The 56,625-nt window shown below is 46.1% G+C and carries 53 protein-coding genes (1 of these 53 only partly in view); 20 read left to right on the forward strand and 33 right to left on the reverse strand.

What is annotated here, in order from left to right; all coding sequences use genetic code 11:
* Positions 1-1,040: 1,040 nt before the first annotated feature.
* Both QUA50_RS05445 and QUA50_RS05450 read right to left on the reverse strand, forming a co-directional pair.
* Positions 1,041-4,139, reverse strand: coding sequence for an MFS transporter (locus QUA50_RS05445; protein ID WP_333263938.1), 3,099 nt, complete (start codon positions 4,137-4,139; stop codon positions 1,041-1,043).
* A gap of 850 nt (positions 4,140-4,989) precedes the next feature.
* Positions 4,990-5,871: a glycerol acyltransferase gene (locus QUA50_RS05450; protein WP_333263936.1), complete on the reverse strand. Its 882-nt coding sequence runs from the start codon at positions 5,869-5,871 to the stop codon at positions 4,990-4,992.
* Positions 5,872-6,994: 1,123 nt separating this feature from the next.
* Here QUA50_RS05450 and QUA50_RS05455 point away from each other — a divergent pair.
* Positions 6,995-7,918 carry an SH3 domain-containing protein gene (locus tag QUA50_RS05455; protein WP_333263933.1) on the forward strand — a complete coding sequence of 308 codons (924 nt, stop codon included), beginning with the start codon at positions 6,995-6,997 and terminating at the stop codon, positions 7,916-7,918.
* A gap of 265 nt (positions 7,919-8,183) precedes the next feature.
* Here QUA50_RS05455 and QUA50_RS05460 read toward each other — a convergent pair whose 3' ends face one another.
* From QUA50_RS05460 to groES, 8 genes are all read right to left on the reverse strand, one after another.
* Positions 8,184-8,612 (reverse strand): hypothetical protein, encoded by a 429-nt coding sequence (locus tag QUA50_RS05460; protein WP_333263930.1) that lies wholly within the window; start codon positions 8,610-8,612, stop codon positions 8,184-8,186.
* Positions 8,609-9,271: a glutathione S-transferase family protein gene (locus tag QUA50_RS05465; RefSeq protein WP_333263927.1), complete on the reverse strand. Its 663-nt coding sequence runs from the start codon at positions 9,269-9,271 to the stop codon at positions 8,609-8,611. Before QUA50_RS05465 ends, QUA50_RS05460 begins: the two co-directional genes overlap by 4 nt.
* 89 nt (positions 9,272-9,360) lie before the next feature.
* Positions 9,361-9,687, reverse strand: coding sequence for a hypothetical protein (locus QUA50_RS05470; protein WP_333263924.1), 327 nt, complete (start codon positions 9,685-9,687; stop codon positions 9,361-9,363).
* 27 nt (positions 9,688-9,714) lie between these two features.
* Positions 9,715-10,074, reverse strand: coding sequence for a hypothetical protein (locus QUA50_RS05475; RefSeq protein ID WP_333263921.1), 360 nt, complete (start codon positions 10,072-10,074; stop codon positions 9,715-9,717).
* A 93-nt stretch (positions 10,075-10,167) separates the two neighbouring features.
* Positions 10,168-10,380, reverse strand: a complete 213-nt coding sequence (locus QUA50_RS05480) for a DUF6887 family protein (RefSeq protein WP_333092181.1) — start codon at positions 10,378-10,380, stop codon at positions 10,168-10,170.
* Entirely contained in the window at positions 10,377-10,556 is a 180-nt protein-coding gene (locus QUA50_RS29210) for a DUF6888 family protein (protein ID WP_442923273.1), read from the reverse strand. Before QUA50_RS29210 ends, QUA50_RS05480 begins: the two co-directional genes overlap by 4 nt.
* 441 nt (positions 10,557-10,997) lie before the next feature.
* Positions 10,998-12,641, reverse strand: a complete 1,644-nt coding sequence (groL, locus tag QUA50_RS05485) for a chaperonin GroEL (RefSeq protein WP_015174510.1) — start codon at positions 12,639-12,641, stop codon at positions 10,998-11,000.
* Positions 12,642-12,779: 138 nt separating this feature from the next.
* Positions 12,780-13,091, reverse strand: coding sequence for a co-chaperone GroES (groES, locus tag QUA50_RS05490; RefSeq protein ID WP_006633072.1), 312 nt, complete (start codon positions 13,089-13,091; stop codon positions 12,780-12,782).
* 258 nt (positions 13,092-13,349) lie between these two features.
* On the opposite strand from groES, the gene QUA50_RS05495 reads away from it, so the two are divergent.
* The 7 genes from QUA50_RS05495 (at position 13,350) to QUA50_RS05525 (ending at position 20,019) form a co-directional block, all read left to right on the forward strand.
* A complete protein-coding gene (locus tag QUA50_RS05495; protein ID WP_333263918.1) occupies positions 13,350-13,775 on the forward strand; it encodes a ferredoxin in 426 nt (141 codons plus the stop codon).
* Positions 13,776-14,426: 651 nt separating this feature from the next.
* Positions 14,427-15,077: a response regulator transcription factor gene (locus tag QUA50_RS05500; protein WP_333263915.1), complete on the forward strand. Its 651-nt coding sequence runs from the start codon at positions 14,427-14,429 to the stop codon at positions 15,075-15,077.
* Positions 15,078-15,415: 338 nt separating this feature from the next.
* Complete coding sequence (locus QUA50_RS05505; RefSeq protein WP_006633075.1) at positions 15,416-15,937, forward strand: LabA-like NYN domain-containing protein; 522 nt, start codon at positions 15,416-15,418, stop codon at positions 15,935-15,937.
* Between the two features lie 343 nt (positions 15,938-16,280).
* On the forward strand, positions 16,281-17,924 hold the full coding sequence (locus QUA50_RS05510; protein WP_333263913.1) for a 2-isopropylmalate synthase: 1,644 nt from the start codon (positions 16,281-16,283) through the stop codon (positions 17,922-17,924).
* Between the two features lie 144 nt (positions 17,925-18,068).
* Positions 18,069-18,869, forward strand: a complete 801-nt coding sequence (locus QUA50_RS05515; RefSeq protein WP_333263910.1) for a class I SAM-dependent methyltransferase — start codon at positions 18,069-18,071, stop codon at positions 18,867-18,869.
* Positions 18,870-19,261: 392 nt separating this feature from the next.
* The gene (locus QUA50_RS05520; RefSeq protein ID WP_333263907.1) at positions 19,262-19,558 is read left to right on the forward strand and encodes an antitoxin family protein; all 297 of its coding nucleotides are present in this window, start codon (positions 19,262-19,264) and stop codon (positions 19,556-19,558) included.
* A gap of 11 nt (positions 19,559-19,569) precedes the next feature.
* Positions 19,570-20,019, forward strand: a complete 450-nt coding sequence (locus QUA50_RS05525) for a type II toxin-antitoxin system VapC family toxin (protein ID WP_333263904.1) — start codon at positions 19,570-19,572, stop codon at positions 20,017-20,019.
* Positions 20,020-20,169: 150 nt separating this feature from the next.
* Here the strand turns inward: QUA50_RS05525 and hisC are convergent, their stop codons facing one another.
* The 5 genes from hisC to QUA50_RS05550 all read right to left on the reverse strand — a co-directional run bounded on the left by hisC (position 20,170) and on the right by QUA50_RS05550 (position 24,634).
* Entirely contained in the window at positions 20,170-21,216 is a 1,047-nt protein-coding gene (hisC, locus tag QUA50_RS05530) for a histidinol-phosphate transaminase (protein ID WP_333263901.1), read from the reverse strand.
* A 127-nt stretch (positions 21,217-21,343) separates the two neighbouring features.
* Positions 21,344-22,057, reverse strand: coding sequence for a glycerophosphodiester phosphodiesterase family protein (locus QUA50_RS05535; RefSeq protein WP_333263898.1), 714 nt, complete (start codon positions 22,055-22,057; stop codon positions 21,344-21,346).
* Entirely contained in the window at positions 22,054-22,908 is an 855-nt protein-coding gene (locus QUA50_RS05540; RefSeq protein WP_333263895.1) for an alpha/beta hydrolase, read from the reverse strand. Before QUA50_RS05540 ends, QUA50_RS05535 begins: the two co-directional genes overlap by 4 nt.
* Positions 22,909-22,950: 42 nt before the next feature.
* A complete protein-coding gene (locus tag QUA50_RS05545) occupies positions 22,951-23,283 on the reverse strand; it encodes a hypothetical protein (protein WP_333299446.1) in 333 nt (110 codons plus the stop codon).
* A 67-nt stretch (positions 23,284-23,350) separates the two neighbouring features.
* A complete protein-coding gene (locus tag QUA50_RS05550) occupies positions 23,351-24,634 on the reverse strand; it encodes an esterase-like activity of phytase family protein (protein WP_333298670.1) in 1,284 nt (427 codons plus the stop codon).
* 33 nt (positions 24,635-24,667) lie between these two features.
* Here QUA50_RS05550 and QUA50_RS05555 point away from each other — a divergent pair, with 33 nt between their 5' ends.
* Positions 24,668-25,975, forward strand: coding sequence for a tetratricopeptide repeat protein (locus QUA50_RS05555; protein WP_333263886.1), 1,308 nt, complete (start codon positions 24,668-24,670; stop codon positions 25,973-25,975).
* 70 nt (positions 25,976-26,045) lie between these two features.
* Here QUA50_RS05555 and QUA50_RS05560 read toward each other — a convergent pair whose 3' ends face one another.
* Positions 26,046-26,567, reverse strand: coding sequence for a GNAT family N-acetyltransferase (locus tag QUA50_RS05560; RefSeq protein WP_333263884.1), 522 nt, complete (start codon positions 26,565-26,567; stop codon positions 26,046-26,048).
* A gap of 210 nt (positions 26,568-26,777) precedes the next feature.
* On the opposite strand from QUA50_RS05560, the gene QUA50_RS05565 reads away from it, so the two are divergent.
* Positions 26,778-28,847 (forward strand): ABC transporter ATP-binding protein, encoded by a 2,070-nt coding sequence (locus QUA50_RS05565; RefSeq protein WP_333263881.1) that lies wholly within the window; start codon positions 26,778-26,780, stop codon positions 28,845-28,847.
* Positions 28,848-29,033: 186 nt separating this feature from the next.
* Here the strand turns inward: QUA50_RS05565 and QUA50_RS05570 are convergent, their stop codons facing one another.
* The 5 genes from QUA50_RS05570 to QUA50_RS05590 form a co-directional block, all read right to left on the reverse strand.
* Complete coding sequence (locus QUA50_RS05570) at positions 29,034-29,252, reverse strand: hypothetical protein (RefSeq protein ID WP_242720424.1); 219 nt, start codon at positions 29,250-29,252, stop codon at positions 29,034-29,036.
* Positions 29,253-29,557: 305 nt separating this feature from the next.
* Entirely contained in the window at positions 29,558-30,775 is a 1,218-nt protein-coding gene (locus tag QUA50_RS05575) for a DNA double-strand break repair nuclease NurA (protein WP_333263878.1), read from the reverse strand.
* Between the two features lie 539 nt (positions 30,776-31,314).
* Positions 31,315-32,109, reverse strand: coding sequence for an HAD hydrolase-like protein (locus QUA50_RS05580; protein ID WP_333263876.1), 795 nt, complete (start codon positions 32,107-32,109; stop codon positions 31,315-31,317).
* 238 nt (positions 32,110-32,347) lie between these two features.
* Entirely contained in the window at positions 32,348-33,082 is a 735-nt protein-coding gene (locus QUA50_RS05585) for a DUF928 domain-containing protein (protein ID WP_333263873.1), read from the reverse strand.
* A 275-nt stretch (positions 33,083-33,357) separates the two neighbouring features.
* Positions 33,358-34,098, reverse strand: coding sequence for a DUF928 domain-containing protein (locus QUA50_RS05590; protein ID WP_333263870.1), 741 nt, complete (start codon positions 34,096-34,098; stop codon positions 33,358-33,360).
* A gap of 337 nt (positions 34,099-34,435) precedes the next feature.
* On the opposite strand from QUA50_RS05590, the gene QUA50_RS05595 reads away from it, so the two are divergent.
* The 4 genes from QUA50_RS05595 to malQ all read left to right on the forward strand — a co-directional run bounded on the left by QUA50_RS05595 (position 34,436) and on the right by malQ (position 39,364).
* On the forward strand, positions 34,436-36,226 hold the full coding sequence (locus tag QUA50_RS05595) for a CHASE2 domain-containing protein (protein ID WP_333263867.1): 1,791 nt from the start codon (positions 34,436-34,438) through the stop codon (positions 36,224-36,226).
* A 74-nt stretch (positions 36,227-36,300) separates the two neighbouring features.
* Positions 36,301-37,059 (forward strand): MinD/ParA family protein, encoded by a 759-nt coding sequence (locus tag QUA50_RS05600; protein ID WP_333263865.1) that lies wholly within the window; start codon positions 36,301-36,303, stop codon positions 37,057-37,059.
* Between the two features lie 206 nt (positions 37,060-37,265).
* Positions 37,266-37,391 (forward strand): photosystem II protein Y, encoded by a 126-nt coding sequence (locus tag QUA50_RS05605; protein ID WP_333179230.1) that lies wholly within the window; start codon positions 37,266-37,268, stop codon positions 37,389-37,391.
* 464 nt (positions 37,392-37,855) lie between these two features.
* Positions 37,856-39,364 carry a 4-alpha-glucanotransferase gene (gene malQ / locus QUA50_RS05610; RefSeq protein WP_333263862.1) on the forward strand — a complete coding sequence of 503 codons (1,509 nt, stop codon included), beginning with the start codon at positions 37,856-37,858 and terminating at the stop codon, positions 39,362-39,364.
* Positions 39,365-39,753: 389 nt separating this feature from the next.
* On the opposite strand, the gene QUA50_RS05615 is transcribed toward malQ, so the two are convergent.
* Together QUA50_RS05615 and QUA50_RS05620 are read right to left on the reverse strand one after the other, a co-directional pair.
* Positions 39,754-40,635, reverse strand: a complete 882-nt coding sequence (locus QUA50_RS05615) for a RodZ domain-containing protein (RefSeq protein ID WP_333263860.1) — start codon at positions 40,633-40,635, stop codon at positions 39,754-39,756.
* Positions 40,632-41,426, reverse strand: coding sequence for a pseudouridine synthase (locus QUA50_RS05620; protein ID WP_333263948.1), 795 nt, complete (start codon positions 41,424-41,426; stop codon positions 40,632-40,634). Before QUA50_RS05620 ends, QUA50_RS05615 begins: the two co-directional genes overlap by 4 nt.
* Before the next feature lie 558 nt (positions 41,427-41,984).
* Here QUA50_RS05620 and QUA50_RS05625 point away from each other — a divergent pair.
* Complete coding sequence (locus tag QUA50_RS05625) at positions 41,985-42,836, forward strand: DUF2993 domain-containing protein (RefSeq protein WP_333263858.1); 852 nt, start codon at positions 41,985-41,987, stop codon at positions 42,834-42,836.
* A gap of 114 nt (positions 42,837-42,950) precedes the next feature.
* Here the strand turns inward: QUA50_RS05625 and QUA50_RS05630 are convergent, their stop codons facing one another.
* From QUA50_RS05630 to QUA50_RS05640, 3 genes are all read right to left on the reverse strand, one after another.
* Positions 42,951-43,868 carry a phosphatidate cytidylyltransferase gene (locus QUA50_RS05630; RefSeq protein WP_333263855.1) on the reverse strand — a complete coding sequence of 306 codons (918 nt, stop codon included), beginning with the start codon at positions 43,866-43,868 and terminating at the stop codon, positions 42,951-42,953.
* A 283-nt stretch (positions 43,869-44,151) separates the two neighbouring features.
* Entirely contained in the window at positions 44,152-44,745 is a 594-nt protein-coding gene (cbiT, locus tag QUA50_RS05635; protein WP_333263852.1) for a precorrin-6Y C5,15-methyltransferase subunit CbiT, read from the reverse strand.
* Positions 44,746-44,844: 99 nt separating this feature from the next.
* Entirely contained in the window at positions 44,845-46,452 is a 1,608-nt protein-coding gene (locus QUA50_RS05640) for an aminotransferase class I/II-fold pyridoxal phosphate-dependent enzyme (protein ID WP_333263849.1), read from the reverse strand.
* Positions 46,453-46,942: 490 nt separating this feature from the next.
* Between QUA50_RS05640 and QUA50_RS05645 the strand changes: the two genes are divergently transcribed.
* The gene (locus QUA50_RS05645; RefSeq protein WP_333263846.1) at positions 46,943-47,191 is read left to right on the forward strand and encodes a gamma-aminobutyric acid A receptor, epsilon-like protein; all 249 of its coding nucleotides are present in this window, start codon (positions 46,943-46,945) and stop codon (positions 47,189-47,191) included.
* 132 nt (positions 47,192-47,323) lie between these two features.
* Here QUA50_RS05645 and QUA50_RS05650 read toward each other — a convergent pair whose 3' ends face one another.
* Positions 47,324-47,680, reverse strand: a complete 357-nt coding sequence (locus tag QUA50_RS05650) for a hypothetical protein (RefSeq protein WP_333263844.1) — start codon at positions 47,678-47,680, stop codon at positions 47,324-47,326.
* Between the two features lie 121 nt (positions 47,681-47,801).
* Between QUA50_RS05650 and ychF the strand changes: the two genes are divergently transcribed.
* Together ychF and QUA50_RS05660 are read left to right on the forward strand one after the other, a co-directional pair.
* Entirely contained in the window at positions 47,802-48,893 is a 1,092-nt protein-coding gene (ychF, locus tag QUA50_RS05655; protein WP_333263841.1) for a redox-regulated ATPase YchF, read from the forward strand.
* Positions 48,894-48,914: 21 nt separating this feature from the next.
* A complete protein-coding gene (locus QUA50_RS05660; protein WP_333263839.1) occupies positions 48,915-49,280 on the forward strand; it encodes a phage holin family protein in 366 nt (121 codons plus the stop codon).
* Between the two features lie 156 nt (positions 49,281-49,436).
* Here QUA50_RS05660 and QUA50_RS05665 read toward each other — a convergent pair whose 3' ends face one another.
* The 3 genes from QUA50_RS05665 to QUA50_RS05675 form a co-directional block, all read right to left on the reverse strand.
* Positions 49,437-49,862, reverse strand: a complete 426-nt coding sequence (locus tag QUA50_RS05665) for an NUDIX hydrolase (RefSeq protein WP_333263836.1) — start codon at positions 49,860-49,862, stop codon at positions 49,437-49,439.
* A gap of 175 nt (positions 49,863-50,037) precedes the next feature.
* Positions 50,038-50,487 carry a DUF3531 family protein gene (locus QUA50_RS05670; RefSeq protein ID WP_333263833.1) on the reverse strand — a complete coding sequence of 150 codons (450 nt, stop codon included), beginning with the start codon at positions 50,485-50,487 and terminating at the stop codon, positions 50,038-50,040.
* Positions 50,488-50,502: 15 nt separating this feature from the next.
* Entirely contained in the window at positions 50,503-51,519 is a 1,017-nt protein-coding gene (locus tag QUA50_RS05675) for a Sll0314/Alr1548 family TPR repeat-containing protein (RefSeq protein WP_333263831.1), read from the reverse strand.
* A 385-nt stretch (positions 51,520-51,904) separates the two neighbouring features.
* Between QUA50_RS05675 and QUA50_RS05680 the strand changes: the two genes are divergently transcribed.
* Together QUA50_RS05680 and rsmG are read left to right on the forward strand one after the other, a co-directional pair.
* Positions 51,905-52,576, forward strand: coding sequence for an energy-coupling factor ABC transporter ATP-binding protein (locus QUA50_RS05680; RefSeq protein ID WP_333263828.1), 672 nt, complete (start codon positions 51,905-51,907; stop codon positions 52,574-52,576).
* 90 nt (positions 52,577-52,666) lie between these two features.
* Positions 52,667-53,410, forward strand: coding sequence for a 16S rRNA (guanine(527)-N(7))-methyltransferase RsmG (gene rsmG / locus QUA50_RS05685; protein WP_333263825.1), 744 nt, complete (start codon positions 52,667-52,669; stop codon positions 53,408-53,410).
* Positions 53,411-53,459: 49 nt separating this feature from the next.
* Here rsmG and QUA50_RS05690 read toward each other — a convergent pair whose 3' ends face one another.
* The 3 genes from QUA50_RS05690 to rpiA all read right to left on the reverse strand — a co-directional run.
* On the reverse strand, positions 53,460-54,215 hold the full coding sequence (locus QUA50_RS05690; RefSeq protein ID WP_333209707.1) for a Fe-Mn family superoxide dismutase: 756 nt from the start codon (positions 54,213-54,215) through the stop codon (positions 53,460-53,462).
* Between the two features lie 214 nt (positions 54,216-54,429).
* The gene (locus tag QUA50_RS05695) at positions 54,430-55,635 is read right to left on the reverse strand and encodes an aldo/keto reductase (RefSeq protein ID WP_445243155.1); all 1,206 of its coding nucleotides are present in this window, start codon (positions 55,633-55,635) and stop codon (positions 54,430-54,432) included.
* A 275-nt stretch (positions 55,636-55,910) separates the two neighbouring features.
* A protein-coding gene (rpiA, locus tag QUA50_RS05700; RefSeq protein WP_333263822.1) for a ribose-5-phosphate isomerase RpiA crosses the window boundary here: on the reverse strand, positions 55,911-56,625 show its 3' portion. It continues 2 nt past the right edge of the window; only the last 715 of its 717 coding nucleotides appear in the window; the start codon is cut by the window's right edge — 1 of its three bases falls inside, at position 56,625; its stop codon occupies positions 55,911-55,913.

Raw genomic sequence — 56,625 nt, forward strand, 5'->3', positions numbered from 1 at the left:
CCGTCTTTTAAGGACGGGCGGGACGCCCATCCCACAATAACAATTAAAATTATAAGTTATTTAATTCGCGATCCTTACAAGTTATAACCTGACGATCGGCATCTTCAAAATAAACCGCCGATCCAACTCAAAACAATTCGCGTTTGATACTGACGCAGCCAGGGAGGTGGGCGGTTGGGAGAACAGGCGTGCTGGGTGGAGAACCCTAACTATTATTGTACGTAAAAAATATTGAGCAGATAGCGGACTGGCGCGTCGAGTTTTGCCTGCCAAAAAAATCTCATTCCACCAGCTTTTTTGATTTTTGTCCTTCTCTAGCAATCCTTGCAGGAGTTGTGGAATGAACCGAAAAGCCAATTCAGCGTCGAAGCCTGAACCGCGTTCGTAACTGAAAAAAAAATTATCTAGCAGAGTTAATTAAGATCCGCAGATTTATAGTTTAGAAAAGCAAATAAAATTGAAAATCTGGAAATTCCCCAATTAAGATTTTCACTTATCTATTTTGAATGAATCAAAACTGCTAATTAAGATGGATGAATTTACAGTTTTTACCATCTTCAAAAAAACGATAGGAGCGGGCGTACCAATAACCTTAAACAATACCAAAAAATTAAATACACCCGTTCCCACTTCCCGATCAAATCCTTTAAGGATTGCGAATTAAATAACTTACAATTTTAATTGTTATTGTGGGATGGGCCTAAGAGCCCATCCCACAAACTTGTGGAAGTTATTTGATTCTCATTCCTAAGCTAAGCTGTTCTCCATTTAAATTGCGTGTCAAAAATCACTCAAACTCTTGTGGGATGGGCACGCGAGCCCGTCCCGAATATGCAATTTAAACGCGCAACAGCTTATTGTGCATTTAAATAGAATGTCAAAAAATAATCAAGCGTCTTGTGGGGAGTAGGGGTTGGGCCTAAGAACCCGCCCTGAATATGCAATTTAAATGCGTGACAGCTTACTAATCATTAGTGCCTGATATCAGTAGAAACTCATATCAGGCACTATCTGCAATCCGATCGCAACTTGAGTCTTGTTTATCGGATGACGGCTAAAGCACCGGCGCCAGCAGCCGCAGCGGCCGAAGAAAGAGCCGTGAAAAACAGCCACCAAGAGGCAACTTCTGCTGCTTTCCGAGTTTCTTCGGCTTGTTTTTCGGCTTGCAGTTTGATGCTTTCGAGGCGAAGCTGCGCCTCTTGCTGCAAGCGTTCTGCTCTTTGCAAGACACTGTTGCGACTTCTTTCAATTTGGTCGATCAAGCGGTTGGCATCTGCTTCGGAAATGTCCTCGCGGGAACTGATGAGTGCTACTAAAGTATCGCGGTTGAAATGACCCAGCCGATCGCGCAAAGCGTCAAATCCGGCTTGCGGATCGTCAAATAACTTCCGCACGTCCCGCGTAATGCCTTCGTAGTTGAGTTCAGGGCGATCGAGCGAATTGAGGTAATCCCGAATTTTTCCGAGAATCCCGTCAATTACCGACTGAATACCCTCCTGTATTTTCTGAATTTGCATTGCGAACTCGTCGCGCACCGACAAAATTCCATCGACAATACGATTGGCTTCTGCTTCAGAAATATCCGGCCGCTGAGACAGCAGAGAAACAACTGTAGCTCGATCGATGTGCGACAGCCGCTCGCCCAAACTGTATGCACCGACTTTCGGATCGTGCAGCAGCAGTTGCAAGTCGCGCTTGATGGATTCGGGATTTAATTCATCCTTGCCCGTATTACGCAAATAATCTTCTAAAACACTCTGAAAATCGTGCACTTGGCTTTGCACCCGTTTTGCCAAACGGCGGGGCGCTTTCACAATCGAGCCGAGAGTTTCCTGCACTTGGTCGATAATTTGATTGACTTGTTCCTCGCTCAAATCTTGTCTCTGAGAAAGCAGTTTTACCAAAGTATCGCGATCGACTTGAGACAGGCGGCCGCGCAGCGCTAAAGCTCCTTCTTTTGGATTTTCCAGCAGTTTTGTCAAATCCCGCTGAATCCCTTCAGGATTGAGTTCTGACTTGCCAGTCTTGCGAAGGTAATCTGCAAGGGCGGTGGTGGTTTGGTCGTACTGATCCTTAGCTTTTTCTGCCAACTTTTGCGGCGTATGTACCGCGCTGTGCCAATTTTCTTCGGCGCTGTCGAGAAGCTGATTTACTTGGTCTTCGCTGAGGTCTTTCCGCTGAGATAGCAATTTTACCAAAGTTTGGCGATCGAACTTAGAAGCTCTAGCTCTGAGCGCCCACATTCCCGCTTCCGGGTTGTCCAGCAGCGTTTTCAAATCGCGCTTGATGCCTTCGGGATTGAGTTCTTCTTTGCCCGTAGACTTCAAGTATTCTTGCACTCTTTGCCACTGGTTGTCTAGTCGGACTTGCGCTGCTTCTTGCAGACCTTTAGCATCTGCTAAAACTACATCTCGCGTCCTTTCTAACTCTTGAACAATCTGTTCTACTTCCTGGAATCCGAAATTTTCGCGGCCTCGGAGAATTTGCACGAAACTGTCGCGGGTGTAAGGAGAAAGCCGATCGCGCAACTGTTCGTAACTAGCGTCGGAATCCTCTAAGATTTTTTTGAAATCGCTCCCGATACCGGCTGCTGTCAATTCTTCTTTCGGCGTCAGCTTCAAATAAGTTTCCAACCGCCACTGCAAATCGCGAGCTTTTTCTTGCTCCTCTGCAAAGATCGCGGTTTGTAAAACTCGCTGTCTAATTGCTTCTAATTCCTGGGAAATTTCTTTAATTTTGTCTTGGGTAAAAACACCTCTACTAGCCAAGATTTCGGCAAAATTAGACTGTTTTAGTTTTTCTAATTCGCGGCGCACAGTTCCGGGGTCTGCTGTAGGATCGTAGAGAACTTCCCGAAATTCGCGCTCGATGGCTTGGGGGTTCATCTGCCACGAATAAGTGTTGAGTAGGTAGTTTTCTACGTCCGCACGAATAGGGCTGTATGTTACGGGTTCGCCTTTGACTTGAGCGGTAATTTTATCAGTTTGCTGGGTAACTTTGTCTTTAGCTTCTTTGAGCTGACCGACTACTTTTTCAACATCCAAGTCTGAAATATCCGTGCGACCCAATACTATTCCCATTAAAGCATTGACTGCCATTGTCGTTGCTTGGGACATCATGGTCGGGTTTTCTCCAGAATTTTGACCGCCCAGATTGCTGAGGGCTTTTTCTACCCTACTTGCCAATTTATCTGAGACCAAATCTCCCGATTTTGCAGATTTGAGATAGTCTACTAATTGGGCGATGCCGTCTGATTGCTGCCCTTGTTTTCCTACTTGTTTCCAAGCATCTTGAAGTTGGTCTACAATCCGGTTTACGTCGCGTTTGGATAAGTCCGATCGCGAACTTACTAAATCTACGAGAGTTTGCCGATCGAGATTTGGCAAATTTTCGGCTGCAATAGTTTTTAGTTGGGGATCGTTGAGCAATTTTTCAAACTCGCTACGCATCCCTTTGATGTCTAATTCTGGCGGTTTGAGGCTTTGGATGTAGTCTTCGACGTTTTCTCGCAAGCTTGTGGGGTCGATCGCGCTACCGAGTTCGTGGCCCACTGCTGCTGCTGCTGCTTTGGCTGTGGCGACTACTTGGTTGCTGGCTGCTTTGGCACCGATAGCCGAGGCGGCAGTGCCGACAATGGCTTGAAAGCCTGATGTGGCGGTGTTGACGACGGAACCGATCAAGGAACCGACGGTGGTGGAACTCACCCAGACAAGCATTGAGAAATAGGTAGCCCAGACGACTAAACCGACGATCGCACCTAAACCGGGGCTGCTAATCAAGCTGAGCTTTACTGCAAGCAAGCAAGCAAAGAATAGGGCGATGGTGACGGTAATCAGCGTCCAAGTGCCTACTTTTCTGCCAATGTGGCGGACTGGGGGGCTGCCGCTATCCGAGTGGTGGTCGTCGTCGTGGGATTGTCCCATGTACGAAAGGCCGGCTGCTACTGATAAATTTGTTAGCAAGAGTTGGAAAGCGCAGGCGAGTACGACTCCAGCTATCAAGGCGATAAAAAATTGCGGCCCGGAATAGAGGAGTGCTGCGTCTTCTGCTGTGTTTGTAGTAGTCTGGTCTACTGGCACTTGGGCCAGCCAGTACCAGATGTTATACAGTTGTGGATTTATTGGCAAATTTTGATACATAGTATATTCCTCGTTAAGGAGTGGGTGCGCGCGCTCATTGGCGCAAGTTAACCATTGTATAGTTTTAGAGTCATGCCCCCAATGGCAAGCATCGCCTTATTGTCGAGCTAAAGCATCCCCCTACAGTTGGAAGTGTAGAAATATGTCTGCGGCAGGCTGTCACTTTAGGGCTATTTGTGGTATGTAAGTCTGATTAAAATAATCGCAGAGGAGAATCTGTGGTCGATCGATATTAAGAGTTGGTACAGAAGCCCAGACAAGTTATGTACATGAATGAGTCGCCGGCGGTACTTTTTTCTCCCAGTATTGCGCTGAAGGCGATCGGGCAATTTCTCACCCTTCGGCAGAAGGCAGAATTAAGATCGAGAGTTTATACAGAATCAGGTTAGGATCGCGAATTAAATAACTTACAATTTTAATTGTTATTGTGGGATGGGCGTCGGGCCCGTCCCACAAACTTGTGGAAATTATTTAATTCTCATTCCTTAGTTTTGCCACTTCTCTTTTTTCACCGCCGATGAAAGGAGATAAACGCCGATCAAATCCTATTCACCTGCATTTATTTAACCTGATATTATGTCTGCTTGAACCGGGATTAGAAAATCGTGACTTGTGCGACTGCGATTTTTGGGTATTTCACGTAATTAAGATGGGTAAAATTCGACTGGGTACCCCAATTTTATGTTTTTGAAATAAATCATTAGATTTATGGCAAAAAATGTTTGTAGTGACGACTTACCCACAGGAGTCAAGAAACCATTTTTTTACCCATATCCCTCGCGCTTCACGCTATATTGTTGTAAAAAAAATCGGTTTCTGCAGCCGAGAATAATATAGAGTTGTGCAATTGTCACTTGCCAGCCAAACAATCTAATTGTTCTTGCATTTGGGCGGTAACTCGGTCGAAACAAGCATCAACATAATCGCGATCGCGCGCCGCATCCGAACCATACCTCTCAAATACAATCGGTTCGCACACGCGAGTCCGAATTTGCACGGGTAAAGGCAGATTTGGCAAAGGCCCAATACTCAATCCCCAAGGCAATCCCAAATACACCGGCAATACCACCGGATCGATGCCAAATAGCCACGGCATCCCCCATTCATGCAATTGTTTAACTTGTTCGTACAAATCTGCCAAAACTATCAAAGTATCGTGAGCACCGTGCGATATAATTGGTAAAATTGGTACTTCTTCTCGCAATGCTAATTTGATAAATCCCTTGCGTCCGGCAAAGTAGATTCGATCGCGCAAGTGGTGGGGGCGAAAAACATCTTGGGCGCCACCCGGATAGACGAGAACTGGGGCATTTTTTCGCAAAGCTGCGATCGCCATTTTCGGATGCGCCTTGAGGGCTCCACACTGAACCGCCATGCTAGCAACATCAGGAGAAACTTGCCAAACCGTGGGGTGCATCAATCCGTAGGCCAAGCGTTCAGTACCGTACCTGCGGAACCATTCGTATAGGAACATAAACATATCTGGAGCAGCGAGTCCCCCGTTGTGAGAACCGACAACTAGCATTTTTCCGCTCGCGGGGACGTGGTGCCAGCCGTCGCTTTGTACGCGAAAATAGTAGCGGTACAGCCATTCCCAGATTGGCAACAAAAGCTGAATGAATTCGGGATTGCGATCGTCTAAAGATAGACCGTCAAAGGGATATTTAGAGGATTTGCCGTCTTTTTTGTTAGGAGTTTTCGTCACTGGAAAAATATTTAACGCTTTGGTCATTATATAGCAGAAGGAAGCAAGCTTTAACTCTCGAAGAGAGAAGGCTTTAGTTATTTGGGACAGAAGGAAGAAGGGAGGAGATTAGTTGGGATTTTCCTCTCCTTGTGCGTGCGCTCATCCCGATCGCCCTGCGAAGAAAAGATTTTTCCTATCATTAATATGCTCCCATTCCGAGGGAATCTACCGCATTAGTTTTAGCAATTGAAAACCTCATAAACATCGAGTGCAGTTGCTATATAGCAATCCTCGCATCATTTGTGAATTTCTTACTCCCTCCCCAAGACATCGGGGAGGGTGGGGGTGGGGTAAAAATTTTACCACTCATTTAAGATTGCTATAGCAAGATAATTAAATCAGAATTGGCGCAAATATTTGGTTTCTGATTAGAGGGGCTGCTTTTGTTCGGAGGTTTTGTGCTGGTTGTCTCCACAGGAACAAAACCGTTTGGAAACAGCTACAGCAACTGTCGCTGATGGCGGGGCGGCTTTAGCCACAAAAACACAACTGTGCCTCAAGCCGATAAGTTTCCGTTTTGGAAGCCATCGGGTCAAGGCTAGGGATTTCCGCTGTTTGCCACAATTTTAAGTAAGGTACGATCGACAGTGGAGTTATGTCAGCGCGATCGAATAACTGTCTCCGGCTTGTGACGCCCCACTACGACGATGGGGTCGATCGCGCCCATCGCCTGTCACTCAGAATCTGGGACTATCTCCAGCACAATCTCGCTCTCGAAATTGCCAAGAATTCACATGAAATGTAGCCCCATATTACTCAACTGCAACAACTAACAGCTAAATGGTTTAACGAACACAACAAATGACTTGCATTCCTAGTAAACAGTCCGGCATTTAAACACTTAACTGTTTACTTTTCCCGTCTGCCATTCCCCGACTCGGACACTCTCACCTTCTCCCTCCGCCACTGTGGCATAATGAGCCATTTATAGGCGTAGCAGCTTTATGTCTCTTCGCTCAACTCACCAAACATTAAATTATATAAATTAAACTTGACTTGCGGTCGTAAAAAAGTTATATAAAGCTTTTTTGTGGAAGACAAATCGATTTTTTTGCTATATTGACCTGCAATTAAGATAATGATTGTGGTTAAGTGAGGAGTTGAACGGATGAAAAACTTGAGTTACTGGAACAAACCCGCTGCATTGCTGGGCGCGATCGCGATCGCAGCCGGAAATTTGCAAGCGAATGCCATCGGTGTTGCCGCGCCATCAACATCCACTGTCAGTCAAGATGCTGAAAATATTTCCTTTGAAGATAGCGCCACCTTTCAAATAGCCCAGGCTGGCAACCTTTGTCGCAAAGTCACTCCCAAAGAAGGTTTGACCGTTCGCCAGAGCCCAGACCCAAAATCCCCTAGAGTGGGCGGGGTAGGACTTAACACTCAGGTAACGCTGTCCCAAGGCGCTACTTCTGTTAAAGCCTCCGACGGTCGCCTCTGGATTCAAATTACCGCTCCCGTCACAGGGTATGTAGCTAGCGGATATCCCAACGACGAAAGTAATTTAGGTTCGTGCACAATTAGTCAAACTCCTGCACCCGCACCAGCGCCAGCACCAGCACCAGCGCCAGCACCAGCGCCAGCACCAGCACCAGCGCCCGCACCAGCGCCAGCACCAGCGCCCGCACCAGCACCTACACCCGCAGCAACACCAGCACCAGCGCCCGCACCAGCGCCTGCGCCCGCACCAGCGCCTGCGCCCGCACCAGCGCCCGCACCAGCGCCCGCACCAGCGCCCGCACCAGCACCAGCGCCCGCACCAGCACCAGCGCCCGCACCAGCGCCTGCAACGGGCCCAGTAAGTCTGTGCCGCCAAGTAGAACCTCGCGTAGCGCCGAGGGGTCTAGCTATCCGCACTGAGCCTTCAAGGACTGCTGCGGTTAAAGGTGGTGTACCGGCTAACGGTCAAGTAACGCTTGTACCGAATTTCCAGTTAGTGAAAGATAAGAATGGAGAAAACCGCAATTGGGTTGAGATTTCAGGCCCTGTGCCCGGATTCATCTCGGCTGGAAATTTGATCATGTGCAAGTAAACTTGTGAATTCGATCGCTCTTTTTGACTACAAGAGCGATCGACACCGAAAATAGTTTTAAGATTGTCGCGCAGCCAGGGAACAATGCGGAACTCAGATTGCTTCTTGGAGTTACGCATGAATAACTTATTTCTATCAGGAATAAGCAGCGGTAGCGGATATTTCTCAGCTTCTGTTTTCGATCGTCGGTTGCGTCAAGTCCTAGCTTCTTTCCTGGCAACGAAGGCGGGGTGAATCAATTTAAGTAAAAAGCCGATCGACCTTTCTACCTACAGAGGCCGCTTGCCCAATTTTGGTGTCCGCGATTTGGTTGACACTTCGATTGTCGGCCAATCCAGACAATTTCCCACTTATTTTGCCTGAGTCTGAGTTCGATTCGGTGCCGCATTGCAGCCACAGAATCGTCAGCTAAACCGACGACTGTATGCACAATTACTGCTGTTTCTCGCGTGGGATATTCAACTGAAATTTGGTCGCTTTTTCTGCCTTCAGATTCTCTGTCGCTGCTGAAGAGTTTTACTGCGATATCTTTGGGGTTGGAGACGGTAATTTTGCGATCGCCCAGGAACTGTTTGACGTTAATTGATTCGTAGTTCGATCGGGCTGTGGGCTGCCCCATTGCTGCGATGGGAATTTGGATGCAGGCGAAAACAGCTAGGAAAAAGAGCGATCGCTTGACAGTTGATTTGTTCATGAGGCTTCAGATTGTGCCAGAAATTTTTGTCTGCGAGAGGCGAAAGCCGCCAACTCTGCCTCGGTGAATTGAGTTTGCTGCCATGAGGGGCGGGCAAGCAGTCGATCGCACCAAGCTTGAATTTTGGGATATCCGTCGGTGGAGACATCAACCCAAGATAGCAAGGGTACGACGGTGCCGGCAACGCACTCGGCAAACGTGACACTGTTGCTAGCGAAAAAAGGGCGATCGTCCAACAAGCCTTCAAAGAATGTCAGCACAGTATTGACTTTTTCCTTAGCCTTTGCGATTTCCTGCGCTTGGGGATTTCCCCGTCCCATTTTTTCACTGCTTAGCGGGTAAAGTTGCGGTAGAAGTTCGTTAACTGTGACCAATTCTACCATCCTCACAACTGCCAAATCTTTCGGTTCTTTTGGCAGCATTGCCGGTTCGGGATACTTCGTTTCTAGATAGTCAAGAATTGCTAGAGACTCGACGACTGTGAAGTCATCATCGACCAAAACAGGGATGCGGTGAAAAGGATTGATTGCGATAAAGTCTGGCTGCAAGTGATCGCCGTCCAAGTGGATTTCTACTAATTCAAAGTCGAGGTTTTTTTCTAAGAGGGCGATCCACACGCGGCGGGAGTTCGGGGAAATGGGAGTGTGATAAAGTTTCATAATTGGTGTGCCTGGTTATTGAGAGGTAATAAAAGCCACATTTTGATTGTGCACTTAGGCGGATCAGTTTTTGCTGCCTTCTCTCAAACTTATTCGAGAGCTTGATATGAAATTGCTCTGATCCGTTTACAGGCTTCCTCCGCCGTCATCGCCTCGCTAGTTTCCCACTCTGCAAAAGTCTCTTCTAAGGCTTCAGATAGCGCTTGTTCATAAGCGATCTTTTCCCGTTCATTATGCTGCTCTAAACTTGTCGTCATGTCTGCGATGAGTAGCTCTAAAAATTTAATATCATTCCCTAGATCGGCAGCCTCATCCTCATCTACATCTTCAATTACTTGCAAACGTTCTTGATAGGCATTGATTTGATGTTCAATGGCTTCTATAATAAACCTTAAATCTTTAAATGATAGATTCATGTTAGCTTACTATCCTATAAATCACCTCTACAGGTAGTATGAGGGATCGATTTCAGAGTCATCGTCAGAGGTACGTTCGGCACGAATCTCGTCCATAATTTCCTGAAAATCTGGCTCGTCTTTAAACACACCCGCAAATTGCATCCAAGTGGGTTCTGAAGCCTGAATCGGTACTTCCCAGGAAATAGCTTCAATATGCTTAAGTCTTTCTAACAATGTGGTTTGAAGTTGGGTAATGGCTTCTTCCCGAGTTGCTGCTTCAACTCGACAGTGCGGAAACTCGAAAACAGAAGCAGAAACCTGTCCTGATGATAGAGTTTCTAACAGGAGTGTCACTTTCAATTGGCTAGATGGTTGGGATTGCAATACATTTAAGCTTGTTACCATGTTTCAATCACGATTTTTAAGTGCTGTCTTGATTGTATCGCAGAAAAAAAAATCCCTCACCATTTCAGGCAAGGGGCGATCGCTTTTTTAGAGCTAACTCGTCTTCAGTTGCTCTAATTTTTGTCTAACCAAGATATCAACTTCCTCAACTTCAGCACTTGATTTCGGGAGGTCAAACGTCTTGGTTGAGGCTTCAGAGGTAAAACGGTCAACAAAGGCATGAAACGCTGTTCTATCATTGGGGTGAGCAATGACATAAGCTCTTAGCTCTATTTTAGTCATCCTATTAAATTCAGGCTCGCTCACAAAAACCTCCACAAACCATTGCGATAGATTTCTATCTCTATATTATCTCCTGCCAATATAAATAGATGACCTGTTCGCTCGTCTAGGCGGACAATGAAAACAGGGGTGAATGTATTGGTTAAGGATTGACATAGTATGACACATCTGATGCCTTGTTCAGCAGTTGGCAAGTTCATTTTAGCATTCCTGAATTTTTAATTAAATTGAACGCAGGGTTTGGCCATTGGGTTATGACCTGCGGTTTTAACGTGACCCATTCCACCCACAGTACCCAGGGCTTTATCTTGACGATTGTGACTTCCGACCGGAGAAGTTTGAAAATTTTTTTCCCAGCGGGAAAGCAAGCCAAACTTAGCGAAAAGATATCGCAATAAAGCCATAAAAACCCAAAAAGCCGAGGCGGTGATCCGCCCCGGCAAGGGTTACAGTATTGTGTTTAATTATTGCTTTGGTTCTATCCTAAAACTTCTGGTTGAAAATGTCAAGAATTTCCTGGGTTCTCAATATGTGGAATTATTGAGGAGCGGAATGATGAGAAACTATCACGTTCCGTTCTGTAACAATTATCAAAATAACAGGGCGGGCCCTAAAGCCCGCCCCATCAAACGATCGATTAATTAGTAATCGAAGTCGCCGCCGCCCATGCCGCCGCCAGCGCCAGCAGCAGCAGCGCCATCCTTCGGTTCAGGCTTGTCAACGACGATGCACTCGGTTGTCAGCACCATACCAGCAATAGATGCGGCATTTTGCAGAGCAGAACGAGTCACCTTCGCAGGGTCAACGATACCAGCTTCAAACATATCGACAAACTCATTTGTCGCTGCGTTGAAACCAACGTTGAACGGCTTTTCTTTGACGCGCTCAGCAATCACAGCGCCGTTCAAACCAGCATTTTCAGCAATCCGCTTCAGAGGAGCAGCCAGAGCCCGTGCCACAATCAAAGCACCGGTCAATTCTTCGCCCTTCAGGCTGCTGTTAGCCCACTCTTCCAATTGAGGAGTCAGGTGAGCCAAAGTTGTACCGCCACCGGGGACAATTCCTTCTTCTACAGCAGCTTTGGTAGCGTTGATCGCATCTTCAAGACGCAGTTTGCGATCCTTCATTTCTGTTTCGGTAGCCGCGCCGACTTTGATCACTGCGACGCCGCCAGCCAATTTGGCCAAACGTTCTTGCAGCTTCTCTTTGTCGTAGGAAGACTCGGTTTCGTCCATTTGACGGCGAATTTGTTCGCAGCGGGACTTGACGGCGGCTTCGTTACCTTCGGCAACAATTGTGGTGCTGTCTTTGGTGATGGTGATGCGGCGGGCTTTGCCGATCATGTCGAGCTTGGTGTTTTCCAGTTTCAAACCGGCGTCTTCGGTGATTAGTTGACCGCCGGTCAATACGGCGATATCTTCTAACATGGCTTTGCGCCGATCGCCAAAACCGGGTGCTTTAACAGCAGTCACGTTCAACACACCGCGCAGTTTGTTGACAACGAGAGTAGCTAGAGCTTCTTTCTCAATGTCTTCTGCAATGATCAACAGCGGGCGGCCGGAACGAGCTACTTGTTCGAGCACAGGTACTAAATCTTGTACCAAAGCGATTTTCTTGTCTGTCAGCAAGATGAAGGGTTCTTCGAGAATCGCTTCCATCCGTTCGGTGTCGGTGACGAAGTAGGGAGAAATGTAGCCTTTGTCGAAGCGCATCCCTTCGGTGATTTCCAATTCGGTAGTCATAGACTTCCCTTCTTCCAGGGAAATCACGCCTTCTTTGCCCACCTTGTCCATTGCGTTGGCAATCATTTGACCGACTTCATCGTCGTTACCAGCAGAGATGGAGCCGACTTGAGCGATGGCTTTGGAATCTTCTACTTGTTTGGCGTGTTCGGCAATTTTTTCTACCAAAAAGGTGGTTGCTTTGTCAACACCGCGCTTGAGGGCGATCGCATTTGCGCCGGCTGCTACGTTACGCAGGCCTTCTTTGACCATTGCGTGAGCCAAAACGGTAGCAGTTGTGGTACCGTCGCCTGCTGCGTCGTTGGTTTTGGAAGCTGCTTGACGGATCAGGGCAACGCCTGTATTTTCTACGTGGTCTTCTAGTTCGATTTCTTTGGCGATGGTAACACCGTCATTGACGATTTGAGGAGCTCCGAATTTCTTTTCGAGAACCACGTTGCGGCCTTTGGGGCCGAGGGTTACTGCCACTGCTTCGGCCAAAATGTCCATACCGCGTTCGAGGGCGCGACGTGCATTTTCGTTGTAGATGATACGCTTAGCCATAGTTTTTGGGGATGAGAGGGTTTGAGATTTTGGATTGGGGATGATGGATTTTAGTCATTTGTCCCGTGTCATTAGTTGTTTGGCGGCGTTCGCTTTAAACTAATGACTGATGACTAAGGACTGATGACTAATGATTAATTAGTTAACGATCGCCAGAATGTCTTTTTCGGCTAGCAAGACGTATTCGTCTGTGCCGAGTTTGATGTCGGTGCCGGCGTATTTCGAGTAGAGAACTTTGTCGCCGACTTTTACTTCCATTTCAGTGCGGCTGCCGTCGTCGTTGCGCTTGCCGGGGCCCACGGCCGCGACTTCGCCTACTTGGGGCTTTTCCTTAGCTGTGTCGGGCAGAAGGATGCCGCCGGCGGTTTTTTCTTCGCTAGCGCTTACTTTTACGAACACGCGCTCGCCTAACGGTTTAACGGTAGAAACACTCAGTGATACTGCTGCCATAAATAAATCTCCAGATTACAGATTGTCGTGAGTCAGTCGTCAGGGGTCACGATGAAAGCAACAGCGGACTACTTACAACTGACATATTAGCACTCTCGACTCCTGAGTGCTAATTTAGCTCTAGAAAGGGGCGATCGCAACTTAGTTGTCAGTACGGGTTCCCGAACCGAGCATGAGTAGGAGGGAAGGAGAAGGGGGAGTGGAGGCTGTGGTGATGACTTTATACCGCTAACCAATTACTTTTGATTGATGAAGACAATGACAGAAAATAACATGGAATCTTGCAGCCAAGGCTTGAGCGCTTGCGTCCAAAGCCTGGGAGTCGATCGAATCGAGCGGCATATTTTTATCTGTGCCGACCAAACCGTGCCCAAGTGCTGCGATCGGCAAACCAGTCTGGAGGCGTGGAATTACTTAAAAAAACGCTTGCAAGAATTGGGGTTGGACAAGCCAAGTGCCACTCGACCAACCTGCGTGTTTCGCACGAAAGCCAATTGCCTGCGAGTGTGCGCGTCTGGCCCGATTATGGTAGTCTATCCAGACGGAGTGTGGTATCGCGACGTTACTCCACCCGTGATTGAGAGAATTATTCAGGAACATCTCCTAAACTCAAAGGTAGTTCAAGAATACGCTTTCTTGACTCATCCTTTGCCTGTGCCTGCACAGACCCAGCCAAACATTTAAGTGTAGCGCTGTTTAAAGTACAGGGTTATAGGTAAAGTGTTAAATTTAAGGTTAAGGGTGAGAATTTGAGACAGTTTCGCGTCCGGGCGATCGCACCTGCTACAGCTCAATAAAAGTGTAGTTAGGTTCTTGTCTTGCTGGTGCGGCTTCCCGTGTTCATGGTGTTTCTCAAAAGGTACAGTAAAAAAAATCGGTCGGAGGAACTGTGAAATTTTGTGCAAAAATTTCTCAGTGGCCGACACTAAGCAGGTTGCCAAACTACACTAGAAACAGTTAAATACGTAAGTAGGGAGTCTGCTTAAATTTCTCTATATCAGAAGTATCATTTAAAACCGGGGCATTAACCTGAAATTGAACCGATCGAGATTAAAGATATTTAACTTGCGCTCTGTTAGGGAATCTCCAATCAATCAAGGCCGATCTTGACAGGGCGATCGTCCATTACTGGTTTTGGCTGCGTTCCAGGTCGCAAGACACTCACAAACAGCCGTCGATTATAGGTTGGAAAGCGGTAATACCCGCCCCGCTTTCCCTCACCGCCATCCCTTCAGTCGATCGTCGTCCTCCACTCCCAGCCGGGTGGCGGGGGGCTGACCGAAAAAACAGAAGTGAAAACAAGGAAGTGTGCGGGATACTTTAGCGGGAATAAACATGACAAAGGACAATAATTCAGGAGAACAAAAACGGCTGATGCTGGTTGACGACGACCCCAATTTGATCTTGCTGGTCAAAGACTACTTGGAGTTTCGGGGTTACAACGTCATTACAGCAGAAAACGGCAGAGACGCTCTGGAAAAACTAGAACAAGAAGTTCCCGACTTGATGATCTGCGACGTGATGATGCCGGAAATGGACGGCTACACTTTAGTCAAACACATCAGAGAAGACCCGCGCACGAGCTGGATTCCGGTTCTTTTCTTGTCCGCAAAAGGTCAAAGTTCAGACCGAGTAAAAGGCTTGAGCACTGGCGCTGACGTTTATATAGTCAAGCCTTTTGAACCAGAAGAACTGGTAGCCCAAGTGGAATCTTCTCTGAAAGCAGCATCCCGCTTGATTCGCCACTCAAATCCCGGTATGGAGGGTGGCCCAAAAATTAAGGCGCGCCGCAATGTCGAATTGACTCCCACTGAGTTAAAGGTGGTACAGTTGCTAGCGCAGGGTATGGCAAACCGCCAGATCGCAGACGTGATGAATGTCAGCCAGCGGACGATCGAAAGCCACGTCAGCAATATGCTGGGCAAAACAGGTCTGCACAACCGGACAGAGTTAGCCCGCTGGGCTCTTGAAAGCAAAAAGGCTTGAGCGGAGGTAGTCGGCGCTATGAAATCAGGGGAGCAAAATCTACTGCTATGCGCTGGGCGTATGCCTGCTTGGCGGTAGGGCGGTGGGCGCGGTAGTTTGAAGGCGCCATTAACCTTGACACGGCAGTCGGTATTGAGTTACTGGGCGTCTAGTTTATGAGGGCCCCTCGCTCAAATGCAAGCAGGGTTAAAAGAACCCTCTGGCGGTAGAGCCGAAAATATGAAATACTGGGGAGATGGAGTTTTCTGAAGTCTAATCTATTGCCTCAGTTAGCTCCATGTTGCTAAAATGTGATATTTAGATTAACTTCTTTCTACAATTATTAGGTCTAAGTTTCTATGACAAACTTAATGAACCGCCTTTCTATTTTTGTGGACGGGAACAATATGTTCTACGCTCAACAAAAGAACGGTTGGTTTTTTGATCCTCGCAGGGTGCTCGAATATTTCAAAACTTCGCAGCCGAATGTCATCTTGATTAATGCTTTCTGGTATACGGGTCTGAAAGACCCCCAAGATCAAAGGGGATTTCGAGATGCTTTGATCAGTCTGGGTTACACGGTTCGCACTAAGATTCTTAAGGAATATTACGACGATGCTTCGGGCAGATATTCTCAAAAAGCTAATTTAGACATAGAAATTGTGGTTGATATGTTTAATACCGTGGATCAATACGACCAAGTAGTGCTGTTTAGCGGGGATGGGGATTTTGAGCGGGCGATCGAGCTGCTCCGCTCGAAAAATACTCATATTACTGTGGTATCAACCGAAGGAATGATTGCTAGAGAGTTACGAAATGCTACAGATAGGTATATAGACCTAAATGAAATTAGGGAACATATCGAGAAGATGGATTATTAGTCAGTAGTTAGTAGTTATTAGTCATTAGTCAGTAGTTAGTAGTTATTAGTCATTAGTCAGTAGTCAGTAGTTAGTAGTTATTAGTTATGGGTTATGGGTTATGGGTTATTAATTATTCGTGATTGGCGCGAAACACGGGACTGGTGCCCCCGCCCAAAAACGCATACTTGCTTTCCGATAGGAGCCGCCAGTAGCCCAAAATTTTAGACTAAGGTTAAAGTTCCCAGATTCATCTGTGGAGGAAATCTAAAATCTAAAATCTCAAATCTAAAATCGACTGACTGGAAGCGAAAAATCCAGACAAACGGACAAGTAAAAATCAGGAAAACACTTTTGTAGAGCTATGAAAACTCAACCAAGTCAAGACCGGATTATTATTTTCGATACGACTTTGCGGGACGGAGAACAATCTCCGGGTGCATCTCTGAATGTGGATGAAAAGCTGACGATCGCCCGCCAGTTAGCGAGATTGGGCGTGGATGTGATAGAAGCGGGTTTCCCTTTCACCAGCACGGGAGATTTCGAGGCCGTCCAAAAAATAGCGCGATCGGTGGGAACGGAAGATGGCCCGACAATTTGCGGTTTAGCACGGGCGAGAAAGGAAGATATTAAAACAGCAGCCGAGGCTCTGAAACCAGCCGTAAATTCGCGAATTCATACGTTTCTGGCTACGTCCGATATTCACTTGGAGTATAAGCTGAAAAAGACGCGGGCTGAAGTTCTGGAAATTGTGCCGGAAATGGTGGCTTACGCTAAGTCTTTTGTGGATGATGTGGAGTTTTCGCCGGAAGATGCTTGCAGATCGGAACCGGAGTTTTTGTATCAGGTTCTGGAACGGGCGATCGCAGCGGGTGCGACTACTGTGAATATTCCCGATACTGTCGGCTACACGACTCCCAGCGAATTTGGGGCTTTGATTCGGGGAATTAAGGAAAATGTGCCGAATATCGATCGCGCAATTATTTCGGTGCACGGTCACAATGACTTAGGATTGGCTGTTGCTAACTTTTTGGAAGCCGTAAAAAATGGCGCCAGACAGTTAGAATGCACGATTAACGGGATTGGCGAACGGGCGGGAAATGCGGCTCTCGAAGAGTTGGTAATGGCGCTTTACGTGCGGCGCCAATATTATAATCCGTTCTTGGGCCGGGCTGCGGATTCTGAGGAACCGCTGACAAATATTGACTCGCGCCAAATTTACAAAACCTCCCGCTTGGTTTCCAATTTGACTGGGATGTTGGTGCAGCCAAATAAGGCGATTGTCGGGGCAAATGCTTTCGCCCACGAGTCGGGAATTCACCAAGACGGGGTGCTCAAAAATAAGCGGACATACGAGATTATGGACGCTGAGTCGATCGGCTTGACGGAAAATCAAATCGTCTTGGGCAAATTATCCGGCCGCCACGCATTTCACACTCGCTTGAAAGAGTTGGGTTTTGAAATGGCAGACGATGAGCTAAATAAGGCTTTTGTCAAGTTCAAAGATTTGGCGGACAAGAAAAAAGAGATTACTGATTGGGATTTAGAGGCGATCGCCAATAACGAAGCGCACCAAGCACCGGAACTTTTCCGGTTAGAATTGGTGCAAGTTTCCTGCGGCGACAAATCTCGCCCGACAGCAACCGTAACGGTGCGGAATCCGGCGGGCGAAGAATTGACCGATGCTGCGATCGGCACCGGGCCTGTGGATGCGATTTACAGGGCAATTAACCGAGTTGTCAATGTCCCGAACGAGTTGATCGAGTTTTCTGTACAGTCGGTGACAGCGGGCATAGATGCGATCGGCGAAGTAACAATTCGCTTGCGCCACGAAGGCAAAGTATTTTCCGGCCACTCAGCAAATACCGACATTATCGTAGCCTCCGCCGAAGCATACATCAGCGCTTTAAATCGCCTGTATCAGGCATTGCAGCATAGTGCTGAAGAAAAATCCTCCCAACAGCCAACTGCGATCGGAAATCAAGTTGTGGCAAAAGCACAGCGCTGATAAATTTACTGTCAGCCATTTTTCTTGAAAAAAACCGCAGACGAACGCAAATAACAGCAGATAGATATCAAGAAATCTGCGTTAATCCGCGTTCATCTGCGGTTTAAAATTAAAATCTTTTTTAGCAACAACAAACCCTAAAAAATGCAAGAAGAAACCTTAAAAAAAGAGCGACAATTCCACGATGCTTGGGCATCCACAATCGATATTGACGGCATTCGAGTCAATGATTACTTTGAAGCTTGCACCGCCCCAGAAAATAGATTTATAGTCCAGCAAATGGGCGATATTACAGGCAAACGCCTCTTAGATTTAGGCTGCGGCGCGGGAGAAAACAGCGTTTATTTTGCTAAAAAAGGCGCGGATTGTGTGGCGGCGGACTATTCTCAGGGCATGGTAGAAGTTGCTCTGAAATTGGCCCATAAAAACGGCGTCAAAATAGACGGCTGCACGGTGAATGCAATGGCTATGAATTTCCCGGACAACAGTTTTGATATTGTTTACGCTTCTAATTTGCTGCACCATTTACCGGAACCTGAAAAGGCAATTCGCGAAATGCACCGCGTGCTAAAACCTGGGGGAAAAGCTTGTTTTTGGGATCCGATGAAGCACAATCCGGTGATTAATGTTTACCGCAGGATGGCTACTGAGGTGCGGACGGAGGATGAAAGTCCTTTGGATATTAATATTGTAAATTTTGTCAAGTCTTTGTTTTCCGAGACGGCTTACGATACGTTTTGGCTGACATCGCTGTGGATTTTTTTGCGCTTTTATTTAATCGAAAAAGTCCATCCCAATGAGGAGCGTTATTGGAAAAAGATTATCATTGAACAAGAGAGACTGAAACCGGAATACTCTCGGTTAGAAGAGTTGGATGGATTTTTGAAAAAGTTGCCTTTGATGAAGCGCTTGGCTTGGAATTTGGCCGTGGTGGCAACGAAGTAAGACGATTTGAGATTTGAGATTTTGGATTTTCGATTAAAGAATCGGGAATGACTGATGATATCAGTGCTAGGGTGCGTCAGTTTTGAGATTTTAAATCAGCGCCGAAAGTATTATTCTGACGCACCATTTGTTGTCAGGTGCGTCAGTTCCGAGATTGTTTGTTTGGAGCAAAAATAATCACAACTGACCAAGAATTTCAAAGGTGGTACAAGCCCCCGCATTTATCCGTGGAATCAATCCAAAATCGAAAATCGAAAATCCTCAAGAAAGAGCATTTATCCGTGGGGTCGCATCTAAAATCTAAAATCTAAAATCTAAAATCGATTGACGCACCCTACGGAAAATTCTAAAAGAAGTACAATAAGTCAAAGCATTTAATTAAGAGGCTAATTATGCCAGAAACTATTACTGCTATCTACGAAAACGGGGTTTTTCGTCCCCTAACTTCTGTATCTTTCAAGGATGGGGAAACTGTGCAGATTCAACTCTGGCCAGACGATCCAAAAAAGCAGGCAGAATTGGCAATCCAGTTTTTAGTTGACCGAGGATTGGTGACTCCACTACCTAACAATCCCCATAACGTCGAGGCTGTCACTGATGAAGATGTGTATGAATTGGCTAAAAGGTTAGGGGCAAAACCGGGCAAGCCTCTATCAGAAATGATTATCGAGGATCGCGGCCCGTGGTAAACATTTATTTTTTGGATAGCAGCGCCCTCATCAAAAGATATGTGGTTGAAATTGGCAGCCCTTGGATAAAAACGCTCACGGATTCCCAGACTGGTAACTCGCTGCTTCTTGTCCGCATCACCTGGGTGGAAGTTCTTAGTGCTTTTGCACGCAGACAACGTGAAGGCGGTATAACTGCTGCGGAAGTTGCTGCACTTATTGCAAAGTTTCGCTCTGAATTCAATAGTCGTTATAGAGTTATCGAAGTTGATCTAGCACTGGTTGAAAGGGCGGGTGAATTGATTGTTCAATATCCACTGCGGGCTTATGATGCTGTGCAATTGGCGGCTGCTTTGCGCGTTCAATCTGTTTTAACATCCATACCAGAAACTCAACTAATTTTTGTTTCTGCGGACAACAGATTGCTGGATATTGCTCAGTCGGCAGGGTTGGCGATGGATAATCCTAATAATTATCAGTAAAAGTGCGATGCTCGTGTCATCCGATTTTAGATTAAACAGTTCGCGATCGCACTCCGACAACGAAACCGGGTTTTTTACCGAATCTGCGGGTAGACTAGAAGTATTTTCGTAAAAAAACCCGGTTTCTGGGTGCCCATGCGTAAATCCTAATTAGAGAATTTCTTTCAAAGTTTTAACTAAGATTTGATTCTGTTCCTCCGTACCTACACTAATCCGCAATTTGTCTTCCAATCGTGGCTGGTTGAAGTATCGAATCAATATTCCCCGTACTTTCAGCGTTTGATAAATCCTTTCTGCATCGCCGTTTGGTGGCCTAACTAACAAAAAGTTGGTTTGCGAGGGCCAAACGTCAAAGCCTAATTCCTGGAAGCTAACGGCTAGTTTTGCTCGCGAAGCCTTAATCTTTTCGGCGTTGGCTGTTTTGTGTTCTCGATCGGCGATCGCAGCAGCTCCCACTGCATAGGCTAAAGCATCCACATTATAGCTGTCTTTGATTTTATTTAATTCTGCCAGCAGCACCGGATTTGCTATGCCAAAACCCAGCCTCAATCCTGCCAGGGAATAACCTTTTGAAAGCGTCCTCAAAACTATAACATTACTGTACTTTTTTGTCAACTCCAAAGCATTTTCTTCAGCGAAATCTACATAAGCTTCGTCGATGACAAGAATGCCCGATAACTCTTTAGCCAGTTTCTCCAAATCTGCAACAGATATGGCTGTTCCCGATGGACTGTTTGGCGAAGCTACAAATGTCACTGCACCCTGGGCTGCTATTAACAAATCAACTGGTAACTTGTAGTCATCTGGATAAGGAACTTCGACAAATTCTGCATCTTGAATTGCTGCCAAAGTGCGGTACAATACATATGTTGGCGCGGGACAAACAACTGGTTTCCCAGATTCGCCCACAGCGCGAACTATCAAGTTTAATAAATCGTCGCTGCCGTTACCTACAACAATCCAATCGTCAGGTACTCCCAAAACTTTACTAGCAGCAATGCGAAAACTTTTGCCAGTTGGATCGGGATAACGGCGCAGCATTTCTCCGTCTATTTCCCGAAGCATTTTTAAAGCTTTGGGAGAAGGCGGATAGGGATTTTCATTAGAATTTAACTTAATAATTTTTGTGCCTAGCGGTGGCTGTTCCCCCGGCACGTAGCCAGACATTTCGTGGATGCTTTTGCGAAAGTAATTCATCTATTAATTGAGTTTTGTGGAACGGGCATCTTGCCCGTTCTTGATAATGGTGCAAGATATATTGAGTTTTGTGGAACGGGCATCTTGCCCGTTCTTAATAATGGTGCAAGATATCAAGTTAAACAAATTATATCAAACAATTAGTGACTATCCGCGTTATACCCAAATCAATTAACTTTTGCATATCTGCTCGATCGTCCACCGTCCAGGCCACAATGTCAACACCCTGACTCCGGCTTTCTTGAATTAGTGCGGGGTTTTCCAGCAACACGCGGTACTGGCTGCTAATCAAATTATCCCGATGCGCCACAGCTTGAGCAAATTGAGTTTTGTACGCTTCTAGATTAGCAACAATGTGTCCGATCGCCAAATCACCAGATAGCCGCCGCACTTGTTCCAGAAATCCACCGTTAAAGGAAGTAATAACGCATTTATGTTGGATTTCTGCGCCCTTCAAAGTATTGACAAAATCCGCGACATCTGAATCAGACCAATCGCAGTGCGGCTTGACATCAAAATAAAGAAATTTGTCAACATTTTTGAGGATAGCTAATGATTCTTTTAAAGTAGGAATTTTTTGTCCTGAAAATTCATCGCTAAACCATTTTCCCGCATTAAGTGTTTGCAATTTGGACAGAGTTTTTTCCCTAAGTTTGCCAGAAACTCCAGTGATTCTATCCAGTGTTGCGTCGTGAAAAATCACTGGTACGCTGTCGGCGGATAGCTGGATGTCAAATTCGATCGAATGAGCTCCGCGGGCGATCGCCAGTTCAAAAGCTGCTAAAGTATTCTCAGGGGCGATCGCCGAAAATCCCCGATGTGCGATAATTTCTAAATTCACTGTCTTGTGCCCTCTAAAAAATCTGCCACAGTTTGATTAAAAGTTTCCGGTTGAGTCAAAAAAGACCAGTGATTCCCCGGTACTTTTGCAACAGTAAGATTTTTCAAGTATCTCTTGTATGGCTGCATTTGCCAATCCATGCGATTTACGCCTTTTTCCGGCTGTACGAACAAAGTCGGGATCTCACTATTTTCAGTTAAACCGGCAACTTTCATCACTTCTGCAAATATCTGATTTCTGGCTGCAATTGCAAATTTACTGCCCCAAGTTCCGTCAGATTTTTGTTCGATTTGGTGTTGGAATACCATTTGCTGCAAGTCACTCCAATCTGCGTATTCTCCCGATTGTTTTGCTGCTGCTTCTGCTTGGGATAAAGTCGCAAAGGGGCCCACACATTTGAGACAGTCTAATTTTCGGTAAACAATTGGCAGGGTGAGTTTAATCGCGGCTGGCAGTTTGGTGATGAAGATGGGGTCTACTAAAATCATACTGCAAAAGCGAGCCGGATTTTGCCTCGCCCAAATCGGTGCTAGTTTTCCCGTCCAAGAGTGTCCTAAAATGTGGGCGTCTGGCCAGTTGATGTGTACCATCAAAGCTTCTAAATCTGCGATCGCACTTTTAAAAGTATAGCCTGTTTTCGGTTTGCTACTCTCTCCGTGACCGCGCATATCTGGCGCTACAATATGATAGCGGTTGGACAAGTAATTGCCCAAGTTAGTCCAGACACACGCACTATCTGCTAAACCGTGCAGTAGCAGCAAACGCGGAACTTTTTCTTTCTCTGTTTCTGGCTGCCATTCTAGGTAGGAAAGTTCGATTTCTGGTAAGTGCAAAGTGTTGCGAGTTGGCATGATTAGGGTGTTTTATAGGTGGATAAATGTGATTTAACTTTTTTAGGAACAGGCAAGATGCCTGTTCCACAAAGAGGGTGTTTTATAGGTGGATAAATGTGATTTAACTTTTTTAGGAACAGGCAAGATGCCTGTTCCACAAAGAGGGTGTTTTATAGGTGGATAAATGTGATTTAACTTTTTTAGGAACAGGCAAGATGCCTGTTCCACAAAGAGGGAATTTTCTTCTACTGTTTTCATAAACCGGCAATATCCCTGTTTCACAAAGAATAAATCTTCTTGTGGGGTGGGGTGGGCTTCTAGCCCGCCCTTATTACGCAAGATGCCTGTTCCACAAAGAGGGAATTTTCTTCTACTGTTTTCATAAACCGGCAATATCCCTGTTTCACAAAGAATAAATCTTCTTGTGGGGTGGGGTGGGCTTCTAGCCCGCCCTTATTACCTAACCTTTGCCCTTCAAACTCAACAAAATAAACTGAGTTTTCTGCGCTTCATCAAAATTGTCATCGCTGACCAAAACTAGACTCTGGCTGCCATCTGGCAAGCGCGGGCCGAGGGTCATCCCCTCTAAATTGTACAGCGGAATTCCGAGTTCGCTTAAATCTAGCAGCAACTTTTTCTTAACAGGTTCGACCGTTGATAATTGCCCTTTAAAACTCCCGATTCTCGAAGTATCTGTAGCAGCCCCAAACGCTACTTGATAAATCCTAGCGCTGTATCCCGACAGCCCAAAAGAACGTTCTAAACTCAGAATCTGACCGCCGCCGACAGTTACTAATTCTGTTAAGCCGTTCAAAATAGTCATGGGAACTTGGTCTAATTTGTAAAGATTTTCTGAGACTAATTGCGGCGTTTTATCGACGATGATATAATGTAAGATACGGACTTTGCTTGCCTGTTCCGGGTCTAAATCTTGCATTAACGGCGCTTCCGTAGCTGCGAACAAACGAAACGGATCGAGACCGCCCGGACTAAAAGTTTCTGGGTCGATGGTTAAAGATTCAAAACCTAAATTGTCCACCACTCCTTGCTGCTGTTTTTCATCGCTGGCATCGGGAATGTAGCGCTTGGGAATCGGCAAATTTCCCCGCAATTTCCCAGTTTTGAGGTCAAATTCACCTAGAGAAGGAGGGATGCCAACATGAGTAACGCCTTCGCTGGCAACAAATACTGAGTTGCGGGGAGAAAGGGCGATGCCTTCGGGATTGATGGAACCCCAAGAGAAGGTTTCACCGTCTGCTTTTTTGAGGGATGTAACGCCTTCAACGGCAACTTTTTTGAGGCGAATATTGGCGGGGTCACTTGATGTGAGGTCGAGTCGGAGACTGTAAAATCTGGCTTCTCCGTTTTCGCTGGGGTCGTCGGAAAGAGCGTAAAAGCGATAAGCTTTGGAAGTGGCTGCGCTAATACCTTTGGGGTCGTAGGTAATTCCTGACAAACCGCCGACTGGTACTCCTTCAAAATTCATTTTTGGCAATTGGTACTCGCCCAAAAATTCTAGGGACATTTCTGGAAAAGAGCGGTCTCTAGCAGCGGCGGGAGGGGGGGCGCAAGCTGTGCAAACAGTTAAGAGAATTAGGGCTAGACTGAATAAGCGCAAAATACGTTGGCGAAGCCCTCGAAGAGGATCGCCCAACGCCTTTAAATGGCAAGAATTGCTCGCTGGGGTAAGTTTTATTTTGCTGCTCTTGTTGAACTGTTTGGTTTTGTGCCATCTTTGTAACATAATTTATACCGTTTTGTAGATATGCAAAATTTGATGTTTCCAAAACAGATGCCGAATCGCGGCAACCAAATTTTGAGAATTAGAAGTTCTGTGCCAATTGGGTGCTTGCTTTTTTTGTGGCTGTGTGCTGGTTCTATTGCTAGCGCCCAAACTAATCCACCAGGCCTCGATCAATTTTCTCCTAATCCTCTAGAAATTACCACACCCGATCCCCTAGCTCCCGCTAATGAATCTTTGAGCAGCACTCAGCGGGAGGAACTGACAGCGGCTTTGGAGCAGTTAAACTTAGAAGCAGCGGCTAAACTGGAAGCTGGAGATGGGGTTGGTGCTTTTGATATTTGGTTCCGAGAATTGCGGCTGCGGAGGTATCTGGGCCCGGCGGCGGAAATTGCTGCTTTGAGTCGGGTGGGAAGTGTTGCTTGGAGTAACGGTAGAAACCTGGAATTACAGCTTATTACTAAACGGTTGCAAGCAATTCAAAAACAAGTCAAATCCCAAGAGTTGCTCCCCGCTTTCGCTGCGGCTTTTCAGCAGGTGCGCGCTAAAGGCCCGACTGTAGAAGTTTACCAAGAAATTCTCGAAAATGCGCGCAAAAACCAAGATATACTGGCTGAAGGTCAGATTTTGAAGGCGATCGGGCTTATTCACATCAATTGGTTGAGTTACGATAAAGCGGCTCCCGTGTATGAGGAATTGGCTACTTTAATTCAGGAAAACCGCGCTTTATTTGCTGCTAATTCTGCTGTGCAAAATTCGGCTGTTGTTGCGGGAAACGGTGCACCTCCGCAACCTGTAACTCCTCCAACTGAGGTAGATACTCTGAGACAGTTGGCTTACGTTTACCAGCAGTCGAAACAACCCCTAAAGGCGATCGCAGCCAGGGAAAAACTAGCATCAGTGTATCTTAATTTACAAAATCCGAGTGCTATACCGCCGCTCAAAATTGCGATCGCTAGCGATTACCAAACCATCGGTCAAATCAATTTAGCCGCTCAATACTATCAGGAAGCCTACAATTTAGCCGTCCCCATTCAACAGTATGCTCAGGCTAGCGAAGCTTTGGATAAATTAGCATTGCTTTACCGATCGCAAAAGCAGTGGGAGCCGACTTTGCGGATTTATCAAATGCAGTTGCTGTTAGAAGAGCGGGCTTACAATTTCTACGGATTGATGAACACTTACGACAATATCGGTCAAGTTTATCAAGAGATGAAGGCTTACGATAAAGCTTTAGAAGCCTATCAAAAAGGGTTGGACGTGGCTAAAAGATTGGGACACAGACAAGAGTATTTTGCTAAGAAAATTCAAAAAGTTAACAAGCAATTGCAAAGGACTTCGTAGTTGTCAGCAGGCAATAATGCCAATTTGCGATGTGAGTAATTTAAATGCAGTAAGGTGTGCGTTGCACACCTTACAAAACTACTTTTGACTCGTAGGTTTCTCGCGAGATAGAGTAATATAGTACATCGGTTTCGTAATAACGAGTATTTTTTTCATATTTCATGCCCACTTTCTGTATCACCCGCTGGGAGGCGATATTTTCTGGGCGTGCGATCGCAACTATTCTCTCAAGATTTAATATTTTAAATCCATATTTGAGACTAGCAAAAGATGCTTCTGTCGCCAATCCTTGATTCCAATAAACTTTGTCTAGCGCATAGCCAAGCTCAACTTCCGGTGTTTGGTCGAGAAAAGCAAGTCCGCAGCGGCCAATCATTTTACGGTCTATTTTATGTACTAAAGCCCACATTCCGAAGTTGTTTTCTGCCCAACGTTTGAGCATATTATGAATGGCAATTTCTGTTTCTTCTCTAGTTTTAACTCCTGTGAGGTATTTCATTATTTCTGGATCGCTGTAGATGCGGTACAGGTCGTCTAAGTCGTCTGGCGTAAATTGTCTCAGATACAATCGGGCTGTTTCTATCTCTTGCATGATGACAGTATAACCTTTAACATTAGATTATAGTACCACTTTGGTGGGCTACAAACATTTTAGTTGGGTTTCGTTCCTCAACCCAACCTACTGTTACAAGAAAACACTTTTTGTGAAACAGGCATCTTGCCTGTTACTGATATTAGTGCCAAATATTGATTCTCTTTGTTACAATTATTACTTAGATATATTGTACAGTTTTTGCCATCAATGACGATTTCCTCACCAGTAGCAGACACCAAAAACCAACCCCGCCGCGAAACAGACTGGCGGTTATTCATGAGGTTGGCATCTTACGCAACCCGCAGCAAACGCTTGTTGATTATTTCGATCGCACTATTAGTACCGCTAGCAGTCTCAGGAGCAATTCAACCCATTCTCATCGGACAGGCAATTTCGGTAATTCGCTCGGAACCTACCTACGAATTTTTGCGGGGAGTGCCTTTATCTGCTGCATTGAATATTTTGGCTATTTTGCTCATGCTAACTATAACACTTAGATTAGCACTGCAATCAGTTCAAGGCTATTTAGTCACGAAAGTAGGGCAAATAATTACTACAGATATTAGAAATGATTTGTTCGCCCACGTCACATCGCTAGCAGTGAGATTTTTCGACCGCACTCCTGTAGGCAAATTGATGACTCGCCTCACCAGCGATGTGGAAGCTTTGGGAGAAGTTTTTTCTTCAGGGGCGATCGGCATTGTCAGCGATTTATTTTCAATTTTAGTAATTGCCATTTTCATGTTTTCAATGCAGTGGCAACTAGCTTTAATGTTGGTGCTGATGATGATACCAATTACCGCAGTCATAGTTTATTTCCAGCATCAATATCGCCTCTCAAATTACACTACCAGAGAAGAACTTTCCGATCTCAACGCACAACTGCAAGAAAACCTGACGGGTATTAGCGTAGTGCAGCTATTCCGCCGCGAAAGATTCAACTCAGAATTGTTTCGCGTCACCAATAAGCTCTACATTAAAGCAGTCGATAAAACTATTTTTTACGACTCAGCCGTATCTGCTACATTGGAATGGATTGCTTTAGTGGCGATTGCAGCCGTTTTGTGGATGGGCGGCCAAAGGGTTTTAGCGGGTAATCTTAACTTCGGTACTCTCTCGGCATTCATTTTATTTGCTCAGCGTCTATTCGATCCGCTGCGGCAATTTGCTGAGAAATTCACTGCAATTCAAGCAGGATTTACCGCCGTCGAACGGATTAGCGATATTCTCAACGAACCCATTGAAATTAAAGATCCAACTAGCGGGATGAAGGAAGGGCACAACACCGATTTTGACACGGATACACGGATGTTTGAAGGGAGAGGTAAGAGGGAAGAAGGAAGAAGGGCAGGTTATTCACCGTTGTTGATAACTGGACATCCAGAGGCAACTGCTTACAACTTGTCTCCGTTCGATAGAGAATTGGCAGATAACCATCAAAATCCAGCAAGTTCCGAATATCGTTTAGTGCCTAACAATCCCCAATCACCCCCCGCCAATCCCCCCAAGCTTCGGGGGGGAGAAAATGCCACATCGCAGAATTCTGAATCTGGAGAAATCCAATTTGACAACGTGTGGTTTGCTTACAAACAAGACGAATATGTCCTGCAAAACCTCAATTTCACCATCAAATCCGGCGAAAAAGTAGCATTAGTCGGCCCTACCGGTGCGGGCAAAAGTTCGATTATCCGTCTCCTGTGCCGCCTTTACGAACCTAGCCGAGGACGGATTCTGGTTAATCATGTCGATATTCGGGATTTGCCTCAAGCAGAGTTACGCAGGCACATAGGCGTGATTATCCAAGATGGCTTTCTATTTGCTGGGGACGTGAAGAGCAATATCAGCTTGGGAGAAAATTACTCGATTGAGGAAATTCAAGCTGCAGCAGAAAAGACAAATGTTGCCCGTTTAATCGAACAGTTGCCTCAAGGTTATGACACGCAATTGCGGGAACGGGGAACGAATCTTTCGGGGGGACAAAAGCAATTATTAGCGTTTGCTCGCGCCGCCATTCGCAATCCCAGTATCTTAGTTCTAGACGAGGCAACTGCTAGTTTGGATGTGGGGACGGAAGCTTTAATTCAAGAAGCTTTAGAGCGTTTGATGGCGGACAGAACGGCGATTATTATTGCCCACAGGCTCTCGACTATCCGAAATGTCGATCGCATTTTAGTGCTCAAACGCGGGCAGTTAGTAGAATCTGGCAGCCACGAAGAGTTGTTGCAGCTAGAAGGTTTGTATGCCAGTTTGTACAAGTTGCAAATGCTGGGAAGTTAATATCTGAAGGAAGAAGGAAGAAGGAAGTTCGGCAACGGATTCTGTAACGGATGTAACGGATGTCAGTTCGATGGAAGTCGGAAGAGGGAAAATTCTCGGAATCCCCAGATCCCCGGCTTCTCGAAGAAGTCGGGGATCTAAAAGAATCTAAAATCTAAAATCTAAAATCTAAAATCTAAAATAGGCTCACTTGCCAGAAATCATTTTCCCCAGGGTTTCCGGCAAGTGAATTATATGTTGGAAAAGCTGATTTGGGCCGATGCCAAACAATAACTGCATCGCCAGCACAATTGCTGCTAAACCAATCGCTGTCCCGATGCTGGCTTTCAACACTTTAAAAGCCCAATTAAACACTAGCCAAGATACAAGTAACGAAGCTATTAAGATAATTAGTTCTATTGGCATATAGCGGTTTTAACTTTAATTCAGGACTGCGGACATGAAACTAGAAAGCCCGGTTTCTTCGTATATACAGCATATTCCATGTATATGCGGTACACACAACAAGGGTCGCAAGCATCGGTGCGGATCCACCAGTCAATCTGCAAGTTCCATTAAACATGAGCAGATCCGCACCCTACATAACAGGTACCGCACAATAGAGCTTTATAGTGTACTTCACGAAGCACTGAATATGCTGTATCTAATCATCAAACCAAATAGCTTTGTCAGAAACCGGGTTTAAGAGCACAAGTCCTTTGATTATAATTTCAAGCAATACTGCCGCGCTTCCGTGTTTCCTTATAAGAAATTCCGACATTTTTTAAGCCTGCTTTAATCATTTGCTGCTCTAACAAAGCGAAAAAGCGAGATCGATCGCCCCCCGTGACTACCGCTTGATTGTGAGCTTCTGCTAGCGTCACCGGATACCCGCCGCCTTTGTGTACTTGAGCCAGCATCATTCCCAATGCTAAATCTAGCTGTGCTGTATCTTGTGCTACCCATTCCGGCACTTCTATTCTAGCAATTTCTGTGCCGACGTGAACGTAACAGAAACAGACGGAATTAACACCGTACAAATCTAAAATTCGAGCTTGGGATTTCCACAAAGGACTTCTTTGTCCGGGCGACAGGATTGTTGCCCACAAGATGGCATCCCGCAAGGGTTCAAATTCTTGACAAGGTGCTTTTTCGTCGAAAGAAATGGTGGCGGAAAATCCGACGTTCGGGCAGTTTGTCATGCAGTCTGGTACTTCGTGGGTGCAAGCTTCAAACCGCAAAAAAGATAAGCTTTCGCTGCTGCGAGAAGCGCTTAAGTATCCTAACAGGGGAATTCCTGCTAAACGCAATTTGTCCCAAGCTTCTAAAATTGGCAGCAAAATTCGATCGCGCGCATCGGTGGGTAACTGTTCCAAAAACCAATAAATCAGGGAACCGTCTACCATTGCTAAAGCTGGCGCGGGCAATTTATTGTCGTTAATTTTTGCCCAATTGCAGCCCATTTCTGCTAAGGCAATTGCTTCGGAAACTGCCCGCCGGTATCCCATCCATTCTTCGGTTCTAATTCCCCACTGCCGCGAACCGTACAAATCTTCGGGTTTGTAGAAAACTTCGGGCACGCTGTCTAAAACTGGGTGGCGGCTTTGTCCGTAGTGCAGCATGACTGTGCCGACGTTTAGCAGGTAGCAGTAGGCTATTTCGTGATGGTTGGGGGAAATTTGCGATCCGTCTGTGGCGAAGACTGTGTGAGCTGCGGGGGGTGCGGTGATGTAGGTGCGATCGTCTAAGGGCTCGATCGGCGTGGCAGCATTGAATAAAGTGCGATCGCGCCAATTCTCTTGCAATTCTACCAATTTTTCCTGTTCCGCTGCAGCCTTTACCAGCAAATTCTGAGCCACTTCCAAACGTTGGCGAGCGGCAGCCGCTTCCACATTCAAATGTTGGCTCATTCCCTGCATTGCCTTGGCTGCTTTAGTTAAATCGAGCATGGGTTTTAAGTCTCAATATTAGAAAGCTTTCAATTTTAGTTCGCGATCGCACTCGCGATATCAGAAACCCGGTTTCTTCGTATTTTTCTGGTAACTCAACCCAAAACTCGTAGAAACCGCGTTTCTCTGCCTCATACCAGGGCCCTGAATCTGAGAAATTATCAAAACACTTTTCAAATTTTGGGTTCAGAAGCTTGCTTTTTTGTCATAAACTGGGTTCGATAAACTAAAATACTTCGTTGCTGCCCGAACAAACTGTAAAAAAACTGGTTTCTCAGGTCAATAGTACCTCCAAGACTGTATAAAAAAATCAATATAAAAAAATCAATTTTTTTTTTCGAGCTCCTTGCTTTTTTCTGTAATTCCTGTTATTATATATTTTATAATGGGATAGTTGCAAAAATATTATTTTTGCAACTATCCCATTATATTAAAATACCATGTCTGCGCCGCAAAAGTCAACAAAAAAGATGTAAAATTTTGTGATTTTTTTTGACTCTGAAAAGGGAAAAAAATCCCACCTGCCCACAAATCTAACATCAACAGTCGATCGGCAGCCAATCTGCAAAATCTCCGGCAAACTGCGACAGAGAAAGCAATTGAACTGGTGGATTTTGAGCCACAGATTCCCGTTCTGGCAAAGTATTGTAACCCCAATCAGCCAAAAATAACCTCACCTGAGATAAATCCGGCTGCTGCTTCACCGACAGCAAAGTTTTTAACCGATCTTCCACAAACCAAATAGTCGAATCTTTGCCAGACGCCGCCAAAAATTCCCGCAAAATTTGGTGTTTCGGCTTGTTGTATTCCTTACCAAAAATCAACTCCGGCGGCATTTCTACGCCTGCTAGCTGCAAAAGTTCCCGCACAAAACGGCCTTCCTTCGTAGTGACGATCGCCACTTTTACCGAGCTCTCCTGCAAGGAGTGCAAGCGCTCCGCCACCCCTGGATAAAAGCGGTGCAAAGACAGCCACCCAGATAAATCCTCAGCAATCCAATTGTCGCGCAATCCGTCTAACATAGCGCCGACAGACTGCGCTTTCAAATTATTTTCTGTCAATAAATACGGTACTATATTAGGCCAATCCAGCAAAATTTCCTCTGGGGAAATTCCTGTCAGCAGTGCGCGGATCAGCAGCGGCATTTCCCAACCGGTTTCGATGGCGGGCCGCACTCGGTAAAAACTCAAAGCTAAATCGGGATCGAACTTTGTTTCGACTGGTTTCCAGATTTGACAATAGGTACGCCAAGCTGTTTGGAAATATTCGATTAGTCCGTCACAAATCACACCGTCAAAATCAAGAGCTAGAATTGTCGGAAAGTTATTAGCCATCAATCGATTTTAGATTTTGGATTTTGGATTTTGGATTTTGGATTTTGGATTTTGGATTTTGGATTGAAGAATTGAAGAATTGAAGAAGGCGACCTCACGAATCAATCCTCGGACACTATTTTTGGGTAGTGCCAGGATAAAGACGGGGGCTTGTACCCTGGCTGCTTTCGGTCACTGGATTGAAGGATTGAAGAATTGACTGTGCAAACACTCAGCATCGATTGGTGAAGAGTGGTTATTAAAAAGACTGAACTAGCGGTTGATCTGCGATCGATTCTAGTCCTTGGGACTGCAACAATTGCGTCCACTCGGTCGTCAGCCGCGAATCATCGGGTGCGAGACGCCGCATTTCGGCTAGAGTAGCAAGAGTCTCGTACCAAATCCCATTTTTAGCATAAGCGATCGCCTTAGCCATAGGGTCGGGATTTGCCAAATCGTTCTTGAGATTTGCCTGGGGTTCTATTCGCTGCATCCATCCTTTAACAATATAATCTCCAGAACGCTCCAGAGGATCGCAGGCTAGTGCAAACGACCACACATATCGCTTACCAACCTCAATATTTTTTGCCTTGTCTTTCTCAGAAAGGCTAACTCCAACAATTCCGGCTTTGTCATTTTTTAAAGTAGTTTCGTAAACTACTTCGGATTCATCTGCGTTTAGCAAAATAAACTCTACTTGAGCCGCCGGTTGAGAAACATATACAAAAAATGTTGGCGACTCTGTTAGCGTTAAACCAATATTGCTTTTAGGTATTAAGGGAGTAATGGATAAACCTTCCCGCAACTGACAGCCTCGATGCGTCCCGCCTTGCCGGTTGTCGGGGGCTGTTACATCGGGAGGTGTGAAATTAACATTCTGACTCAGCAGGATTGGTGCGGGCACAGCCTGCATCGGTGTCAGCAAACTGGGGAGAGTAACGGCGATCGCCAATACAGTCATCACCAGTGCAGTAAAATTTATAAAACGTTTCATTTTTTCACCAACTTGTAAAAATATTTATAGAGTACATCTCTAATGTTAACCCGGAGTTTTAGCTCCGGGCGCGATCGAGTAAATGGGTCAATCGATTTTAGATTTTAGATTTTAGATTTTAGAGGCGACCCCACGGATAAATGCTCTTTCTTGAGGATTTTCGATTTTGGATTCATTCCACGGATGAATCACGTGGCGGGTACCACCTTTGAAATTCGTGGTCACTGTTCGCATCGCCATCGGCCGACCGACAAAACTTCAAGAAATAGCGAGATTTAAAGAGGCGCAACCAGCGGTTGAGCTGCAACTGATTCCAGTCCTTGGGACTGCAATAATTGCGTCCACTTGGCTGTCAGCTTCACATCTCCCGGTGTCTGGCGTCGCATTTGGGCTAAAGTAGCGATAGTTTCGTACCAAATCCCATTTTGAGCATAAACGTTGAGTCTAGTCATGGGGTCGGGATTTGCCAACTCGCTCTTGAGAGTTGCCTGCGGTTCAACTCGCTGCAAAAATCCTTTAACAACTAAATCCGCCGATCGGTCTTCCGGGTCGCAAACTAGCGAAAATGACCACACGTATCGCTTACCAACTTCAAGGGATTTGTTGTTGTCCACGGTAGCAGGAATAGTAACTCCAACAATCCCAGATTCGTCTAGTTTAAATGTTTTTTCGTAGACGACTTCCTCTTCCTTGTCGTTGAGCACAGTAAACTCTATTTTTGCAGAGGTTTGAGGAACATAGACAAAAATTGTGGGAGAATCCGTTAGGGTTAAACCGATATTAGTTGGAGGTACTAAAGGAGTAATAGATAAACCCGCTGGACAAAGCTTGTTGCCGCGATGTGTTCCTCCTTGTCGGTTGGCGGGGGCTGTTACATCGGGAGGCTGGAAATTAATATTTTGACTCAGCAGAAGCGGCTGGGATTGTGCGCGCATCGGTGCCAGTGAACTGGGTAGGGTAGCTGCGATCGCAGATACGGCGACCGCAAGTTTAGCCCGATGTAGAAAACGTTTCATTTTGTTTTACCTTTCACTATAATTGCAAACACAGGCATTCGCTGATGGCTACAAATATTTTTGAGATGCTAGTCGAGGGCGCAGATACACAATTTATACCTTGACATATCATCAATAACATTAATTAATTCGAGCGGCAAGTGGATTCTCTGTCGGAAAAATCCGGTTGCCTGGGTCGCAAGTATCATTGGATACAGTTGGTCGCTACGTAAGGTAAATTTTTGTAACAAAGCGGTCGGAGTTTCCGAGTGTTCTAAGATGGAGGAAGTCTCCAGCAGGCGGGAAATGTGAAACGACTGCTGTTCGGTGAAACGAGTCAAACTTTTATGTTGGGATAATGAGTAAAATATCTAACAACATTCGATCGGCAGCGGCTCAATTGAGTCAAATGTATAAACCATCACTAGCATTGGCTAAGTCTGTATTAATTGCCAGCGCGGCAGTAACATTATCCTTGATGGGGGCCCGACAGTTAGGAATACTCGAACCAGTAGAATTAAGCGCTTACGACCAAATGGTTAGGTGGCGTCCCGAGGAACAGCCAGACTCGCGTTTGCTAGTTGTAGGGATTACCGAAGCAGACATTCAAAAACTGAATCAGTGGCCGATATCCGATCGCAAAATAGCTGAAATCTTACAAAAACTGGAAAAAATGCAGCCGGCAGTCATCGGTTTAGATGTACTGCGAGACGTACCTTTAGGAGACGGGCGCGAGGAATTGACTAAATTTTTACAAAAAAGCGATCGAACGATCGGGGTATGTTTAGTCACCGACGGAAGCCCGGACAATCCCGGTTCTCCGCCTGCGCCGGGGCTGCCACAAAACCGGGTGGGATTTGCAGATTTCGGAGTCGATCCCGGTGGCATACTCCGCAGGGCTTTATTATTTATGAAACCGCCGAAAATTGACGGCAACTCTTCTGCCCAAAAACATCTTTGCAATGACAATTCTCAAGTTTTATATTCCTTCAACCTCCAGCTAGCACTCCGCTACCTGCAAGGGCAAAAAATCTATCCCAAACTGGCATCCGATCAATCTTTATGGCTGGGAAAAACCCAATTAAAACAACTAGCAAGCAATGACGGAGGATACACAAATGCCGATGTCAGGGGATATCAAATATTAATTAACTATCGTTCCAAGCAGCGAGTCGCAAACCAAGTCAGAATTACGGATGTTTTAGAAGGGAAAGTTGACCCAAATTTAGTTAAAGATAAAATAGTTCTCATCGGTTATACCACAGAAACCGTTAAAGATTTCTTTTATACTCCTTACAGTGCGCGACAGCAAAAAAACCAATTCATGCCGGGGATCGTGGCACACGCACAAGTAGTCAGCCAAATTCTGAGTGCAGTTTTAGACAACAGACCGATGTTTTGGTTTTGGCCGGAATGGGCAGAAATCTTGTGGATTTCGGGATGGTCAATTGTCGGAGGAACCTTGGCATCGCGGATGGCTCACCCAGCGAAGTTGACAGTGACATTCGGGGCAATACTGTCCGGGTGCTGCGCGATCGGCTTTGGGATTTTTCTGTTGGGAGGGTGGGTGCCTGTGGCAGCGCCAGCCTTAGCATTAATCTTAACTGGCGGTAGCATTGTATCAGCAGAGAGATTTAATAAAGCCGGATACGGGAAAGCAATTAGCGATCGAGTAAAACAAGTCTTCAAAATCGAAATAGACCAAGCCAAAAAAGAACAGCAAGTCGCAGAAATCACAGAATCGGATTTCTTTAAAGAATTGCAGCAAAAGAAAGATAAACTGAGGATTAGCAAAAAAGAAAGCTCTGAAAAAGCACCTTCGGAACCCCAAGAAATAACTGCAAGTACCCCAGAGCTTCCCAAGGCCGAAAGTCAGACAGACGCAAACCTAGCTCAGTTGCAGGAAAAAGCCATACAGCAGAAGCAGCGCGCCCCCCTGACTGAATCCGAAAGTGGCTCTCAAACAGGTGTCCCGATAGATACCCGTTGTGGTGCTAGTTCAGCCGAAACCAAATCCGCTGACGAGTTCAGCGATTTGCAAACCAAAGCCAAACAGATGCGACAGCGCAGGGGCGGCCAAAAGATGATAAAAGATGAAAAAATCGATAGTTTAACAGATAAGGAGGATTTGGGGGGCAAGGAAGAATGACCGACAACTCGACTGTATCATCGAGAATTGCATCATAATGGGTTCTCCCCGTTTCTTACCCTCATACGCAGATCATGTCCAAAATCATCTCTGTCCACTCTTACCGGGGCGGAACTGGCAAATCGAACACGACAGCAAATCTGGCATCTATTATCGCTCGCGGCGGAAATCGAGTCGCCATTGTGGACACAGACATTCAATCACCGGGGATTCACGTGCTGTTCGGTTTCAGCGAGAGCAACATGGATCGCTGCCTCAACGATTACCTGTGGGGCCGGTGTCCGATCGCCGATACGGCCTACAATGTGAGTTCGCTGCTGCCAAAATTAGCCAGTAACGGCAGCCTCTACCTGATTCCTTCGAGCATTAAAGCAGGAGAGATAGCGCGAGTTTTGCGCGAAGGCTACGATGTGGGACTGCTTACCGACGGCTTCGGCGAACTGATCGAGGTTTTGAACTTAGACTACCTATTTATAGACACGCACCCGGGGCTCAACGAAGAAACCCTCCTCAGCATCACCATTTCCGACATCCTGCTGCTGATTCTGCGTCCGGATCAGCAAGATTTTCAGGGAACGGCTGTCACGGTAGATGTGGCCCGCAAATTAGAAGTTCCCAAGATTTTGATGACGATTAACAAAGCCCCAGAATCCCTGGATTTCGAGGATTTGAAGCAGCAAGTAGAAAGTATTTACAACATCCCAGTGGCAGCGGTACTGCCCCACAGCGACCAGATGATGCTGCTCGCCAGCAAGGGGGTGTTTGCGCTGCACTTCCCGAACGACCCTCTAACTAAGGTTGTGGAAGGGATTGCCAAACAGATTGTGGGATAATTGGTGCAGCGAATGCCGAGATCCCGCACAGGAGTTTTACTTTCGCTGTCATCTTGCAGAGCGATGTCAGGAGTGCGTATCCGGCTGCTAGTGGCCAAGGAACTTTTAAAGCCGACAATATTTGGTTAAAGACTCAGGAGAATGGTGACAAAATGAGATACAAATAGATTATGAGAATTTGTTAAAAAACTTTAGGAGGAGAACTCATGGATTTTGACTTCCGCATACTAATAGTATTGATGCCCGTATTGTTGGCGGGCGGCTGGGCTGCTTACAACATCGGCAGTATCGCTCTCAAACAAGTGCAGAAAATGTTGAACAAGCAAGCGTGAACTAAGCATTTTCACCATTAATTTCGCAGCCGGCTGTTTTTTGAGATACAAAAACAGCCGGCTGATTTGTGCATTGGCTCTGCTTAAGTGATGGCTGATTGTTGGCTGGCAATTTACGACTGCAGAGAGATGGGGCGAAAACAAAAGAAAAGTTATATTGAAAAATTAGGTATAAACCGGGTACGCTAAAGCAAAATACTTTGTGGCAGCAAACGAGCCTGGGTAAAAAAACTTAGCTGTGAAAGCAGGGCGATCGTGTAAGTTCGGATTTTGATGTTTTGAACTCTACTCAGGATTTATGAGTAGAGTTCAATAAAAATATTGCGTCAGCACGTTATCGCAGAAAATATGAGACAATCACAAAAGTATTTGCCCTAACAATCGCCCTAAAAACTGCAAAGTTTAACTGGTAGGGAAGATAGGTCAAATTGTCAATGTTAAATTCCTATATCTTTAGATAGATTATGCTTTTTCCCCGATCGAGCGGCATGCTAGTCCACCCCACATCCTTTCCCAGTCGATTTGGCATTGGGGATATGGGAATAGAAGCATATCGCTTTGTTGACTTTTTAGTAGAGAGCGACCAGCAATACTGGCAGGTATTGCCGCTGGGCCCGACAGGATACGGCAATTCTCCTTATTCGTGCTATTCAGCAATGGCGGGAAATCCGCTGCTAATTAACCCAGAAATGCTGCGGGACCAGCAATTGCTCGCAGATGAAGATTTCGCTAATTTGCCAGAATTTCCCCAGGATTATGTAGACTTCGATCGCGCTATCGCCCTGAAAGTGCCTTTGCTAAAAAAAGCTTGCGAAAACTTCAAAGCCAAAGCATCCCCGGTGCAGCAAAAAGAATTCTCAGGTTTTTGCAAAAGCAAAGAGAATTGGCTGGAAGATTACGCCTTATTTATGGCACTAAAAGATCACTTTGGCGGTGTTAGCTGGAACAATTGGGAACCAGAAATTGCTCGTCGAGAACCAGAGTCGGTAGAGAAGTGGCTTCAGCAGCTAAATGATGAGATTTATTACTACAAATACGTCCAGTTTGAGTTTTTTCGCCAGTGGACGGAGTTGAAACGCTATGCTAATATGCGGGAAATTAAAATTATTGGCGATATTCCGATTTATGTAGCTCACGACAGCGCGGATGTCTGGTCTCATCCAGAAATATTTTGCTTGGATGAAGCCACCGGAGAAGCAGCTTTAATGGCGGGAGTTCCCCCTGATTACTTCAGCAATACAGGTCAATTGTGGGGCAACCCCGTATACAATTGGGAGAAGTTGCAAGCAAATAATTTCGAGTGGTGGGTGCAGCGTTTTGAAGCGATTTTCTCTTATGTAGACGTGACTCGGATCGATCACTTTCGAGGGTTTGAGGCTTACTGGGCGGTGAAACGCGGACAAGAAACTGCCATGCACGGAGAGTGGATTAAAGCGCCGGGAACAGCTTTGTTGGATGTAATTAACGAAAAGTTTGGCAACTTGCCGATTATCGCTGAGGATTTAGGGGTAATTACTCCTGAAGTGGAAGCTTTGCGCGATCGGTTTGAGTTTCCGGGAATGAAGATTTTGCAGTTTGCTTTTAACTCAGGCCCGGGCGAGCCTTTTTTGCCTTTCAATTACGATCGCAACTGCGTAGTTTACACCGGCACTCACGACAACGACACGACTGTCGGATGGTTCAATCAACTGCAACACTACGAAAGAGATGATGTTTACCGTTATTTGGGCTGCATCGATCCCCAAGGAATTCACTGGTCTTTAATCCGCATGGGTTGGATGTCTGTTGCTAATTTGGCAATTGTGCCGTTTCAAGATTTGTTGGGTTTGGCTACAGACGCGCGGATGAATTTTCCGGGGAAAGCAGAGGGAAATTGGGGCTGGCGGTATCGACCTGAAGCTTTGAATTGGGAAGTGCGCGATCGGCTCAAAACTATGACTTACATCTCCGGGCGCGCTCCTAATAAACATTGATCGTCGGGAAGGGGTAGTCGGTAGTGGGTAATTGTTAATTGTTAATTGGTAATATCAAATCTGTTAGCATCGGAATTCTTCCTATCTCTATTCTCTCGATCTGCGTGAATCAGCGTCAATCCCTTGTCATCGGCGGTTCAGAAATTCTCTTTTTTTGACCGCAGATACAGGCAGATGCAACACAGATTAACGCAGATGAATTCTCTCAATTCCGGTTGCACCATCCGTGATTGTTGATTGGTGACTGGATTTTACTATTCCGATGCAACCGGACTCGATCTAATGGGTAATTGTTAATGGGTAATGAGTGAATCAAGACGGACATTCTAATTAAAATCTGGGGACGGCCCGCTATTACCTATTACCCATTAACAATTACCAATTAACACTCAACCTTCATTCTTGGGCGGTGTTGCAGGCTTGAGGTCGTCTGCTTTAAAAACTACTTCTTTGACGACTCCAGGAACTCCGAGTTGTTCGGCTTGTCCGTTATTGACGGCAACCATTACTCCGCCGGCGTTACCTGCTACCACTACCAATTGCTTTTGAGCCCCCCAGGTGCGAACAGTCCCGGTCGGCAAAGTTCCCTCAAACTCTGTTTTACCATCGACTTCAACTTGCATCCACGATTCTGCTTTAAAAGTGACGCTAATCATCACTGGTTTATTGCCGGATTTATTTAAACTTTGACCTGTTCTTACTGCTTCGACAGTCTCGTAACTATCCGGTTTCTGATTTTGTGAGGACTTCGATGCCTCAGCAGCGGCGCGGGCTTGTTCTTGCTGCCCAAGCGCTAGTTCTTCGGCTCCCGCACCGTTTTTTGCGGTAACAGAACCGCTCATCAACTGAGATAAGACATTGACCGAACAGATAATTAGAAATGTGTAAAAGAGGTAGAGGTGCATCGGCCGCAACTGAGGCCCGTCTTGCCAGGATAGCTTGGTTCTCGATCGGGGCGGCGGTTCGATCGGGAAAAAGTCGGCAAACTGATTTCCGTCCAAGCCCATTGCTTCAGCGTAGCGCTTGATCAAACCCTGAGTGTAGACTGGTTCGGGAAGTTGGTCGAGTTGACCGTCCTCGATTGCTTGCAGCAGATTCCGCCGAATCATTGTTACCACGGCTACTTTGTCCAAACAAATCGACTGCTGTTCGCGGTACTGGCGGAGTTGAGCCCCTATTTCCGCTAGCTTCTTCTGAGCTGGTTCTGGCTCTTGGGAGTGCAGTTTCTGCTTAGTGGTTTTGAAGAATAAAAACAATAAATTCTTTGTCATATGCTGTGCTCCGGGGAATTTACTGGCACGCTTATTGATGTTAGGTTGACTAGATTCCATAAATAAATAATTTCCGCATCTTCTAGGGGTCGGCAGCAGCCTGGTGGCAATGTTGGCGAACCGGGCCGCTGCAATTGAATCGGGCCGATGGCTGTGCGGTGCAGGCGCACCACGGGATATCCCAACTGTTCGGCAGTTCGCCTAATCTGTCGGTTTCTGCCTTCTGATAGAATGATTTCTAACAGAGTTTGGTCTCGCGCGCGATCGATAACTTTAACTTTCGCGGGCAAAGTTTTTCTGCCGGACAAGATGATGCCCTGACGCCACGCTTCCAGTATGGGTTCCGGGGGATCGCCGCTCACCCAAACCTGATAAGTTTTAGCGATCGAGTGACGCGGATGGGTCAAACAAAATGTCAGCTTACCATCATTGGTGAGCAAGAGGGCGCCGGTGGAATCTGCATCTAAGCGTCCTACTGGGTGGATGCCTTGACCAAAGCGCAGTTGGGGTGGCAGCAAGTCGAGAACTTTCGATCGGGATCTTGGATCGCTGCAAGTAGAAACTACGCCTGCCGGTTTGTTGAGCAACAGATACACCTTTGCGGGTCGATCCGTTGGTTTCACCGGGACTCCATCGACTTGGATGAGATCGCGATCGGGATTCGCTTTTTCTCCTAAGCGAACAATATTGCCGTTAACTCGGACTCGTCCAGCTACAATCATCTGTTCTGCAAGACGGCGAGAGGCAATGCCCCACTGGGCGAGGATTTTTTGCAGCCTTTCATCAGACATGACGGGAGTGTGGAAATCCCCAACGATCGAGCGGTGGGGAGGAAACACGACACGGTTAATTGATTAACCGTACTAGCAATGCTCAATTCCTGGTTGGGAATAAATTATAATGCTGACCAATTATTACAGGACGCCGGCAAGAGTGCAGATTGTCCTTGTGCCCGGTGCAGATTGTCCTGATGGCAGTACCCTGAATGCTGTGCAAAAACTACGACGAAAAGACTCGCTGCAGGCACAGGTTTGCACCGTTGGTTTGCGGCTGGTTTGAAAGGTGTGGGTCTGACCCGACCATAAACCAACACTACCATAAATCCCGTACTGCTGGTTAAATTTATACGCTCGATCGCGAATTTTTCATCGGGATCGCACAACTCGTGAACTATCCCAAGATCCCAAGGGGAGAAAGGTGAGAATTTTTCTGCTTCTGGCGTGGCTGATGCCAGATTTCTGCTTGATTTTGGAGTTGATCGGGCTTGTGTTCATCAACCCAGTTTCTACAGGAAAATCAGAGGTTGACAGCGGTATATCTGTGCAGATACCGGATTTTTGAGACCCGATGTGCAATTTCTAGTTAAATTTCTGTGCTTGAATATTAAGGTTTATATTCTGAAATTGTTTATGAATGTCGATCGAAACTCTCTTCAATTTGACAATAGAGATGGCGCTGCTGGCTCTGGTGAGACCGTTAATCTGGGCGAGGAGCCGGGGAGACCAACGCCTAGTCAAGGCAGCCGGATCGCGAGTGCGGTGCTGTCTCCGGCGGTTCAGTTGTGGCTGCGATCGCAAGTTCAGCAGGTTGACGAGTTGAAGGTGAAAATTGAGGGGAGCGATCGACAAATCTTCAGCGGTGCGATCCCCAAAGTCACGGCTGCAGCTCGCGGTGCTGTGTATAAAGGACTACACCTAACTGAAGTTGCCATAGAGGGCTGCGGCATTCGCATCAACCTCGGTCAAGCTCTCAAAGGCCAACCCCTGCGCCTCCTGGAACCCGTTCCCGTGACAGGCGTTTTGAGGCTCAGCCAAGCGGATTTGAATGCGTCGCTGAAAGCGCCTTTGCTGGCTGATGCTTTGAGCGAATTTTTGCTGCCAATGCTGCCGCTGACAGATAGGGAACAGTCGCTGAATTTGCAAAATTCGCAGATTGCAATTGAGGCGGATTTGTTGACGCTTTCGGCGACAATTTTGCCCGCTGGCGGTAGGCAAATTCCTTTGGTATTGCGGACGGGTTTGCGGATGGCTACCGCTGGCAAATTGATGTTTGAATCACCAGAACTCGAACTCGATGGAGAATTAAAGAGCAGTGATTTCAATGGTTTTAAAATTGATTTCGGGCCGGAAGTTGAGATAGAAGAATTGATTTTGAGTCCGGGGGAGATTGTTTGTCGGGGAGGAATTAGAGTTTTGCCTTAGTGAATTAACAGTTGACAGTTGACAGTTGACCTTAACCTGATTCCTCGGTAGATCCTGGGAATAAATGCCCAATGCCCAATGCCCAATGCCCAATGCCCAATGCCCAATTCCCAATTACCGATTAATTAAAAAAGAGTCGATCGCGGGCAAGAGTAAAGTGACAAAATAGTAGACTAAGGGCGCGGTAAAAACATAACTGTCGGTGCGATCGAGAATGCCGCCGTGACCGGGGATCAACTGTCCCGAATCCTTAACGCCTGCGTCTCGCTTCATCATCGACTCAGTTAAATCTCCCAACAGGCTAGCAACCCCAATCAACAGACCAAAAGCAGCCCCAGTATACTGCCACGCCGGCCAGTGTAAATACCAAGAACCAGCAACTGCCACGGCGATGCTGCCGCAAACTCCAAATACGGCGCCTTCAACGGTTTTTTTGGGGCTGATGTGGGATAGGCTAGTGCGCCCGAAGAATTTGCCGACAAAATAAGCCCCAATGTCAGCGGCCCAGATGCAAAAGAAAGCCAGCAGCAGCGATGTCAATCCTAAAGATATATGGCTGGAAGTTGTCCAAGACGGGGACGGGTAAATGTTAACCGGCAAATTGCTTGCTACTGCGTTCGATAGTTGGGTTGTAGCAAGATTGGCCGGGTCGAGACCGACTCGCAGCCGTACCCAATAGCTGGGCAAATAACCGCCGTAGAACAATCCTAAAACTGAGGAGGCAATATCGGCGATCGTCGATAATTTAGGTTGAAATAACAGGTAGAAACAAATTAAGGTTCCCGCTAAGGGGAACATGGCATCTACGAGTTCCGGTGCTAGGGCGGCAGTAATTAATAGCCCTTGACTGACGGCTAAGGTAGTTTTGGCAGCGGGTGCAATACCTTTAGCCCTGGCTAATTGAAAATATTCCAATTGGCCTAGGTAGACGATGACTCCAAAGCCGACGGTGAAGTACCATCCGCCCATAATAATCATTCCCAAAGCAAGGGCGATCGCAACTATTCCACTCAGGATACGAGACCAAGGCATAAAATGAATTTCTCTTGCAGACGGCGGTGGATCATTCGATTTTGGATTTTGGATTTTGGATTTTGGATTTGAGATTTTGGATTTTTATAGAGCACGAGTTGATCCCTTGCACAACTAACCCCCATCCCCCATCCGTTATCCAATATCTCAAGTCAGGCGGTCAATCCAGCTATGGTCGCCCTTATTCTAAGTATGAAGGTTAAGTGAACTTAAAAAAGATTAAGAATTACATAATTAATCCGCGTGTCCGTGTCAAAATTCCTGTCGTGCCTTCTTCTTCCTTCTAATCCAGCTTTTCGCCGCTGAGAATAAATATGGGATTGACGGCGGCAAAAGTTTGACTGAGGCCGCGAGTCTCCAAGCGGTTGACGGCGGACTGGACTACTTCGATGTTGCGGACTTGCAATTCGGCGAACCCTTCGGAAACGGCGTAAAGATTTTCTAAATTCGAGGCGGTGGCGACAACTCTACCGTGGGGTTGCAAGTACCGCCAAACTTCTTGGAGAATGGCTTTAATCGGGCGACCTCCTTCGATGCAGACTCGGTGGGGGGGTTGGGGCAGGTTTTCCAGGCATTCCGGGGCACTGCCTTCTATAACTTCTACGTTGTCGAGCTCGAATCGATCGCAATTTCTGCGAATCAAGCTTGCTACTTCTTCATCCCTTTCGACGGCGATAATCCGACCTTTGGGACACAGCAAACCTGTTTCTACGGCGATCGTACCAGTACCTGCACCGATGTCCCACACGACTGAATCTGCTTGCAGCCGCAGGTGGGAGATTAACAGCAGTCGGACTTCTCGCTTACTCATGGGAATTCCCGGTAAACGTTCAAATAAGTCATCCGGGATGCCTGGAGTGACGTAGGGCCAAAGCATAGTTATATTTTTGATTTTTGATTTTTGATTGAAGCAAGACCGAAGTTGGAACTCGCGGAAGAAGTAGAAATTCTGCCCCTTTCCCCCAAGCCTTCATATTTACTCTCGCACAACCTTGAGAGTTTGGAGGTCGGGATCGCTGCAACCTGTGATTTTTCCGCCGGCGGCAAGGATCTGTTGCAGGTAGTCAACGGCTGCTGGGGTAATGATTTCACCGGGCATCAGGACTGGTATTCCTGGGGGGTAGGGACAGATGAGTTCGGCGCACAGGCGATCGACTGCTTTGTCTGCGGGTACTGTTTCGGTTGAGGAAAAGAATGCCTCGCGCGGGGAGAGGAGAGGGGGAGAGTGGGAGAGTGGGAGAGTGGGAGAGTGGGCAAATCTTCCATCGGACATCTTCCTTCTTCTTTCTTCCTTCTTCTTTCTTCCTTCTTCCTTCTTCCTTCTATCCTTTAAATCCGTTACATCCGTTACAGAATCCGTTGCCGAACTTCCTTCTTCCTGACATCCGTTACATCCGTTACAGAATCCGTTGCCGAACTTCCTTCTTCCTTCTAAAAGAGTACAAGCTGTAACTAAATTGTCAATATCTGATTCTGTATTTCCCAAGCTGATAATAAATGTTAAATGTCGGGGCATAGGAAGTTCTGCGGTAACGCCGAGTTGAGAGTGCAGAATTTCATCGGCGGCAAATCCTGTGATTCCTAAATCTGATACTTTTACTGTTAGCCTGGTGCTGTCTAATGCTGCAAAACCCGGTGTATTTAAGGGTTCTAAAACTGATAAGCCGGGAATTTGACTGATGCCCGATCGCGCTTTTTCTGCTAGCTGTAAAGTTTGCGCCATTAACTCTTTGCCGTGGAGTGCGATTTGTTGGCGGGCGGCGTCTAGGGATGCTAATAATAAGTAACTCGGACTGGTGGATTGTACCAACTGCAATGCTCTATTTAATTTTTGGATATCTATGCGATCGCCCTTGACGTGCAGCATCGAGGCTTGTGTCATTGCACCGAGGGTTTTGTGTATGGATTGTACTGTTAAATCGGCGCCGGCTGATAGTGCCGGTTCTGGCAAGTGTGGATGAAAGTTAAAGTGCGCGCCGTGGGCTTCGTCTACTAATAACGGTATGTTGTATTGATGGGTAATTTGGGCGATCGCCCGCAAATCCCCGCAAACGCCGTGATAGGTTGGGTAAACTATCATTACTGCTTTAGCGTCGGGATGTTGTTCTAATGCCGAAGCTGTGGCTTCTGGGGTGATGCTGTTGGCAATATCCCAATCCGGGTTGTACTCTGGATTGACAAAAATTGGAATTGCACCGGATAAAATTAAACCAGAAATAGCCGAGGAGTGGATATTTCGAGGCAAGATAATTTTATCGCCGGGGCCGCAAGTTGCTAAGATGGCGGCGATAATTCCGCAAGTGGAACCGTTAGCCAAAAACCGAGTTGATTGGGCTCCAAATGCTTCGGCGGCCAAGTATTGAGCTTGGGCAATTGCACCTTCTGGGTTAAAGAGATTGTCTAATTCCGGCAATTCGGGCAAATCCGATCGAAATACTGCCGCACCGAACAAGTCAATTAGCGGTTGAGAGATTCCTTGTCCGCCTTTGTGTCCGGGGGCATAAAATGGGGCGTGCGGGTGATTTGTGCGATCGCGCAAGGCATCTAATAGAGGCGTTTGTTGTTGAGAGTTTGCTGGTGACACGCTTAATCCTGATTGCTGTATTTGATATCTAAGGAATGAGAATTAAATAACTTCCACAAGTTTGTGGGATGGGCCTGAAAGCCCGTCATGAGTGGACGGGCTCTTAGGCCCATCCCACAATAACAATTAAAATTGTAAGTTATTTAATTCGCGATCCTAAGTAGAGCGGTATGAAAAAACCATAATATCTTGTTGTAGGGGAGGGTTGAGCCAATGTCTTTACTCTCGCGCAGTTTATTTCTGTACTCACGCGCCCTCGCCATCTAATGTTTATTTGTCACCAAATACTTAGTTTAATACCAAAGGCATAATTTTCGACGGAGGTAACAGTTAATTATAGTTATTTAGATAGATGTCTCCGCCGCAAGCTTGAGTTTATATTTATGAGATAAAACACTACCACAAATCAGTTATTTTTGTTATAAAAATATAGCGGTGAGTGGCGAACAAATGTTTTTGAAACATCTCTATTAGCGAGCAAAACACTAACATGATTTTTCCCACTCCAGCTCCATTTCCAGGCCCGCAGATTCCCAGTACCGAACCGGGGCTCCCGACTATACCCGCATCGCCACCAGTGCCGGGCCCCGTTCCCGAACCGATTCCCGGGCCAGTACCTGAGCCGGTACCTGCGCCAATTCCGCAGCCAATTCCCGAACCGGTGCCGGAAACTGTACCCTCTCCAATTCCTCAGACAGTGCCGGAGCCTATTCCTCAGACAATCCCTGAACCTGTATAAATTATGTTTTAGTCGATCGCGAAATTTAAGATTGTTTGTCAGGTCGATCGCAAAAACCGATTTCTCCCAAGTCCCCAATCTTTTTGATGAATATCAGACTTGAAAAAACTCGGTTTTTGCCTAAATTATCAATTAATTGAAGTTGAGCGCCGTCTCTTTACAAAGGTCAACAGCATCCAAATCGGTGGATTTGCCGTCCGAGTATTCGGCCCGGACATCGAAAATACAGCCGGCATCCGAGCCCCCGTAGTCAGCTTGATTCCACTCAAAATCTGCCTTTTCCCGATCGGCAATGGGGGCCTCTAGCTCGTTTTCTCCCCAAGTATCCTTATCGGGAGGAGACATATAAACGGCTGTCATCGTCTTGCCGCTGTTGTTAATCACCGAAACTTTGATTATCTGAGCCAAGACGCTAGGCGCTGTCAGCGCTAACAGGGGCAGCGACAGCCCCGCAGCGATCGTTACTTTGCTTAACCACTTGTTAACCATTGAGCCATCTACCTCAAGTTTGATATTTATTCAAGCTTAGCTGTAGAAGTTAGAAGGGACAAGTCAGATATATTGCTATTGCTTATGATATTTTGAAACAGTGATATGTTTCTAAATAGCTATGCTTACTGCCGGAATTGTCGGACTGCCTAATGTTGGCAAATCTACTTTGTTTAATGCTTTGGTGGCTAATGCCAAGGCGACTGCTGCTAATTTTCCTTTCTGTACGATCGAGCCAAATACGGGTATCGTGGCAGTGCCAGACGAACGGTTGAAGGTGCTGAGCAAGATTAGCAATTCCGCGCAAACGGTGCCGACGCGGATTGAGTTTGTGGATATTGCGGGTTTGGTGAAGGGGGCGAGTCAGGGGGAAGGGCTGGGAAATCAGTTTTTGTCTCACATTCGGGCTGTAGATGCGATCGTCCACGTTGTCCGCTGTTTTGAGAATGACGATATCATTCACGTTGCGGGTTCTGTCGATCCGATCCGAGATATTGACATTATCAATCTAGAATTAATTCTAGCAGATTTAGCTCAAATTGAACGCCGGCTCGATCGCACTCGCAAGCTGGCCCGCAACAACAAGGAAGCTCAGGCAGAAGTGGATGTGCTCGAAAAATTAGTCGCCGTTTTGAATGCGGGGAAACCGGCGCGACAGTACAATTTCACCAATGAAGAAGCTGAATTAGTTAAAGGTTTGGAATTACTGACCAACAAACCAATTATTTATGCTGCTAACGTGTCTGATGACGATTTAGCAACTGGAAATAGCTATGTCGAACAAGTGCGGGAAGTAGCAGAAGCAGAAAATGCTAAAGTTGTCATAGTTTCGGCGCAAGTTGAGTCAGAATTGGTGGAGTTATCCGAGGAAGAACGAACGGATTTCCTAGAATCTCTGGGTGTGAAAGAAGGTGGCTTAAAATCTTTGATTCGAGCTACTTACGAATTATTGGGTTTGCGGACTTATTTTACTAGCGGGCCGAAAGAAACTCGCGCTTGGACGATTATCGCGGGAATGTTAGCACCGCAAGCTGCGGGGGTGATTCACTCGGACTTTGAACGGGGTTTCATCCGGGCCGAAACTGTGAGTTATGAAGATTTGGTTGCTACGGGCGCGATGAATGCAGCTAAGGAAAAAGGCTTAGTTCGCAGTGAAGGAAAAGAGTATATTGTACAAGAGGGGGATGTGCTGTTGTTCCGATTTAATGTTTAGCTTTTTTAAGGAGATTGGCACATGGATATCGTTTCGCTGGCAATTGCTTGGCTGGTAACTTCGGTGAGCTTTTTTATCATTTCCAAGTTGCCCATTGGGGTGGATATTGACACTTTTGGAAAAGCGATGATTTCGGCGGCGGTTTTTGGATTGCTGAATGCTTTGGTGCGGCCGCTTTTTGTGGTTTTGGGTTTTCCATTTGTGTTGGTAACTTTTGGCTTGTTTATGATTGTGATTAATGCTGCTATCTTTGGATTGGCGGCTTGGCTAGTCGAAGGATTTCGCTTGCGGTGGGGAATTTGGAGTGCAATGCTTGGGGCGATCGCCCTCGGTTTTATCAACTCTCTTCTCTATCAGTTGTTGAGTACGCTGCCTAGTGTAAGGTAGATAAATGTAACGCGCGGGCGGAAGGAAGGGGCGGGTTTATTCATCCTGTTAGTTATGGCCAATATTTCAGGTGAAACCCGCCCCAACGGCAAATATTTTAGGTTTAATTCTCCCATATCAGGTATTTATTTTTTGGTATGGGTTGAGTTATTAGCCTTAACAGTAGTCGAGAAATTTGTCTGGAACTAGGCGCAATTCGCCCGATCGAAAGCGCTCGATCGGTATCCAAAATGCAGTATGTTCCCCATCTCCGTCTGCAAAATCCAGACTCTCCAATTCATAAAATTTGGAATCAAAAAAATCGCACTGGTATAGTTGTATTAATTCGTGTCCGGCTTTGCCATTATAAACAAAGAAGTTTTCTAAACAAGCCAAATATTTGATATTTGTTAACTCGGCTTGAATTTCTTCTTGAAACTCTCTTTGCAAAGCGTCGATGCTGTGCTCTCCGAATTCTACGCCACCGCCCAGAGCTCGGTAAAATGTGTCTTGTTTGACAGGATCTTCGCATTCTGACACGAAGATGCGATCGCCCGATCGAATTAATCCTAAAACAATTACGCGAACTTTACCTTTTTGCATAATTAGCCATCAGTCATTAGTCATTAGTCATTACGCATCAAAACCAAAGAAACCGGGTTTTTTGCCCTTCAAGGGTTGTAACAAAGCATTCAAGGGAAAAAACCCGGTTTCTGATTACCCGTGCATCCAAGACTATATTATCTCTGTATCCGTGTCATCCGTGTCGTGCCAACGTTTAATTATCGGCAAAACCCTCTCTCCTGCTTCTATTTTCAATAGGCCAGTCTGTATTTTCCCCGCCTATAATGAGTTTTTCAATCGTTACGAATTCTTTGCTGAGTTGCTGGAAAACATTAATCAAAACATCGAGGCCAATTGCATCGCTAGTTCCCAAATCAAACCAGCAGCGAGCCCAAGAACCTTGATACTCCATTTCTCCCATATTGTGCATCAAAGCCATCATGCTTTGGTCGGCTAGATTAACATCGTAATTCATATCACTGATGTCTAAGCCTTCATCTTGAACTTGCAAATTTTCCGCATTAAATCCTCCAAGTTTTCCCAAGAAAAACCAAGAGTCAAACACTTCTTCAACATACTGTTTTTCACCGTTTGAAGGCACGTTGCTGAACTTCAGCCAAATCCAGAGGTCAAAGGGGTTAAACTCGCGAAACTCTACTTGCATAGTTTTTTGGTGTTTTTATAGTGGTGGTAAGGCTGCCGGCCCCCAGACTCCATCTGCATCTCTGATTTTATCGCGCATGGGGTCGCAGGGGCGAGATTGGCTGTCGAGACGGTTGCGGGTTCTGCACTGCTGAAAGAAGATTTCGGCTACTAAACTGCGCGGCAGTTGGTCGGGTTTTGCTAAGGCTGCGTCGAAGTTTTTTCTGGCTTCCTCAAGTAAGGTTTTGTTGCTGTCTTTCCCCTGGGATTGGGAAAACAAGATTTGTGCTTTTAGATAGAGAACTTCGGGATTGTTGGGCGTTTCTGCTAGCGATTTGTTCGCAAATTCTAAAGCGCGATCGTACTTTTTCAAATCTCGATAGCCTACTGCCATGCCGCGATAAGCTAAGTAGCGGGGAGAGGCTTTTTGTTCGAGTCTTTGAATTGCTTCGTTGGGGTTGGAAAAGGGTAGGTTTGTGGCTAGCATTAAGTCCATGTAGCCTTTGATCAGGTTAAGTTCGGGGTCGTTGGGCGCTATTTTGTCGGCGGCATCTAGGTATTGAAATACTACTCGCAATTTACTCAAAGCTTGGGGCGCGCCTTTGGCTGTTCCTTCTTTGGCTATAATGTTCGCCCCTTCTAGAAAGTGACCTGCTGCTGTGTAAATATTGCCGCGCAATGGATTAGTTTTCGCCAATTTTTCGCCGACTTCGCGGGTTTTTTTCGCGTAGGAATTCATCGAGTTGAAGTCTTTTTCGATGTATGAGAGGGAGGCTGCCATCGCATAGGCTAGCGGCTCGTTTGGTTCGGCTGATAGTGCTTGTTGAATTTGAGTTTTTGCTTGTTTGTAGTTTCCTTGCTGAAACATTGTTTTGAAAGCGGTTTCGGTGTTGGGCCCGATCGCCTGCGGGTTGCTGCTGCGAAAGGGATCGCCCGCTACTGCCGAGTTAATGCAGATGCCCAGGGCGATCGCTCCTGCACTGGCGATCGCCCGCACTGTCTGTTTAGAACTTAACATTTGCTTGCCCACCGATGCTAAAGGAGTTTTCGTCATCGTCAATTCTCTCAATGTAATATACTGTAAACTAGAAACAAGAGAGTTAAATTTTCAGACTTTCGGGCCGCCACCAAAAAAAGAGTGAAATTTGCTTGATTTTTTGTGGTTCTTGAGGTATATTTTAATAATGGAAGTGTGACTTATAATATATTAACGGACAGATTTCCATTATTAAAATATACCATGAAAAAACATAAAAATCAAACGCCACTCCTGAAAAAAAAGGAAATTTTTGTGAAGATTTATGTAAAATAATTGTGTGCGATCGACCCCACCCAAAAACAGCCTTAACTATCAATAGCACAACGAAGGACTGATGACTGATGACTGATGACTAATGACTGATGACTGATGACTTGTTCAAAACTAACAACTGCCGTTAATGCTTTATCTAAAAAACTTAGTATATCATCCTACCGCCTGTCCGAATCCTATTCTGAAAAATATTAACTTAGAACTGCCATCGCAGCAAATGGGGCTGATTGTGGGTCGCAGCGGTTCTGGCAAAAGTACGCTATTAGAAATATTAGCAGGTTTAGCGGAAAAAACTAGCGGCGACATCCGTTGGCGGGAACAAGAATTAACACCGGAACACTTGCAACAGTTAGGAGGTTTAGTATTCCAGTTTCCCGAAAGGCATTTTTGCGGCGGCACAATTTTAGAAGAATTGCGACTGGGACATCCTGAATTGGGACAAGAACAAATTAACTCAGCAATGGCAGAAGTGGGACTCGGACATTTGCCGCTGCGCGCTTCCCCCCACGCTTTGAGCGGCGGACAACAGCGCAGGGTAGCCCTGGCGGTGCAGCTAATTCGGCAGCCGCATTTGCTACTTTTGGACGAACCGACGGCTGGTTTGGATTGGTCGATGCGGCGGCAGTTGGTAAGCTTGTTGAGCAAGTTGAAAAGTCACTGGACTTTGTTGATTGTAACTCACGATGCTAGCGATTTGTTGAGTGTAGCCGATCGCTTTTGGACTCTAAACCACGGGGATTTGCAGGAGGTCGATCGGGCTAAATTAGAAGCTAAGGAAACGAGTTTTGTTAGTCATTAGTCATTAGTTAGTGCGGGCGGGTTTATCACATTAGGAAGCATTTTTAAGTGCAGAGAATTTGCAGAGCTTACAAAAGAGTGGGAATAGAAGATGAATCAGATTACAATGCCTGTGTTGCCCCAGATGAACGAATTGTGGCAAAAAACGCTGAATTGGCAGCCGGATGAGTCGCAGCAACAAAAATTTCAGCGGCTTTACGAGTTAATTGTCGAGGGAAATCGCTCCTTGAATTTAACTCGAATTACTGAGCCGATGGAGTTTTGGGAAAAACATTTGTGGGATTCTCTGCGGGGAATTTCAAGACTGCTGCCCGCTAATCACAATTCGGCGGAAAATCCCGAATTGTCCGCCGAGTCGGTGCACAAAGCGATCGACATTGGGACGGGTGGGGGTTTTCCGGGGTTGCCAATTGCGATCGCCCTGCCGCATTTATCAGTTACGCTGCTCGATTCTACGCGCAAAAAAATTACTTTTTTGGAAACAGTTTTGCCGTCTTTAGGGATAGAAAATGCGGCGACTTTGTTGGGTAGATCGGATGAAATTGCCCGACAGCCGCATCACAAACAAGCTTACGATCTAGCCGTTCTCAGAGCAGTGGGAGCCACTCCTCTCTGTGCTAAATGCGCGCTGCCATTCCTGAAAAATGACGGTTTAGCTGTGCTTTACCGTGGGAATTGGACGGTGGAGGAAGAAACGGAGTTGCAAAGGGCGATCGAGCATTTGGGCGGCACAGTTGAGTCAGTCGAAGCATTCACAACGCCGACGAGTCAGGGGGCGCGGCACTGCGTTTACTTGCGGAAAGTTGTACGGGAGTTCGATCGTCCCGTGCGCTAGCTAGTAGGGACACGGCACTGCCGTGTCCTGTATTTCATCTAATTGAAAACTACCCGATCGCCTGTTCGTAGCGCTTGTTAATTTCCGTCCAATTAACAACATTCCACCAAGCTTTTAAGTAGTCGGCGCGCAAATTTTGGTATTTGAGATAATAAGCGTGTTCCCAAACATCGTTACCCATAATTGGATAGTTGCCCTCCATGAAAGGAGTGTCTTGATTGGCAGTAGTTGTAATCTCAAGTTTGCCAGCTTTATTGCGGACTAGCCACACCCAACCGCTGCCAAAACGCTTGGCGCCGGCATCGTTAAATTTTGTTTTAAAATCGTCAACACTGCCGAAAGTTTGCTTAATTGCTGTTGCAATTGCCCCTGTCGGTTCCCCGCCGCCGTTGGGACTCATGATTTCCCAAAACATACTGTGATTTAGGTGTCCCCCGCCATTGTTACGCACGGTTGTGCGAATATCTTCCGGCACTTTGCTCAAATCTCGCAGCATATTTTCCGCAGTGATATTTTTGAGTTGCGGGTATTTGCTGACAGCATCGTTGAGGTTTTTAACGTAGGCGGCGTGGTGTTTGTCGTGGTGAAATTGCATTGTCCGCGCATCGATGTGCGGTTCTAAAGCATTGTATTCGTAAGGTAAAGGCTGCAGTGTAAAAGGCCCCGGAGTTTGGGCTATTTTTGTGCTTTCTGCAATTGGACTGGCTTGGGATACATTATTTCCTGACGCTTGGCAAGCACCTGCGGTAATAGCTCCAACGGTGGCAGTCAGCAAATACAAGAAATCTCGGCGTTTGAGAGTCATAAAAAGTACCTAAGTAAATTATTAACTGTTTTATCTCAGATTAAAGCAAAAGGGGAGTGAGTTGAGAAAAAAAGTTGTATCGCCCGAATGGATGAGACGGATGGGCGATGGTTGTGAGAGTTTCTCAAGTATAGGCTAATTGTATGCGCGTAACTAACTCACGTGCTCCGGTTCACCAACCCGGTTTCTGTCTCGAAACCGGGTTTTTTTTTGATTATTCTTGGGACAAGCGCTGGATGGCTTCGCCTCCAAAAAGCCGATCGGCTGCTTGAAGAATACCGGGAATTTTTGCAGCGTGGGGACTGTGGGCCAGACAGCGGCGCAAGTCTAATTCATCTAGGCGATGGCCTTCCGCACCGCAAGCTACGGCTTTTTGACCGGGGAACCAGTGGCCCCCATTACCTAAAAGGTTGTAGCGCATCTTGCAATAGTCGATCGTATCGTAAGCCTGCGCCAAATTCCACAGCCACAAAATCACATAAATATTAATACCTCCGGGAGTATTTTCGATAGTTGGTAAACCGACGTGCCAAGTCTTAAACCAATCTTCTCCTAATTTATCAATTGCTGCTTTTTCTAATTTTTCTAATATCGGAGGCAAAATTTCATCTGCTCTATCTAACAATTCTACAGCTTTAAGATGCTCGTTAAAATCTTCAGGTTTGGCTGCGCCCAAACTCAAAGTGTGTACTTGCGGATGCGACAAACAAAACAAATCGTTAAACACCATCGGACTCAGCGGATAGCACAAATCTACCAATTTTTGCGGCGGGCTGTAAAGTTGACCGCCTTTATCGGAAGGACTGATAATAAAAACGCCCATATCGTGACGTTTAGCAGCTTCAATAGCCGGCCAATTAATTTGATTGATGTAGTACCAGTGCAAGTTAAGATAATCAAATTGATTAGTTTCAATTGTTTTGACAATCACATCCGTCGGGCCGTGAGTGGAAAAACCAATAAACCTAACTTTCCCTTCTGCTTGCAACTTTCTGGCCACATCCATGCAGCCGCCCGGACGGATAGACTCCTCTAGCAATTCCCACGTATTAATGCCGTGTAGCGACAGTAAATCGACGTATTCCAGTTGCAAATAAGCTAAGGATTTTTTAAATTCTTCGCGGAACTCTTGGGAGTTGGGTTTAGGACTAACTTTCGTTTGCACTATCAATTTTTCGCGGGGAAAGTTTGGCAAAATTAACCCCAATTGCATCTCGGAAGTGCCGTAACCGCGAGCAGTTTCTATGTGATTGATGCCGCATTCAATCGAGTAGCTAATCGTCGCTTCTAGATTTTGTTGATTGTCTGGGGGAATTTCAGTGGCTGGTACGTCTTGCCATTTGTACTGATATCTCATGCCACCGCAGGAAAAGACGGGCATGGATAATTCTGTGCGACCGAATCTGCGATATTGCATCATCATAATCAAAGTCAAAGCTATAGAAGAAGGAAGTTCGGCAACGAGCAATGTACGGGATGTAACGGATGTAAAGGATAGAAGGAAGAAGGAATATGTAACAATCGCAAGGCTTTCACTGATTAAGAATTTCTTAATAGTCTTGGCGGTTGCTATAGGGTAATAAACCTTATTTTTGGTATTTTTGCGGGTTGTAACTCGCATATTGCCACATTCTCCCGAACAGGCAAGATGCCTGTTCCACAAAGAGTTTATGACCAGCAGCGGGCAAGTTTTGACTATTTAGAAATTTCCCGTACTGCGGGTTTTCCGTCTTGAATTTCGCCGACTAAAACCAAATCTGTACAGTTTACAAACAAACCATTTTCTAACACACCGGGAATGTTATTCAACGTTTTTTCCATTTCCCCCGGGTTGGCAATGTCATCAAATTTGACATCGATTACCATATTACCTTGATCGGTAATTACCGGGCCTGCTTTTTTCACGCCCATGCGGAGTTCGGGTTTGCCGCCCAATTTTTCAATGGCCCGCATCACTGGTGTTAATGCCATCGGTATAACTTCGATGGGCACGCGAAAAGTAGAACCCAATTTATCTACGATTTTGGAACTGTCAACTACTACAATAAACTGAGTTGCGAGGTAATCGACTACTTTTTCGCGGGTGTGGGCTGCGCCGCCACCTTTAATTAAGTTGAGGTGGGGATCTACTTCATCAGCGCCGTCAATAGCCACATCAATTCTGTCAATTTCATCTAGTGTTGTCAGCGGTACTCCGTACTGTTTGGCTAACACTTCTGATTGAAAAGATGTCGGCACTCCTTTGATATCTTTGAGTTCGCCTGATTTTATGCGATCGCCCAATGCTTGAATAGTATAAGCTGTAGTTGACCCGGTGCCGAGTCCGACAATCATACCAGATTTTACGCGATCGGCGGCAGCAAAGCCGACTTGCTGTTTCATCAATTTTACGGGATCTTGTTCTGCGGTC

Origin of the sequence: Microcoleus sp. M2_D5, from assembly GCF_036701935.1 — a bacterium.
In the GTDB taxonomy this organism is placed as follows: domain Bacteria; phylum Cyanobacteriota; class Cyanobacteriia; order Cyanobacteriales; family Microcoleaceae; genus Microcoleus.

What these genes read in the sequence shown, in the direction of transcription:
- QUA50_RS05445 (WP_333263938.1), bottom strand. Translation starts at nt 4,139, where the DNA reads ATGTATCAAAATTTGCCAATAAATCCACAACTGTATAACATCTGGTAC.
- QUA50_RS05450 (WP_333263936.1), bottom strand. Translation starts at nt 5,871, where the DNA reads ATGACCAAAGCGTTAAATATTTTTCCAGTGACGAAAACTCCTAACAAA.
- QUA50_RS05455 (WP_333263933.1), top strand. Translation starts at nt 6,995, where the DNA reads ATGAAAAACTTGAGTTACTGGAACAAACCCGCTGCATTGCTGGGCGCG.
- QUA50_RS05460 (WP_333263930.1), bottom strand. Translation starts at nt 8,612, where the DNA reads ATGAACAAATCAACTGTCAAGCGATCGCTCTTTTTCCTAGCTGTTTTC.
- QUA50_RS05465 (WP_333263927.1), bottom strand. Translation starts at nt 9,271, where the DNA reads ATGAAACTTTATCACACTCCCATTTCCCCGAACTCCCGCCGCGTGTGG.
- QUA50_RS05470 (WP_333263924.1), bottom strand. Translation starts at nt 9,687, where the DNA reads ATGAATCTATCATTTAAAGATTTAAGGTTTATTATAGAAGCCATTGAA.
- QUA50_RS05475 (WP_333263921.1), bottom strand. Translation starts at nt 10,074, where the DNA reads ATGGTAACAAGCTTAAATGTATTGCAATCCCAACCATCTAGCCAATTG.
- QUA50_RS29210 (WP_442923273.1), bottom strand. Translation starts at nt 10,556, where the DNA reads ATGAACTTGCCAACTGCTGAACAAGGCATCAGATGTGTCATACTATGT.
- groL (WP_015174510.1), bottom strand. Translation starts at nt 12,641, where the DNA reads ATGGCTAAGCGTATCATCTACAACGAAAATGCACGTCGCGCCCTCGAA.
- groES (WP_006633072.1), bottom strand. Translation starts at nt 13,091, where the DNA reads ATGGCAGCAGTATCACTGAGTGTTTCTACCGTTAAACCGTTAGGCGAG.
- QUA50_RS05495 (WP_333263918.1), top strand. Translation starts at nt 13,350, where the DNA reads ATGACAGAAAATAACATGGAATCTTGCAGCCAAGGCTTGAGCGCTTGC.
- QUA50_RS05500 (WP_333263915.1), top strand. Translation starts at nt 14,427, where the DNA reads ATGACAAAGGACAATAATTCAGGAGAACAAAAACGGCTGATGCTGGTT.
- QUA50_RS05505 (WP_006633075.1), top strand. Translation starts at nt 15,416, where the DNA reads ATGACAAACTTAATGAACCGCCTTTCTATTTTTGTGGACGGGAACAAT.
- QUA50_RS05510 (WP_333263913.1), top strand. Translation starts at nt 16,281, where the DNA reads ATGAAAACTCAACCAAGTCAAGACCGGATTATTATTTTCGATACGACT.
- QUA50_RS05515 (WP_333263910.1), top strand. Translation starts at nt 18,069, where the DNA reads ATGCAAGAAGAAACCTTAAAAAAAGAGCGACAATTCCACGATGCTTGG.
- QUA50_RS05520 (WP_333263907.1), top strand. Translation starts at nt 19,262, where the DNA reads ATGCCAGAAACTATTACTGCTATCTACGAAAACGGGGTTTTTCGTCCC.
- hisC (WP_333263901.1), bottom strand. Translation starts at nt 21,216, where the DNA reads ATGAATTACTTTCGCAAAAGCATCCACGAAATGTCTGGCTACGTGCCG.
- QUA50_RS05540 (WP_333263895.1), bottom strand. Translation starts at nt 22,908, where the DNA reads ATGCCAACTCGCAACACTTTGCACTTACCAGAAATCGAACTTTCCTAC.
- QUA50_RS05550 (WP_333298670.1), bottom strand. Translation starts at nt 24,634, where the DNA reads ATGTTACAAAGATGGCACAAAACCAAACAGTTCAACAAGAGCAGCAAA.
- QUA50_RS05555 (WP_333263886.1), top strand. Translation starts at nt 24,668, where the DNA reads ATGTTTCCAAAACAGATGCCGAATCGCGGCAACCAAATTTTGAGAATT.
- QUA50_RS05560 (WP_333263884.1), bottom strand. Translation starts at nt 26,567, where the DNA reads ATGCAAGAGATAGAAACAGCCCGATTGTATCTGAGACAATTTACGCCA.
- QUA50_RS05565 (WP_333263881.1), top strand. Translation starts at nt 26,778, where the DNA reads ATGACGATTTCCTCACCAGTAGCAGACACCAAAAACCAACCCCGCCGC.
- QUA50_RS05570 (WP_242720424.1), bottom strand. Translation starts at nt 29,252, where the DNA reads ATGCCAATAGAACTAATTATCTTAATAGCTTCGTTACTTGTATCTTGG.
- QUA50_RS05575 (WP_333263878.1), bottom strand. Translation starts at nt 30,775, where the DNA reads ATGCTCGATTTAACTAAAGCAGCCAAGGCAATGCAGGGAATGAGCCAA.
- QUA50_RS05580 (WP_333263876.1), bottom strand. Translation starts at nt 32,109, where the DNA reads ATGGCTAATAACTTTCCGACAATTCTAGCTCTTGATTTTGACGGTGTG.
- QUA50_RS05585 (WP_333263873.1), bottom strand. Translation starts at nt 33,082, where the DNA reads ATGAAACGTTTTATAAATTTTACTGCACTGGTGATGACTGTATTGGCG.
- QUA50_RS05590 (WP_333263870.1), bottom strand. Translation starts at nt 34,098, where the DNA reads ATGAAACGTTTTCTACATCGGGCTAAACTTGCGGTCGCCGTATCTGCG.
- QUA50_RS05595 (WP_333263867.1), top strand. Translation starts at nt 34,436, where the DNA reads ATGAGTAAAATATCTAACAACATTCGATCGGCAGCGGCTCAATTGAGT.
- QUA50_RS05600 (WP_333263865.1), top strand. Translation starts at nt 36,301, where the DNA reads ATGTCCAAAATCATCTCTGTCCACTCTTACCGGGGCGGAACTGGCAAA.
- QUA50_RS05605 (WP_333179230.1), top strand. Translation starts at nt 37,266, where the DNA reads ATGGATTTTGACTTCCGCATACTAATAGTATTGATGCCCGTATTGTTG.
- malQ (WP_333263862.1), top strand. Translation starts at nt 37,856, where the DNA reads ATGCTTTTTCCCCGATCGAGCGGCATGCTAGTCCACCCCACATCCTTT.
- QUA50_RS05615 (WP_333263860.1), bottom strand. Translation starts at nt 40,635, where the DNA reads ATGACAAAGAATTTATTGTTTTTATTCTTCAAAACCACTAAGCAGAAA.
- QUA50_RS05620 (WP_333263948.1), bottom strand. Translation starts at nt 41,426, where the DNA reads ATGTCTGATGAAAGGCTGCAAAAAATCCTCGCCCAGTGGGGCATTGCC.
- QUA50_RS05630 (WP_333263855.1), bottom strand. Translation starts at nt 43,868, where the DNA reads ATGCCTTGGTCTCGTATCCTGAGTGGAATAGTTGCGATCGCCCTTGCT.
- cbiT (WP_333263852.1), bottom strand. Translation starts at nt 44,745, where the DNA reads ATGCTTTGGCCCTACGTCACTCCAGGCATCCCGGATGACTTATTTGAA.
- QUA50_RS05645 (WP_333263846.1), top strand. Translation starts at nt 46,943, where the DNA reads ATGATTTTTCCCACTCCAGCTCCATTTCCAGGCCCGCAGATTCCCAGT.
- QUA50_RS05650 (WP_333263844.1), bottom strand. Translation starts at nt 47,680, where the DNA reads ATGGTTAACAAGTGGTTAAGCAAAGTAACGATCGCTGCGGGGCTGTCG.
- ychF (WP_333263841.1), top strand. Translation starts at nt 47,802, where the DNA reads ATGCTTACTGCCGGAATTGTCGGACTGCCTAATGTTGGCAAATCTACT.
- QUA50_RS05660 (WP_333263839.1), top strand. Translation starts at nt 48,915, where the DNA reads ATGGATATCGTTTCGCTGGCAATTGCTTGGCTGGTAACTTCGGTGAGC.
- QUA50_RS05665 (WP_333263836.1), bottom strand. Translation starts at nt 49,862, where the DNA reads ATGCAAAAAGGTAAAGTTCGCGTAATTGTTTTAGGATTAATTCGATCG.
- QUA50_RS05670 (WP_333263833.1), bottom strand. Translation starts at nt 50,487, where the DNA reads ATGCAAGTAGAGTTTCGCGAGTTTAACCCCTTTGACCTCTGGATTTGG.
- QUA50_RS05675 (WP_333263831.1), bottom strand. Translation starts at nt 51,519, where the DNA reads ATGACGAAAACTCCTTTAGCATCGGTGGGCAAGCAAATGTTAAGTTCT.
- QUA50_RS05680 (WP_333263828.1), top strand. Translation starts at nt 51,905, where the DNA reads ATGCTTTATCTAAAAAACTTAGTATATCATCCTACCGCCTGTCCGAAT.
- rsmG (WP_333263825.1), top strand. Translation starts at nt 52,667, where the DNA reads ATGAATCAGATTACAATGCCTGTGTTGCCCCAGATGAACGAATTGTGG.
- QUA50_RS05690 (WP_333209707.1), bottom strand. Translation starts at nt 54,215, where the DNA reads ATGACTCTCAAACGCCGAGATTTCTTGTATTTGCTGACTGCCACCGTT.
- QUA50_RS05695 (WP_445243155.1), bottom strand. Translation starts at nt 55,635, where the DNA reads ATGATGCAATATCGCAGATTCGGTCGCACAGAATTATCCATGCCCGTC.